Origin of the sequence: Pseudomonas sp. HAR-UPW-AIA-41, from assembly GCF_002304225.1 — a bacterium.
Classification (GTDB): Bacteria; Pseudomonadota; Gammaproteobacteria; order Pseudomonadales; family Pseudomonadaceae; genus Aquipseudomonas.
In genome coordinates, this window is the sequence record NZ_NSLB01000003.1 from 167,010 (window position 1) to 223,360 (window position 56,351).

51 protein-coding genes, 4 pseudogenes and 1 riboswitch (2 of these 56 cut by a window edge) are annotated in these 56,351 nt (G+C 62.6%); of the genes and pseudogenes, 21 read left to right on the forward strand and 34 right to left on the reverse strand.

All coding sequences use genetic code 11. The annotated features are described in order from the left end of the window. The 3 genes from ftsX to CK486_RS08025 all read left to right on the forward strand — a co-directional run. Positions 1-252 carry the 3' end of a permease-like cell division protein FtsX gene (ftsX, locus tag CK486_RS08015; RefSeq protein ID WP_256574392.1) on the forward strand. Its footprint begins 702 nt before the window's first position, so the window shows 252 of its 954 coding nt (coding positions 703-954); its start codon lies beyond the left edge, outside the window; it ends in the stop codon at positions 250-252. A 108-nt stretch (positions 253-360) separates the two neighbouring features. Next, positions 361-1,215: an RNA polymerase sigma factor RpoH gene (gene rpoH / locus CK486_RS08020; RefSeq protein ID WP_095939770.1), complete on the forward strand. Its 855-nt coding sequence runs from the start codon at positions 361-363 to the stop codon at positions 1,213-1,215. A 56-nt stretch (positions 1,216-1,271) separates the two neighbouring features. Next, positions 1,272-1,886 carry a hypothetical protein gene (locus CK486_RS08025; RefSeq protein ID WP_095939771.1) on the forward strand — a complete coding sequence of 205 codons (615 nt, stop codon included), beginning with the start codon at positions 1,272-1,274 and terminating at the stop codon, positions 1,884-1,886. Between the two features lie 13 nt (positions 1,887-1,899). On the opposite strand, the gene mtgA is transcribed toward CK486_RS08025, so the two are convergent. Continuing rightward, a complete protein-coding gene (mtgA, locus tag CK486_RS08030) occupies positions 1,900-2,628 on the reverse strand; it encodes a monofunctional biosynthetic peptidoglycan transglycosylase (RefSeq protein WP_095940002.1) in 729 nt (242 codons plus the stop codon). 81 nt (positions 2,629-2,709) lie between these two features. Between mtgA and CK486_RS08035 the strand changes: the two genes are divergently transcribed. From CK486_RS08035 to CK486_RS08055, 5 genes are all read left to right on the forward strand, one after another. Further along, a complete protein-coding gene (locus CK486_RS08035; RefSeq protein ID WP_095939772.1) occupies positions 2,710-3,081 on the forward strand; it encodes a DUF423 domain-containing protein in 372 nt (123 codons plus the stop codon). 81 nt (positions 3,082-3,162) lie between these two features. Further along, complete coding sequence (thiS, locus tag CK486_RS08040) at positions 3,163-3,363, forward strand: sulfur carrier protein ThiS (protein WP_095939773.1); 201 nt, start codon at positions 3,163-3,165, stop codon at positions 3,361-3,363. 15 nt (positions 3,364-3,378) lie between these two features. Next, positions 3,379-4,173, forward strand: coding sequence for a thiazole synthase (locus tag CK486_RS08045; protein ID WP_095939774.1), 795 nt, complete (start codon positions 3,379-3,381; stop codon positions 4,171-4,173). A gap of 52 nt (positions 4,174-4,225) precedes the next feature. Next, the gene (trmB, locus tag CK486_RS08050) at positions 4,226-4,897 is read left to right on the forward strand and encodes a tRNA (guanosine(46)-N7)-methyltransferase TrmB (RefSeq protein ID WP_218192097.1); all 672 of its coding nucleotides are present in this window, start codon (positions 4,226-4,228) and stop codon (positions 4,895-4,897) included. A 141-nt stretch (positions 4,898-5,038) separates the two neighbouring features. After that, positions 5,039-6,382 carry a DUF1329 domain-containing protein gene (locus CK486_RS08055; protein ID WP_095939776.1) on the forward strand — a complete coding sequence of 448 codons (1,344 nt, stop codon included), beginning with the start codon at positions 5,039-5,041 and terminating at the stop codon, positions 6,380-6,382. Between the two features lie 70 nt (positions 6,383-6,452). Here the strand turns inward: CK486_RS08055 and CK486_RS08060 are convergent, their stop codons facing one another. The 12 genes from CK486_RS08060 to CK486_RS08115 all read right to left on the reverse strand — a co-directional run bounded on the left by CK486_RS08060 (position 6,453) and on the right by CK486_RS08115 (position 15,770). Then, positions 6,453-6,704: a hypothetical protein gene (locus tag CK486_RS08060; RefSeq protein ID WP_095939777.1), complete on the reverse strand. Its 252-nt coding sequence runs from the start codon at positions 6,702-6,704 to the stop codon at positions 6,453-6,455. Positions 6,705-6,737: 33 nt separating this feature from the next. Next, complete coding sequence (locus CK486_RS08065) at positions 6,738-7,061, reverse strand: DUF3392 domain-containing protein (protein ID WP_095939778.1); 324 nt, start codon at positions 7,059-7,061, stop codon at positions 6,738-6,740. Between the two features lie 16 nt (positions 7,062-7,077). After that, a complete protein-coding gene (gene hemW / locus CK486_RS08070) occupies positions 7,078-8,238 on the reverse strand; it encodes a radical SAM family heme chaperone HemW (protein ID WP_095939779.1) in 1,161 nt (386 codons plus the stop codon). Then, on the reverse strand, positions 8,235-8,828 hold the full coding sequence (gene rdgB, locus CK486_RS08075) for an RdgB/HAM1 family non-canonical purine NTP pyrophosphatase (protein ID WP_095939780.1): 594 nt from the start codon (positions 8,826-8,828) through the stop codon (positions 8,235-8,237). Before rdgB ends, hemW begins: the two co-directional genes overlap by 4 nt. Next, positions 8,825-9,244 (reverse strand): DUF4426 domain-containing protein, encoded by a 420-nt coding sequence (locus CK486_RS08080; protein WP_095939781.1) that lies wholly within the window; start codon positions 9,242-9,244, stop codon positions 8,825-8,827. Before CK486_RS08080 ends, rdgB begins: the two co-directional genes overlap by 4 nt. A gap of 25 nt (positions 9,245-9,269) precedes the next feature. Then, entirely contained in the window at positions 9,270-9,890 is a 621-nt protein-coding gene (gene metW, locus CK486_RS08085) for a methionine biosynthesis protein MetW (RefSeq protein ID WP_095939782.1), read from the reverse strand. 3 nt (positions 9,891-9,893) lie between these two features. Further along, a complete protein-coding gene (locus tag CK486_RS08090) occupies positions 9,894-11,033 on the reverse strand; it encodes a homoserine O-acetyltransferase (protein WP_095939783.1) in 1,140 nt (379 codons plus the stop codon). Between the two features lie 97 nt (positions 11,034-11,130). Further along, positions 11,131-13,119, reverse strand: a complete 1,989-nt coding sequence (locus CK486_RS08095) for a dynamin family protein (RefSeq protein WP_095939784.1) — start codon at positions 13,117-13,119, stop codon at positions 11,131-11,133. A gap of 205 nt (positions 13,120-13,324) precedes the next feature. Continuing rightward, positions 13,325-13,621: a DUF167 domain-containing protein gene (locus CK486_RS08100; RefSeq protein WP_095939785.1), complete on the reverse strand. Its 297-nt coding sequence runs from the start codon at positions 13,619-13,621 to the stop codon at positions 13,325-13,327. A 9-nt stretch (positions 13,622-13,630) separates the two neighbouring features. Further along, the gene (locus CK486_RS08105; protein ID WP_095939786.1) at positions 13,631-14,230 is read right to left on the reverse strand and encodes a YggT family protein; all 600 of its coding nucleotides are present in this window, start codon (positions 14,228-14,230) and stop codon (positions 13,631-13,633) included. 11 nt (positions 14,231-14,241) lie between these two features. Beyond that, entirely contained in the window at positions 14,242-15,060 is an 819-nt protein-coding gene (proC, locus tag CK486_RS08110) for a pyrroline-5-carboxylate reductase (protein WP_095939787.1), read from the reverse strand. A gap of 17 nt (positions 15,061-15,077) precedes the next feature. Continuing rightward, the gene (locus CK486_RS08115) at positions 15,078-15,770 is read right to left on the reverse strand and encodes a YggS family pyridoxal phosphate-dependent enzyme (protein ID WP_095939788.1); all 693 of its coding nucleotides are present in this window, start codon (positions 15,768-15,770) and stop codon (positions 15,078-15,080) included. 72 nt (positions 15,771-15,842) lie between these two features. Here CK486_RS08115 and pilT point away from each other — a divergent pair, with 72 nt between their 5' ends. Both pilT and CK486_RS08125 read left to right on the forward strand, forming a co-directional pair. Continuing rightward, positions 15,843-16,877, forward strand: a complete 1,035-nt coding sequence (gene pilT / locus CK486_RS08120) for a type IV pilus twitching motility protein PilT (RefSeq protein WP_095939789.1) — start codon at positions 15,843-15,845, stop codon at positions 16,875-16,877. A gap of 30 nt (positions 16,878-16,907) precedes the next feature. Continuing rightward, on the forward strand, positions 16,908-18,056 hold the full coding sequence (locus CK486_RS08125) for a PilT/PilU family type 4a pilus ATPase (protein ID WP_095939790.1): 1,149 nt from the start codon (positions 16,908-16,910) through the stop codon (positions 18,054-18,056). Here the strand turns inward: CK486_RS08125 and CK486_RS08130 are convergent. Further along, a complete protein-coding gene (locus CK486_RS08130; RefSeq protein ID WP_095939791.1) occupies positions 18,007-18,900 on the reverse strand; it encodes a TIGR03915 family putative DNA repair protein in 894 nt (297 codons plus the stop codon). The two genes, CK486_RS08125 and CK486_RS08130, sit on opposite strands and share 50 nt — an antisense overlap. Beyond that, a complete protein-coding gene (locus CK486_RS08135) occupies positions 18,900-20,111 on the reverse strand; it encodes a putative DNA modification/repair radical SAM protein (protein ID WP_095939792.1) in 1,212 nt (403 codons plus the stop codon). The genes CK486_RS08130 and CK486_RS08135 overlap by 1 nt, the downstream gene beginning before the upstream one ends. A 151-nt stretch (positions 20,112-20,262) precedes the next feature. Between CK486_RS08135 and CK486_RS08140 the strand changes: the two genes are divergently transcribed. Next, the gene (locus tag CK486_RS08140) at positions 20,263-20,661 is read left to right on the forward strand and encodes a TM2 domain-containing protein (protein WP_095939793.1); all 399 of its coding nucleotides are present in this window, start codon (positions 20,263-20,265) and stop codon (positions 20,659-20,661) included. A 56-nt stretch (positions 20,662-20,717) separates the two neighbouring features. Here CK486_RS08140 and CK486_RS08145 read toward each other — a convergent pair whose 3' ends face one another. The 7 genes and pseudogenes from CK486_RS08145 to gshB all read right to left on the reverse strand — a co-directional run bounded on the left by CK486_RS08145 (position 20,718) and on the right by gshB (position 26,548). Continuing rightward, on the reverse strand, positions 20,718-21,989 hold the full coding sequence (locus CK486_RS08145) for a dihydroorotase (protein ID WP_095939794.1): 1,272 nt from the start codon (positions 21,987-21,989) through the stop codon (positions 20,718-20,720). Further along, a pseudogene (locus CK486_RS08150) lies at positions 21,990-22,990 on the reverse strand (aspartate carbamoyltransferase catalytic subunit). 75 nt (positions 22,991-23,065) lie between these two features. Next, positions 23,066-23,581: a bifunctional pyr operon transcriptional regulator/uracil phosphoribosyltransferase PyrR gene (gene pyrR, locus CK486_RS08155; RefSeq protein ID WP_095939795.1), complete on the reverse strand. Its 516-nt coding sequence runs from the start codon at positions 23,579-23,581 to the stop codon at positions 23,066-23,068. Positions 23,582-23,598: 17 nt separating this feature from the next. Next, positions 23,599-24,027 carry a Holliday junction resolvase RuvX gene (ruvX, locus tag CK486_RS08160; RefSeq protein WP_095939796.1) on the reverse strand — a complete coding sequence of 143 codons (429 nt, stop codon included), beginning with the start codon at positions 24,025-24,027 and terminating at the stop codon, positions 23,599-23,601. Further along, entirely contained in the window at positions 24,024-24,593 is a 570-nt protein-coding gene (locus CK486_RS08165; protein WP_095939797.1) for a YqgE/AlgH family protein, read from the reverse strand. The genes ruvX and CK486_RS08165 overlap by 4 nt, the downstream gene beginning before the upstream one ends. Positions 24,594-24,640: 47 nt before the next feature. Further along, positions 24,641-25,531: an energy transducer TonB gene (locus CK486_RS08170; RefSeq protein ID WP_095939798.1), complete on the reverse strand. Its 891-nt coding sequence runs from the start codon at positions 25,529-25,531 to the stop codon at positions 24,641-24,643. Positions 25,532-25,585: 54 nt separating this feature from the next. Next, on the reverse strand, positions 25,586-26,548 hold the full coding sequence (gene gshB, locus CK486_RS08175; protein ID WP_095940003.1) for a glutathione synthase: 963 nt from the start codon (positions 26,546-26,548) through the stop codon (positions 25,586-25,588). Between the two features lie 241 nt (positions 26,549-26,789). Here gshB and pilG point away from each other — a divergent pair, with 241 nt between their 5' ends. The 8 genes from pilG (at position 26,790) to CK486_RS08215 (ending at position 40,447) form a co-directional block, all read left to right on the forward strand. Then, positions 26,790-27,197, forward strand: a complete 408-nt coding sequence (pilG, locus tag CK486_RS08180; protein WP_095939799.1) for a twitching motility response regulator PilG — start codon at positions 26,790-26,792, stop codon at positions 27,195-27,197. A gap of 44 nt (positions 27,198-27,241) precedes the next feature. Further along, the gene (gene pilH, locus CK486_RS08185) at positions 27,242-27,604 is read left to right on the forward strand and encodes a twitching motility response regulator PilH (protein WP_095939800.1); all 363 of its coding nucleotides are present in this window, start codon (positions 27,242-27,244) and stop codon (positions 27,602-27,604) included. Positions 27,605-27,647: 43 nt separating this feature from the next. Next, entirely contained in the window at positions 27,648-28,184 is a 537-nt protein-coding gene (locus CK486_RS08190; protein ID WP_095939801.1) for a chemotaxis protein CheW, read from the forward strand. A gap of 125 nt (positions 28,185-28,309) precedes the next feature. After that, positions 28,310-30,358, forward strand: a complete 2,049-nt coding sequence (locus tag CK486_RS08195) for a methyl-accepting chemotaxis protein (RefSeq protein WP_095939802.1) — start codon at positions 28,310-28,312, stop codon at positions 30,356-30,358. A 62-nt stretch (positions 30,359-30,420) separates the two neighbouring features. After that, positions 30,421-31,287: a CheR family methyltransferase gene (locus CK486_RS08200; RefSeq protein ID WP_095940004.1), complete on the forward strand. Its 867-nt coding sequence runs from the start codon at positions 30,421-30,423 to the stop codon at positions 31,285-31,287. 14 nt (positions 31,288-31,301) lie between these two features. Continuing rightward, positions 31,302-38,891: an Hpt domain-containing protein gene (locus CK486_RS08205; protein ID WP_095940005.1), complete on the forward strand. Its 7,590-nt coding sequence runs from the start codon at positions 31,302-31,304 to the stop codon at positions 38,889-38,891. Then, complete coding sequence (locus tag CK486_RS08210; RefSeq protein WP_095939803.1) at positions 38,884-39,903, forward strand: chemotaxis protein CheB; 1,020 nt, start codon at positions 38,884-38,886, stop codon at positions 39,901-39,903. Before CK486_RS08205 ends, CK486_RS08210 begins: the two co-directional genes overlap by 8 nt. Before the next feature lie 55 nt (positions 39,904-39,958). Beyond that, positions 39,959-40,447, forward strand: a complete 489-nt coding sequence (locus tag CK486_RS08215) for a chemotaxis protein CheW (RefSeq protein ID WP_095939804.1) — start codon at positions 39,959-39,961, stop codon at positions 40,445-40,447. 82 nt (positions 40,448-40,529) lie between these two features. On the opposite strand, the gene CK486_RS08220 is transcribed toward CK486_RS08215, so the two are convergent. The 3 genes and pseudogenes from CK486_RS08220 to CK486_RS08230 form a co-directional block, all read right to left on the reverse strand. Further along, entirely contained in the window at positions 40,530-42,014 is a 1,485-nt protein-coding gene (locus CK486_RS08220) for a sodium:alanine symporter family protein (protein WP_095939805.1), read from the reverse strand. Between the two features lie 284 nt (positions 42,015-42,298). Then, positions 42,299-43,017 (reverse strand): annotated as a pseudogene (locus CK486_RS08225) (16S rRNA (uracil(1498)-N(3))-methyltransferase). 95 nt (positions 43,018-43,112) lie between these two features. After that, positions 43,113-44,519 (reverse strand): adenosylmethionine--8-amino-7-oxononanoate transaminase, encoded by a 1,407-nt coding sequence (locus tag CK486_RS08230; RefSeq protein WP_095939806.1) that lies wholly within the window; start codon positions 44,517-44,519, stop codon positions 43,113-43,115. Between the two features lie 230 nt (positions 44,520-44,749). Here CK486_RS08230 and CK486_RS08235 point away from each other — a divergent pair, with 230 nt between their 5' ends. Then, a complete protein-coding gene (locus CK486_RS08235; RefSeq protein WP_095939807.1) occupies positions 44,750-45,298 on the forward strand; it encodes a cytochrome b in 549 nt (182 codons plus the stop codon). A gap of 34 nt (positions 45,299-45,332) precedes the next feature. Continuing rightward, positions 45,333-45,908, forward strand: a complete 576-nt coding sequence (locus tag CK486_RS08240) for a YceI family protein (protein ID WP_095939808.1) — start codon at positions 45,333-45,335, stop codon at positions 45,906-45,908. A gap of 80 nt (positions 45,909-45,988) precedes the next feature. Here the strand turns inward: CK486_RS08240 and CK486_RS08245 are convergent, their stop codons facing one another. From CK486_RS08245 to CK486_RS08280, 9 genes and pseudogenes are all read right to left on the reverse strand, one after another. Next, the gene (locus CK486_RS08245) at positions 45,989-47,875 is read right to left on the reverse strand and encodes a DEAD/DEAH box helicase (RefSeq protein WP_095939809.1); all 1,887 of its coding nucleotides are present in this window, start codon (positions 47,873-47,875) and stop codon (positions 45,989-45,991) included. A gap of 137 nt (positions 47,876-48,012) precedes the next feature. Further along, entirely contained in the window at positions 48,013-48,858 is an 846-nt protein-coding gene (gene metF, locus CK486_RS08250; protein WP_095939810.1) for a methylenetetrahydrofolate reductase [NAD(P)H], read from the reverse strand. Between the two features lie 61 nt (positions 48,859-48,919). After that, positions 48,920-50,311 (reverse strand): adenosylhomocysteinase, encoded by a 1,392-nt coding sequence (ahcY, locus tag CK486_RS08255; RefSeq protein ID WP_095939811.1) that lies wholly within the window; start codon positions 50,309-50,311, stop codon positions 48,920-48,922. Positions 50,312-50,335: 24 nt separating this feature from the next. Further along, positions 50,336-50,464: riboswitch (S-adenosyl-L-homocysteine riboswitch) on the reverse strand. Between the two features lie 98 nt (positions 50,465-50,562). After that, positions 50,563-51,633 carry a chemotaxis response regulator protein-glutamate methylesterase gene (locus CK486_RS08260; RefSeq protein ID WP_095939812.1) on the reverse strand — a complete coding sequence of 357 codons (1,071 nt, stop codon included), beginning with the start codon at positions 51,631-51,633 and terminating at the stop codon, positions 50,563-50,565. Between the two features lie 8 nt (positions 51,634-51,641). Then, entirely contained in the window at positions 51,642-52,250 is a 609-nt protein-coding gene (gene cheD, locus CK486_RS08265) for a chemoreceptor glutamine deamidase CheD (protein WP_095939813.1), read from the reverse strand. After that, the gene (locus CK486_RS08270; RefSeq protein ID WP_218192095.1) at positions 52,247-53,089 is read right to left on the reverse strand and encodes a CheR family methyltransferase; all 843 of its coding nucleotides are present in this window, start codon (positions 53,087-53,089) and stop codon (positions 52,247-52,249) included. Before CK486_RS08270 ends, cheD begins: the two co-directional genes overlap by 4 nt. 69 nt (positions 53,090-53,158) lie before the next feature. Continuing rightward, positions 53,159-54,694 (reverse strand): annotated as a pseudogene (locus CK486_RS18275) (methyl-accepting chemotaxis protein); the annotation flags it as partial. Positions 54,695-54,928: 234 nt separating this feature from the next. Continuing rightward, positions 54,929-56,029, reverse strand: a pseudogene (locus tag CK486_RS18490) (PAS domain-containing protein); the annotation flags it as partial. Continuing rightward, positions 56,010-56,351: the 3' portion of a chemotaxis protein CheW gene (locus CK486_RS08280; RefSeq protein ID WP_095939816.1), read on the reverse strand. The gene runs 147 nt beyond the window's last position; 342 of the gene's 489 nt are visible here — the last part of the coding sequence; its start codon lies off the right edge, out of view; its stop codon occupies positions 56,010-56,012. The pseudogene CK486_RS18490 and the gene CK486_RS08280, both read right to left, overlap by 20 nt.

Here is a 56,351-nt window from a genome sequence, read left to right on the forward strand (position 1 = left end):
CGGCCGTTCCTCTATATGGGCGCCATGTATGGCCTCGGGGCCGGGCTGATGGCCTGGGGCATTCTGGCCTTCGGTATGGACTGGCTGAACAGCGCGGTGGTGCGGCTGGCCGGTCTGTACGGCAGCGATTTTGCCCTGATCGGCGTGCCGGGTGCGGACGCCGCTTCGCTGGTGCTGGCGGCGGTACTGCTCGGCTACGTGGGCGCCTGGCTCGCTGTGGCGCGTCATCTGAGTGAGCTGGCGCCCCGCTGAGTCGTCGATTTTTGTTGTGCGGGCAACCTGTTACGGAACTTATCCACAGGCTTGCCCTCTAACTCCGCAGTGCTACACTGCGCGAGTTTCGTGAATCGGAGGATTCGCATGTCCACTGCTTTGCAACCTGTCTATGCCCTGGCTCCCGGTGCGAACCTGGAGGCCTACGTGCACGCGGTCAACGGTATCGCCCTGTTGTCCCAGGAGCAGGAGCGCGAACTGGCTGAGCGTCTCTACTACCAGCAAGATCTGGAAGCCGCTCGGCAGATGGTGATGGCGCACCTGCGTTTTGTCGTCCATATCGCCAAGAGCTACTCCGGCTACGGTCTGGCCCAGGCGGACCTGATTCAGGAAGGTAACGTCGGCCTGATGAAGGCGGTCAAGCGCTTTAACCCGGAAATGGGTGTGCGCCTGGTGTCCTTTGCCGTGCACTGGATCAAGGCGGAGATCCACGAGTTCATTCTGCGCAACTGGCGCATCGTCAAGGTCGCCACGACCAAGGCGCAGCGCAAGCTGTTCTTCAATCTGCGCAGCCAGAAGAAGCGTCTGGCCTGGCTGACCAACGATGAAGTAAATGCGGTTGCCGACTCTCTCGGGGTGGAAGCCCGCGAGGTGCGCGAGATGGAGAGCCGCCTGACCGGCAGCGATATGGCTTTCGATCCGGCCGCCGATGCCGACGACGATGTGGCATATCAGTCGCCGGCGCACTATCTGGAAGATCATCGTTACGACCCGGCGCGCCAGCTGGAAGAAGCGGACTGGAGCGACAGCTCGACCGCCAATCTGCATGAGGCGCTGGAACGTCTGGATGAGCGCAGCCGAGACATCCTCTATCAGCGCTGGCTGGCCGAGGAGAAGGCGACCCTGCACGACCTGGCCGCCAAGTACAACGTGTCCGCCGAGCGGATTCGTCAGCTGGAGAAGAACGCCATGAACAAGCTCAAGGGCTCGATTCAGGCCTGATCTCCCTCGTATCTGAAAGCCGCACCTAGTGCGGCTTTTGTTTTTCTGGAGTGTCAATGAACCTATTTGCCAGTCTGCGCCCGGCGCATTACCTGTGGTTTGCCGTGCTGGCGGCCGGCAGTTTCCTGCTGGCCTACCTGGCGGTGCGTCCACAACAACCGGCTGAACCCCTGGCGGAATTCAAGAGCTGGCAGGCGCCGTTGCTGCAGCCGTTGGCCGAAGGGCGTCTGGCCCTGAGTGAGCTGGTGGACATAGCTCCCGGTGAGCTGTGGTTGCAGCCCCGCCTGGACGGGCCGCGCTTGCTCTACCGTGCGAAACTCGCGGAGAACGGTCGCGCCTGGGAAGTCGAGGCCGAACTGGACCTCACTGCTGAACAGCGTCAGAGTCTGCAGCGAGCCACCGCCGCTCAGGTGGCAGATGGCGAGGTGCCGCTGGGTGCAGGTCTGCGTGATGAGCTGGGGCCGCAGAAGATTGCTCAGCTGCTGATCAAGCCTGGAACTGTTCCGGTTGCAGAATCAGCGCTGTTGCCAACCTTCGGTCCGCCACGCCTGCGGTTGCAGCTGGCCGAGGGTGAGGCGCTGGTGTATCCCGAGCAGGGGCTGACGGTTCATTTGCTGGAGGAGCAGGTGCGGCTGTTGCACTGGGTGCCGCGTGCTGCGCTGAAACACTGATACGGCCTGGTTTTCAGTTCTGCCAAGGCCATTGCCAGGCGGCGCGCTGCTCCAGTTGCTTGAGGTAGTGGCTGCCGCCGAGCTGCCACATCTGCTGGCGAATCCAGCTGGCCCGGCGCTGCACATAGGGGCTGGGGCGCTTGGCGCTCCAGGCGCGGGGGTTGGGCAATACGGCGGCGAGCTGGCTGGCCTGCTGACGTGACAGATAGGCCGCGCCGATGCCGAAGTGGTGGCGGGCAGCGGCTTCTGCGCCAAACACGCCATCGCCCCATTCGGCGGTATTCAGGTAAACCTCGAGAATCCGCTGCTTGGGCCAAAGCAGTTCGATCAGCCCGGTGAACCAGGCTTCCAGGCCTTTGCGCAGCCAGCTGCGGCCGGACCAGAGAAACAGGTTCTTGGCCACCTGCTGGCTGAGGGTGCTGGCTCCGCGCACGCTGCCGCCTTGCTGGTTGTGCTTGAGTGCGGCGCGGATGGCAGCAACATCGAAGCCCCAGTGCTCGGCGAATTTCTGGTCTTCGGCGGCGATCACGGCGATTTTCAGATCGTCCGAGATGACCGGCCAGGGCCGCCACTCTCGTTGCAGGTCGATGGGCTTGCCGTCGAGCCAGGACTCGATCTTGCGCTCGACCATCAGGGTGCTGCCAACCGGGGGAATCCAGCGCAGGCTGAGTACCAGCAGCGCGGAGAGCAAGGCGGCCGTAAGCAGCAGCTTGAGCAGGCGACGCAGCAGTCTTGGCAACAGTCGGGAAGACATGGGCAGGCTTGGCCGAAAGGAAAGGGCGGGCCATTATAGCGGCCCTTTTCCGTGCGACTGGAGTCTGACATGGCGCGACTGTTTCTGCTTCTGGCAGCCTTTTCCGGCTTTAGCAGTGTGGCGCTCGGCGCCTTTGCCGCGCATGGTCTGCGTCAGCAGCTGTCTGCCGAGTATCTGGCGGTGTTTCAGACAGGCGTGCAGTACCAGCAATTACATACCCTGGCCCTGCTGGCCGTGGCGCTACTGTTGCAGCGTCAGGCCTGTCGTCTGCTGACCCTGAGTGGCGGGCTCTTTGTGGCGGGGATGCTGCTGTTCTCTGGCAGTTTGTACGCGCTGACCCTCACGGGTATCGGCAGGCTGGGCATCATCACCCCCTTCGGTGGCGTAGCCTTCCTGCTCGGCTGGTTGCTGCTGGGTCTCTCCGCCTGGCGCCAACGCTAAGGCGCCGTTTGGCTGACGCCTTGGTCAATGTGTGGCGAAACCGCTAGAATGCCGACCCCTTCGCATGGTGACGGTTACGTCATGCAGATTCAGTTGAACGGTGAGCCTCGCGAGCTGGCCCCCGCTACCAGCGTTTTGCAGCTGCTTGAGCAGCTCGATCTGGTTGGGCGGCGTGTTGCGGTGGAGTTGAACCTGGACATCGTGCCGCGCAGTGCGCACGCGACGACCATCCTGCAGCCCGGTGACCGGGTGGAAGTGGTACACGCCATCGGTGGCGGTTGATTCCTGGAGGAACACATGAGTCAAGTTCGCGCAGACAAGCCTTTCGTTTTGGCAGGGCGCACCTATAGCTCGCGCCTGCTGGTCGGGACGGGCAAGTACAAGGATCTGCAGGAAACCCGTCTGGCGATCGAAGCCAGCGGTGCTGAAATCGTCACCGTGGCGGTTCGCCGGACCAACATCGGGCAGAATCCCGGTGAGCCCAACCTGCTCGATGTGATCAGTCCTGATCGCTACACCATCCTGCCCAACACCGCCGGCTGCTTCAACGCCGAGGAAGCGGTGCGCACCTGCCGTCTGGCCCGTGAGCTGCTGGATGGCCACAAGCTGGTCAAGCTGGAAGTACTGGCTGACCAGAAGACCCTGTTCCCCAATGTCATCGAAACCATCAAGGCCGCCGAAGTGCTGGTCAAGGAAGGTTTCGACGTGATGGTGTACACCAGCGATGACCCCATCATTGCCCGTCAGCTGGCCGACATGGGCTGTATCGCGGTGATGCCGCTGGCCGGCCTGATCGGCACCGGGCTGGGCATCTGCAACCCCTACAACCTGCGCATCATCCTTGAGGAAGCGCAGGTGCCGGTGCTGGTGGATGCCGGTGTGGGCACGGCCTCCGATGCCACCATCGCCATGGAACTGGGCTGCGACGCGGTGCTGATGAACAGTGCCATCGCCCATGCCGGTGATCCGGTGATGATGGGCGCGGCCATGCAGCATGCCATCATTGCCGGCCGCTTGGCCTACCTCGCAGGGCGCATGCCGAAGAAGCTGTATGCCAGCGCCTCCTCGCCTCTGGAAGGCATCATTCGCTGAGTGGATCATGGTTGACCAAGAATTGACCGGGCAGGAGACTGCCAACCGCCCGCTGCGCACCATCAAGAGTTTCGTGATGCGTGCCGGCCGGGTGACCGAAGGCCAGCAACGCGGCCTCGATCAGGGCTGGCCGAAGTTCGGCCTTGAGCTGGCTGATGGCCTGCGCGATTTCGATCAGGTTTTCGGTCGCAGTGCGCCGCGTACCTTCGAGATCGGTTTCGGTATGGGCCAGGCCACGCTGGAGATGGCCGCAGCGGCGCCGGAGCAGGATTTCATTGGCGTCGAGGTGCACAAGCCAGGGGTCGGGGCACTGCTGTCCGGCATGCTGGCGCAGAACCTCAGCAACATCCGTGTGTACAGCTGTGATGCCATCGAAGTGCTACGCAACTGTGTGGCCGATGCCAGTCTGGACCGCCTGCTGCTGTTCTTCCCGGACCCTTGGCATAAGTCGCGTCATCACAAGCGACGCATCGTGCAGCCGGAGTGGGCGCAGCTGGTGCGGCAGAAGCTCAAGCTGGGTGGCGTACTGCACATGGCCACCGATTGGGAGCCCTACGCCGAGCACATGCTGGAAGTGCTGAGCGCTGCACCGGGTTATCGCAATCTGGCCGAAGATGGCCGTTTCGTCCCGCGCCCGAGCGAGCGGCCGGTGACAAAGTTTGAACGCCGCGGCGAACGCCTCGGCCATGGTGTATGGGATCTCAAGTTCCAGCGCATCGACTGATCCACGGACGAACCATTAGACCGGGTCCACCCGGCGCCAGGAAGGCGACCTCACTGACCGGCAATCCCGGCTGGCTGACCTAAACTGGTTGGCAGCAAGAACAAACTGACGGCGCCATTCAGGTGTCGCGAGGAGAACGCTGTGTTGAGACATGTTGCAGTATTGGCCCTGGCTGCGCTCTGCCTGCCGGCCCAGGCCAAAGTTGACGCTGCCCAGGCTGCCCGCCTGGGTCAGGATCTCACTCCTCTGGGTGGGGAGCGTGCCGCCAATGCGGCGGGCACCATTCCGGTTTGGGAGGGCGGCCTGACCACGCCGCCTGCGTCCTATCAGCCGGGCATGCACCACCCGGACCCTTATGCCGGCGATGCCGTGCTGTACACAGTCAATGCGCAGAACCTCGGTCAGTACCAGAAGGTGCTGCCGGCAGGCCTGCAGACTCTTTTGCAGACCCATCCGGACTACAAGCTGCGGGTTTTCCAGAGCCGTCGCAGTGCCGCCGCGCCGCAATATGTGTATGACGCCACCAAGGCCAATGCCACCAAGGCCGAGCTGATTGCCGGCGGTAACGGTGTCAGTGGTGCCGCTGCGGGCGTGCCGTTCCCGATTCCGCAGAATGGTCAGGAAGCGATCTGGAACCACATCATGCGCTTCCGTGGTGAGCAGATCCACATGGTTGCCAACCATGTGGCAGTACTGGCCAACGGCAGCTACAGCCTGGTGCTGCGCGACCGGGAAATCTACTTCGTCTATGGTCGCCAGGGCGCTCAAGAGGGCGATCTGGACAATACCTTGTTTCACTACAAGTACAGCGTGACGGCACCCTCCAAGCTGGCCGGTTCGGCGCTGCTGGTCGAGGAAACCATCGATCAGGTCATGGCCATCCGCAAGGCCTGGCGCTTCAACCGTGGTGAGCGTCGCGTGCGTCGTCTGCCGATGCTGGCCTATGACGCGCTGCAACCTGACACCAACGGCATGGCCCTGGCTGACCAGGTTGACTCGTACAACGGCGCACCGGACCGCTACGAGTGGAAGCTGCTCGGCAAGCAGGAAATGCTGGTGCCGTACAACAGCTACGCCGTGCACCAGAAGGGCATTCCCTATGAGCAGATCCTCAAGGCCAAGACGGTCAACCCGGACCTGCTGCGCTACGAGCTGCACCGTGTCTGGGTGGTCGAGGCTGACCTGCGTACCGGCTTCAGTCACCCGTACGCCAAGCGTCGTTTCTATATCGACGAGGACAGCTGGCAGATCCTCGCGGTTGATCTGTATGACAAGGGTGGCAAGCTGATCGGTCTGCAGGAAAGTCATCCGATCAGCTACTACGAAGTCCCGGTGTTCTCCAGCACGCTGGAAACCATCTACGACTTCAAGGGCAGCCGCTACTTCGTCGACGGTCTGGACAACAACGAGCCGATGTACAACTTCAATGCCGACATCAGCCCGCGCAGCTTCAGCCCGGCCAGCCTGCGTCAGCAGGGCAACTGAGGCCGACAGCAGCAACAAAAAAGCCGCCCCGAGGGGCGGCTTTTTTGTGCCTGGCAGAAAAGTCCGGGGCTTATTCCAGTAGCGAAGCACCGCGAATGGTCAGCTCGGGCAGTCCGCTGGGGGCCGGGCAGACCTGGATGTACTTGATGCTTTCGCGCGGAATCATCAGCAGGTCGCCATCCACTTCGAAGCTGATGAAGGGGGTGTTCATCTGTTCGCGCAGACCACGGATGGCCTGCAGCGGGTCTTCTTTCTGGGTGGGGAAGGCGAGGGACATGCGCTGGCCGTCGTTGAAGAAGATATACAGGTGTTTTACGGACATCGGTGCGGCTCCATGAAGGCGGTGGCTGTTCCGTTAGCTGCGGTCGGAGAGCACGCCGACCAGAAAGAACACTAGCAGCAGCACGGGGGCTAGGGTGTAGTTGTTGAAGTAGGCGAGGCCTTTGGCCAGCCAGGGTGTCAGGTAAATGATGCCCAGACCGTAGACCAGTGCGCAGAACAGCACGAACAGCAGGGTACGGAAAACGAAGTTGAGGCTGCCCAGGCGACGTTGCAGCCAGGCATTCAGATCCGGGCCGAACAGCACGAACAGAGTGGCCAGAATGGCCAGGGAAATATTGTGCAGGTGAGCGCGGCACCAGTGCGACAGAGTGGCGATCAGATCGAGCACGAGATCCATCAGGCGTCCTTAGCCCCTAGGGCAGAAAGCTTTGCAGCAGGTCGTTGAGAAACAGTTGGCCTCTGGGCGTAGCGCATAGCCGTGCTGGGTCATTCTCCAGCAGCCCCTGTTGCTCGGCCAGACGGCGCCCTTCGGCGAGGCTCTGCTCTGACAGTCCGGTGCGCTGGCAGAACAGCTGAGTGGGAACGCCCTCGGTCAGGCGCAGGGCGTTCATCAGGAACTCGAAGGGTAGTTCGTCCTCACTCAGCAGGCGTTCGCCGGCCTGGAAAGCCTTGCCGCTATCCAGGTAGTCCTTGGGCAGACGGGTCTTCCAGCTGCGCCTGATCTGCCCGTTCGCGTCGCTCAGCTTGGCGTGAGCACCTGCACCGATGCCGAGAAAGTCGCCGAAGGTCCAGTAGTTCAGGTTATGCCGGGCGCGCTGGTTGTTCCGTGCATAGGCCGAGGTTTCATACTGGGCAAAACCCTGCTCGGCGAGCAGGGCCTGGCCGGCTTCCTGGATGTCCCAGAGGGTGTCGTCTTCCGGCAGCTCCGGTGGCTGGTTCCAGAACACCGTGTTGGGCTCCATGGTCAGCTGGTACCAGGACAGGTGGGTGGGTGCCTGGGCAATCGCGGTGCCCAGGTCGTCCATTGCCGCGGCGACATCCTGCCCTGGCAGGCCGTGCATGAGGTCGAGGTTGAAGTTGTCGAAGCCGGCGGCGCGTGCCATGTCCGCGGCGCGAATCGCCTCATCGCCATCATGGATGCGGCCGAGGGCCTTGAGCTGGGCGCTCTGGAAGCTCTGCACGCCGATCGACAGGCGATTGATGCCCAGCTGCCGGTAGGCGCTGAACTTGGCTTGCTCGAAGGTGCCGGGGTTGGCTTCCAGGGTGATTTCGATATCCCCGGCAAAGCCGATGCGCCGCTCCACGCCTTCAAGAATATGCCCCAGTGCGCGGGGCGAGAACAGGCTGGGGGTGCCGCCACCAAAGAAGATCGAGGTCAGCTGGCGACCCTGTACCTGAGCCAGGTCCTGATCAAGATCGGCCAGCAGCGCGGCGACGTAGTCGTTTTCGGGCAGGCTGGGGCCGGCGGCGTGGGAGTTGAAGTCGCAGTACGGGCATTTGCGCACGCACCACGGGATATGGACATACAGGGCCAGCGGCGGCAGCGCGAACGGGCTGCCTGCCGGACTGCTCATGCCAGCCCCAGGCGCTGCTTGAGCAGGGCCATGGCGCGCGCGCGATGGCTGAGCCGGTTCTTCTCGGCGGCCGGCAGCTCGGCACTGGAACACTGACGCTCGGCCACCCAGAACAGCGGGTCATAGCCGAAACCCTGTTCACCACGCGGAGCGTGGAGGATGCGGCCTGGCCACAGGCCCTCGCAGAGAATCGGCAGCGGGTCATCGGTGTGCCGAACCAGTGCCAGGGCGCAGACGAACTGCGCGCCGCGCTCGGCATCCGGCACGTCCTTGAGGGTATCGAGCAGCTTGGCGTTGTTCGCCGCATCATCCTTGCCGCCGGCGTAGCGCGCCGAGTAGATACCCGGTGCGCCGCCCAGGGCGTCCACGGCCAGTCCGGAGTCGTCGGCCAGTGCCGGCAGACCCGACACGCGAGCCGCGTGGCGGGCCTTGAGGATGGCGTTCTCGACGAACGACAGACCGGTTTCTTCCGGCTCCACGCTGCTGAACTCGGCAATCGAGCGCACCTTGATGTGGGCGCCGAGCATGGCCTGCAGTTCTTTCAGTTTGCCGGCGTTGTGGCTGGCCAGTACCAGTTCTTCGATCATCATTCGTCGGGGAACACTTCTTGGTTGAAGCTGACGCGGTTGTTGCTGCCGTCACCGCCCTGTACGTCGAGGGTGAAGGTCAGTACCTCGCGGGTGCTCAGCGGAAATTGCGCCAGGTAGTAGGCGGCACCGGGTTCGGTCACCTGCTTGAAACTGAGCGGGGTGACCTGGCCCAGCAGGTTCTTCACTTCGCCCTTGACCTGGGCCGGCAGCGGCTTGCCCGCCTTGAGCACGGACACGGTGACCACGCCCTGGGTCTTGCTGCGGACCAGGCCGACCGCGCTGGCGGTGTCCGGCTGCAGGAAGCTGGAATTGAACACGCTGTAGTGCACATCGACTTCGGCAAAGCTTTGCTTGCGTTCGGCAAGTGCCGGCAGGCTGACGAGCAGGCTGAGTAGTAGAGCGGTTAGACGGCGCATGATCGATCCTCCAAAGCGTGGTGGACTACACCGCGACGCGGTGTTCGGCCAGACCGGCACCACTGATGCGGTAGATGCCGATCTCGCCCATCAGATTAGGCCACAGCCGGCTGCCCAGGCTATGGCGGTGTTCGCGGTCCACCGCCAGGCCTTCCTCGATTCGCGCGCCCTGGGCATGGCACAGGCGCTCGAAGTCGGCAAAGGTGCAGAAGTGGATGTTCGGCGTGTTGTACCAGGTGTAGGGCAGGAAGTCCGAGACCGGCATGCGGCCCTTGGTGGTCAGGTACCAGCGGCAGCGCCAGTGGCCGAAGTTGGGGAAGGTGATGATGCAGGTCTTGCCCACCCGCAGCATCTCCGCCAGCACCTTGTCCGGGTATTGCAGGGCCTGCAGCGACTGGGTCATGACCACCACGTCGAAGCTGTTGCTGGCGAAGTTGCCCAGCCCCTGGTCGATGTTCTGCTCGACCACGTTGATCCCTCGGGCGATGCACGCGGTGATCTTGTCCGGGTCGATTTCCAGGCCATAGCCGCTGACCTGCTTGTGTTCGGCCAGGCTGGCCAGCAGGTCGCCGTCGCCGCAACCGAGGTCGAGCACGCGGCTGCCGGAGGGAATCCACTCGTGGATGATTTCCAGGTCGGCACGCATGGCTTACACCTTGATCCGGTTCATGTAGGCAGAGAATCCCTGCAGGTAGCGCGGGATGGGGATGAGGAAGGCGTCGTGCCCCTGGGCGGCCTCGATTTCCAGATAGCTGACGTTCTTCTTCGCCGCCATCAGCGCATCGACGATTTCCCGCGAGCGCGCCGGCGAGAAGCGCCAGTCGGTGGTGAAGGACATCACACAGAAATCGGCTTTGGCCACGCTGAGGGTCTTGGCCAGATCACCACCCTGGCTGGCGGCCGGGTCGAAGTAGTCCAGCGCCTTGGTCATCAGCAGGTAGGTGTTGGCATCGAAGCGCCCGGAGAATTCCTCGCCCTGATAGCGCAGGTAGCTTTCGACCTGGAACTCGACGTTGTGCAGATCGAAGTTGGGCGTCTCGCTCTTGCGCTCGCGGCCGAACTTCTCACCCATGGCATCGTCGGACAGGTAGGTGATGTGACCGACCATGCGCGCCAGCATCAGTCCGCGCTTGGGAATCACGCCTTGTTCCTGGAAGTCGCCGCCGCGGTAGTCCGGGTCGGTGAGGATGGCCTGGCGTGCGACCTCGTTGAAGGCGATGTTCTGTGCCGACAGTTTGGGCGCCGAGGCGATGCACAGGCAGTGGCGTACGCGCTCGGGGTAGCTGATGGTCCACTGCAGCGCCTGCATGCCGCCCAGGCTGCCGCCGATGACCGCGGCCCACTGACTGATGCCCAGTCGGTCGGCGAGCAGGGCCTGGCTGTTGACCCAGTCTTCTACCGTGACCACCGGGAAGTCCGAGCCGTAGACGCGGCCAGTCTGCGGATTGCGGCTGGCGGGGCCGGTGGAGCCGTTGCAGCCGCCGAGGTTGTTGAGGCTGACGACGAAGAACTTGCGCGTATCGATCGGCTTGCCCGGGCCGATGCAGCTGTCCCACCAGCCGGGCTTGCGCTCGTCCATGCTGTGGTAGCCGGCGGCATGATGGTGGCCGGACAGGGCATGACAGATCAGCACGGCGTTGCTGCGCTCGGCATTCAGTTCGCCGTAGGTCTCGTAGACCAGTTCGTAGTGGCTCAGGCTGCGGCCACAGGCCAGCGCCAGGGGTTCGGCGAACTGCGCTACCTGTGGGCTGACCAGACCAACGCTATCTTCGGGGATGACAGTGGGCATCGACCCTGCTCGTGTTCGGGGGAGAGCTGCAGTCTAAAGAACAGTGCCCCGGGCGGCAATCGCACGGGGCACTGGGTGGGCTCGCTAAAACAACAACTTAGCTGCGTTCGGCAGACGAGGAGGCGCGTGCGGCGAGCGGCAGGCTGACGACCTTGCCCTGGCGCTGGACCGGTGCCGGGCGGCGCAGCACGCGCAGCATCTCGTTGGCCTCGGCCAGCTGGCGCTCCAGGTCTTCGGCGTACTGCTTGAACTGCAGGCCGCGCTGGTGGGTCTGCTGGGTTTCCTGAGCCAGCGCCTTGAGCCGAACCATATGGCTTTCCAGCATCTGCTTGTGCTCCAGGGTGTGCTGCATCAGCGGCATCAGCGCATCGCTGCTCCACTGGTAGGTTTCCTGGCGCAGGCGCTGGTGCAGGCCCATCACTTCCTGGGCGAGCGTGGTGAGGAAGCGTCGGGTCAGCAGGCGCTGCTCGGTCAGCAGGGTCTTCAGGTTGCGCCGGAAGCGATCGGCCTTGGCCTTCAGCTGGCTAAGCTCGCGCTGGTAGCGCCTGATGTTGAGCTGCGGTGCATCCAGTCCGTGCAGCGGGTTCTCGGCGTTATGCCGCTGGTAGATGGCGCCGACCATCTTGTTGGCCAGGGCCGCTTCGTGCTCCAGAGAGGTCAGGTCGAACTCCACGGCGCGGAAGAAGTGCAGGATGGCGTGGTTGATACCGAGGGTGGTCCAGCTGCTGCGCAGGTTGTCCTTCACTTTGCCCAGATGTTCTTCCAGGCGCTCCGGGCGGGCGGCAAAGCGCAACAGGTCGCCCTGGCGCTTGACCAGGCGCTGGTTGGTCTTCAATCCCAGCAGGCGCTTGTGGTGACGGGTGTGGTCATCCTTGGTTTTGGCCGTCAGCTCGAACAGCAGCTGGCCGTTATCCTGGCGATGGTTGGCAAGCAGGTTCTGCTGCTCGCGCACCTTGTTCAGGCGCAGGTTGAGCACGTGCTGGCTGTTGTTGAGCAGGCCGAGGACCTGATTGACCACCGACTCTTCGAGCAGGCGCTCCTTCTGCGCAACGATGCGCTCGCACAGCAGGCTTTCCAGGTTGTCGATCTGGCTGCGCGCGAGCAGTTCCTGATCGCCGCGTACCTTGGCCAGCAAGGCCTGCTTTGCCGACAGTGGCAGCACATCCTGCGCCTTGATACCGAGCTGCTTGGCGGTGCTCTGACGGATCTGGTTGATGGCGTTCTGCACGAAGGTTTCGCCGGCCAGGTCATCCCACAGCACGTCGATCTTGTTCAGCACGGCAAAGCGCCCGGTCAGGGTGTCGTCATCCAGCTGGCAGATGTGCTGTTGCCAGATGCTCATGTCCGAGGCGGTGACGCCGGCATCGGCCGACAGCAGGAAAATGATGGCCTGGGCGCTGGGCAGCATCGACAGGGTCAGCTCAGGCTCGCTGCCGAGCGCGTTCAGGCCGGGCGTATCGAGAATGCGCAGACCCTGACGCAGCAGGGGGTGATCGAAGTTGATCAGGGCATGGCGCCAGGCCGGTACCAGCACGATGCCAGGCTTGTCGCCGGCTTCGAGCATGTCCGGGTGGAAGCCGAGCTGGATCGCCTGCTCCACGGGCATGGGCTTGGTCCGTGCGACCTGGGCGAAGGCCTGCGCCATGCTGTTCGGGTCGCTGACATCCAGCGGGATGTTCACCCAGTGCCGTGGTACGCGCTTGAACTGGGCAATGCTGGCCTCGGCCAGGCGCGTTTCGATGGGCAGCAGGCGGATGTAGGACCGCTCCGAGCGCGGGTCGAAATACAGCTCGGTGGGGCTCATGGTGGTGCGTCCGGCCTGGGACGGCAGCATACGCTGGCCGAACTGCGAGAAGAACAGGCAGTTGATCAGCTCGGTCTTGCCGCGGGAGAACTCGCCGACGAAGGCCAGGGTGATGTGGTCGGTGCGCAGAATCTTCAGGGCGCGATCAAGCTTGGCTTCCACCGCCGGGCTGCCCAGGCGGTTGTGCGCCAGCCAGCTGCGATAGCGGGTGATTTCGCGCATCAGCTCGCGCTTCCAGGCTACATAGGCGTCAACCTGCTGGCTGAGACGTTCCATACTCATCCTGATCTTCCTCCGGGCAGTGCATCCGTGCCGAATGCAGCTTCTTGATAGCGTTACGCTAACCCGCGCGCGCCGATTTGGCTGCGGATTGACCATGAGCTGTGAACTGGCGCACAGGCAAATGGCCAGTATTTCAGCTCAGGCATTATGGAAGCAGTGGGCGGATCGTCAACCGGCTGGCGCCATTGTCCCGCCTTATGGTCGGTCAATGACCCTGAGCGGTCAGTCCGGGCAGGTCCGGCAGTTTCTGCGGGCGCTGGATGCGCACGCGTTTCTGCCGATTGAGTTCGCCGCTGATCAGGCTGACCTGGCTTTTGGCCACGCCGAAAGCCTTGCCGAGAAAGGCCAACAGGTGGGCGTTGGCCTTGCCTTCGACGGGCGGGGCGGTGAGGCGGATTTTCAGGCGGTCACCATGCAGGCCGGCGAATTCGTCGGAACTCGCCTTGGGCTGCAGGTGACAGTCGAGGATCAGGTCATCCCCGTCCCAGCGGAAATAGCTCAATGCCCGTTCTTACATGAAGGGGCTGAGCTGGCGTGGCATGCCGGTCATGGCGGCCAGGTTGCCGATCACCAGCATGTCGATCAGGTTCAGTGCGATGAAGGCAAAGATGGGCGAGATATCCAGGCCGCCCAGGTTCGGAATCAGCTTGCGGAAGGGGGCCAGCACCGGTTCGCACAGCTGATTGACCAGCTGCGCGGCGGGGTTGTAAGTGCCGGGAGCGACCCAGGAGAGGATCACGCTGACAATCAGTGCGAAGAAGAACACTTTGAGGAACAGCGAGGTGACGCCAATGATCGACCAGATCAGCAGCTGGCCGGCCAGGCTCATGATGTCGGCGCCATAACCCATCAGCAGCAGGGTCAGTGCCATCAGCAGCAGTTGCACAACGATGGCCAGCAGCAGCGAAGCCAGGTCCAGACCGGCAAGGCCCGGAATGAACCGGCGCAGCGGGCGTACCAGCGGTTGGGTGGCGCGTACCACGAACTGGCTGAGCGGGTTGTAGAAGTCTGCCCGCACCAGTTGCAGGATGAAACGCAACAGGACGATCAGCAGATACAGGCTGCCGAGGGTCTGCAGAATGTAGATGGCGGCGGTGTTCAATCCGGTCATGGTCTGCTCCTTTACTGGCCGAGTTGCTCGGCCATTTCGGCCGAACGGTCGGTGGCGGCCTGCATGGCTCTGGCGGTCAGTGCCTCGAAGCCGCCGGCCTGGAAGGTCTTGATGGCCGCTTCGGTGGTGCCGTTGGGCGAGGTGACACGGCGGCGCAGCTCGGCGGCGTCGACGTCACTCTCGCAGGCCATGCGCGCGGCGCCGAGAGCCGTGTGCAGGGTCAGTTGCGCGGCGGTGGCGCGGGGCAGACCGAGTTTTTCGCCGGCGGCGGTCATGGCCTCGATCAGCAGGAAGAAATAGGCCGGGCCACTGCCGGAAACGGCGGTTACCGCGTCGATCAGTGCCTCATCCTCCAGCCACAGGACCAGGCCGACGGCCGAGAGCAGTTGCTCGGCCTGCTGGCGCTGTTCGGCCGACACTTCGGCATTGGCATACAGACCGCTCACACCCTGACGCAGCAGGGCGGGCGTGTTGGGCATGCAGCGGACAATCGGGCGCTGGCCGAGCCAGTTGGCCAGACTGGCACAGCTGATGCCGGCCGCGATGGAGACGATCAGCTTGTTAGCGCTGAGGCTGGGTGCCAGCTCCAGACACACCGCTTTCATGACCTGAGGCTTGACCGCCAGCACGATGACATCGGCACCCTGAACGGCTTCGGCATTGCCGGCAAAGACCTCGATGCCGTGCTCGCCGGCAACCCTGGCACGTTGCTCGGCACCCGGCTCGCTGGCGCACAGCTGGCTGGCCGCCAGACCCTGGGCGCGCAGGCCGCCGATCAGGCTGGCGGCCATGTTGCCGGCGCCGATAAAGGCAATGCGGAGCTGTTTCATAGTCATTCCTTCAAAAGTCAGTGAGTGGGCGTGCCGTAATCACGGGCGCCAAACAGGGCGGTGCCGATGCGCACCCAGGTGGCGCCTTCGGCAATCGCCGCTTCCAGATCGTCGCTCATGCCCATGGACAGGACATCAAGCTCAAGGTTCAGGTCGTCGCGCAACTGGCGCAGGCGCGCGCAGGCGGCATGCTGCTGGGCAACGTCGCTGGTGGGTTCGGGTATGGTCATCAGCCCGCGCAGGCGCAGGTTGGGTAGCTGGCTGACCGCCTCGGCCAGCGCTGGCAGTTCGTCGGGGGTGCAGCCGGACTTGCTGGCCTCGCCGCTGACATTGACCTGCAGGCAGATATTCAGCGGTGGCAACTGCGTGGGGCGTTGTTCTGAAAGACGCTGGGCGATTTTCAGACGGTCCACCGAATGCACCCAGGCGAAATGCTCGGCGATCGGGCGGGTCTTGTTCGACTGGATCGGCCCGATGAAGTGCCAGGTCAGTGGCAGGTCGCTCAGCTCTGCCTGCTTGTTCAGGGCTTCCTGCAGGTAATTTTCACCAAAATCGCTCTGGCCACAGGCATGGGCTTCGCGCACGGCGGCGGCCGGCTTGGTCTTGCTCACCGCCAGCAGGCCTACCGTCTGCGGGTCGCGGCCACAGGCTTGCGCGGCCTCACGGATCCGCGTGCGAACCTTTGCAATATTCTTTGCTATGGTGGACATTAATCCGCACCTTTTGCCTGTCTGCCGCGAATTGGCGGCATTCTACCTGCTTGCTTGTGATTGGGGAGTCCCATGGATATTACCGAGCTGCTGGCGTTCAGCGCCAAGCAAGGCGCTTCGGACCTGCACCTCTCGGCTGGTCTGCCACCGATGATTCGTGTCGACGGCGACGTGCGCCGTATCAACCTGCCGCCGCTGGATCACAAGCAGGTGCATGCGCTGATCTACGACATCATGAACGACAAGCAGCGCAAGGATTACGAAGAGTTCCTCGAGACTGACTTCTCCTTCGAAGTACCCGGCGTGGCGCGCTTCCGCGTTAACGCCTTCAACCAGAACCGCGGTGCCGGTGCGGTATTCCGTACCATTCCTTCCAAGGTGCTGACCATGGAAGACCTCGGCATGGGTGAGATCTTCAAGAAGGTCTCCGATGTGCCGCGTGGTCTGGTGCTGGTCACCGGCCCGACCGGTTCGGGTAAGTCGACCACCCTGGCGGCCATGCTCGACTACCTGAACAACAACAAGTACCACCACATTCTCACCGTCGAAGACCCGATCGAATTCGTTCATGAGTCGAAGAAGTGCCTGGTCAACCAGCGCGAGGTGCACCGCGACACCCTCGGCTTCAACGAGGCACTGCGTTCGGCACTGCGTGAAGACCCGGACATCATCCTGGTGGGTGAGATGCGCGACCTGGAAACCATTCGCCTGGCGCTGACCGCGGCAGAAACCGGTCACCTGGTGTTCGGCACCCTGCACACCACCTCCGCGGCCAAGACCATCGACCGTATCGTCGACGTGTTCCCCGCCGAGGAAAAGTCCATGGTTCGCTCCATGCTGTCCGAGTCGCTGCAGGCGGTCATTTCGCAGACCCTGCTGAAGAAGATCGGCGGCGGTCGTGTCGCGGCCCACGAGATCATGATCGGTACCCCGGCCATCCGTAACCTGATCCGCGAAGACAAGGTTGCGCAGATGTATTCGGCCATCCAGACCGGCGGTTCGCTGGGCATGCAGACCCTCGATATGTGCCTGAAGAACCTGCTGGCCAAGGGCCTGATCAGCCGCGAGAGCGCGCGCGAAAAAGCCAAGATTCAGGAAAACTTCTAATAGCGGTCTGGCTGACCGACCGAGGATTGCATGGAATTTGAAAAGCTTCTGCGCCTGATGGTGGAAAAGGGCGGATCCGACCTGTTCATCACTGCCGGCGTGCCGCCGTCGATGAAGGTCAATGGCAAGGTCATGCCGGTAACCAAGAACCCGCTGTCGCCCGAGCAGACTCGTGAAACCGTGATGGGAGTGATGAACGAGGCCCAGCGGCGCGAGTTCGCCGAGAAGCACGAGTGCAACTTCGCCATCAGTGCCCGCGGTATCGGCCGCTTCCGTGTCAGCGCGTTCTACCAGCGCAACCTGGTGGGTATGGTGCTGCGCCGCATCGAAACCAATATTCCAACGATCGAAGACCTCAAACTGCCGGATGTCGTCAAGAAACTGGCCATGACCAAGCGTGGTCTGGTGCTATTTGTTGGTGCTACCGGTACCGGTAAGTCGACATCGCTGGCGGCCATGATCGGCTACCGCAACAAGAACTCCAGCGGTCACATCATCTCCATCGAAGACCCGATCGAATACATCCACCAGCATCAGGGTTGTATCGTCACCCAGCGTGAAGTGGGTATTGATACCGAGACTTTTGAGGTGGCCCTGAAGAACACCCTGCGCCAGGCGCCGGACGTGATCCTGATCGGTGAGGTGCGGACCCGCGAAACCATGGATTACGCCGTGGCCTTCGCCGAGACCGGCCACCTTTGTCTGGCGACCCTGCACGCCAACAACGCCAACCAGGCGCTGGACCGCATCATCAACTTCTTTCCCGCCGACCGGCAGCAGCAGGTGTGGATGGACCTGTCGCTGAACCTCAAGGCCATCGTCGCCCAGCAACTGGTGCCGACGCCGGACGGCAAGGGGCGCCGCGCGGTGATCGAGGTGCTGATCAATACCCCGCTGGCTGCTGATCTGATTCGCAAGGGTGAGGTACATGAGCTCAAGGCGCTCATGAAGCGCTCCACCGAGCAGGGCATGCAGACGTTCGACCAGGCCCTCTATGCCCTGTATTCCCAGGGCGAGATCACCTACGAGGATGCGCTGGCGCATGCCGACTCGGCCAACGACCTGCGCCTGATGATCAAGCTGGGCTCGGAAACCGATGGCGAGCACCTGACCAGCTCAAACCATGGGCTCAGTCTGGAAGTGGCGGAAGAAGACCCGCACGCCCGGCGTTTTCGCTAGTGCTGCTTGCGTCCTTGGCCCGGTGACGAATGCGTTTGCCGGGCTGTCGGGCGACCCTCTCGGCTTGCCCGTCGCGTTGTGCTCCAGCTCTGGCTTGGCTCATCAGTTGCTGAATGAGCATGCCCTCGGGCAGGTTCTTCCAGAAACGTACTGGCAAGTTGGTTTCCAGCGCGCTGCGGTTTAGCCGGGCGGGGTTAAAGGTGCTGCCGTAATACGCCAGCCACAGTGCCTCCCCAGAATCCATCGGTGTTTGTGCCATGCGTCGCCATTCGGGTGGACAGCGGCGCTCATAGTGAAGCCGTTGTCCGTCCCAGTGCACGCCATCCTGTGGGGTCGCGATCAGCCAGCTATTGCACCCAAGACGCTCGATAAAATGACCGCTGGCTTTTAGCAGAATATCGTGAGCCGGCTCGTGCCAGGCGACAAGCTGCGGGCCGCTGGTGTTGTCCGGGAGCGGATGGAAACGCAGGAACGCATGCAAATGATGGGCTTCGCGGCGAACTGCCTTGAGTCGCTTGTGTAACTGGCTACCATCGGCATCGCCCGGCAGCATCGCGCTGCGATCTCCCTCGGTTACTCGCCAGAGAACCCGGTAGAGCAGGCTCCAGCGATTCTCAATACGAAAGCATGCCGCACTTTCCAGTAGATCTAGCAGCTGTCGTGGAACGCGAGGTGCTGATTTTTTCTCTGCGGCATGAGTGGTTTCGCTGATTAGATCAAACAGTCCGTCGCGACAGTCCTGATCCCGCCAATCAATCTGGTGAGGAGCTATGCCGCGTTGCAGAAAGTCCCTAGCGACATGGCGCCAGGAGGCGAAGCTGCCATCGAAGCTTGCGCGGTACATCACCAGAGCGCCATCTGTGCAGGGGTTTCACTCAGTTGCTGCCGCAGGTGTGCCGAGCAGGGTTCCGCCAGTGTGGGGCGGTAGTCCTGAGTGACGATAAAGGGTTTGGCTTTTTCCAGGGCGCAGCGCAGTCGGGTCAGGTCTTCGAAGCGAATGCGCTTGTGTCGGCGGAGAGCGACCAGGCGCTTAGCGCTCAGCACGCCGATACCGGGCACGCGCGCGATCATGGAAGGTTCTGCGCGGTTCAGATCGACGGGGAAGTGCTCGCGATGGCTCAGCGCCCAGGCCAGTTTGGGATCCACATCCAGTGCCAGGTTGCCGGGCCCGCTGAGCAGTTCGCCGGCACTGAAACCGTAACCACGCATGAGGAAGTCGGCCTGGTACAGGCGGTGTTCGCGCAGCAGTGGTGGCGCGGAAAATGGCACGGTGCTCGGGCTTTGCGGGATCGGGCTGAATGCCGAGTAGTAGACCCGACGCAGGCGGTAATCTCCATACAGGCTGGCAGCGGTGTGCAGGATGGTGCTGTCGTCGGTGGCATCGGCACCGATGATCATCTGCGTGCTTTGCCCGGCCGGAGCGAAGTGTGGTGCGCGTTTTTCTGCCCGAGCCTCACGTTCCCCTTGATGAATCGAATGCATGGCCTGTTTGATGGTGCGCACCTGCTTTTCCGGTGCCAGGCGGATCAGGCTGCTTTCCGTGGGCAGTTCGATATTCACGCTAAGACGGTCGGCATAGCGACCGGCTTCTTCGATCAGCAACGGATCGGCGTCGGGGATGGTCTTGAGGTGGATATAGCCGCGAAACTCATGCTCTTCGCGCAACAGCTTGGCCACCCGGATCAACTGCTCCATGGTGTAGTCGGCTGAGCGGATGATGCCGGAACTGAGAAACAGACCGCTGATGCAGTTACGTTTATAGAAATCGAGGGTCAGGGTGACCACTTCTTCCGGGGTGAAGCGGGCGCGTGGCACATCACTGGAGCGGCGGTTGACGCAGTACTGGCAGTCATACAGGCAGAAATTGGTCAGTAAAATTTTCAGCAGGGCCACGCAGCGGCCGTCCGGAGTAAAGCTGTGGCAGATGCCCATGCCATTGGTCGATCCTATGCCGCCGCTGCCCTTTGAGCTGCGCTTGGGCGCGCCACTGCTGGCGCAGGAAGCATCGTACTTGGCGGCGTCGGCGAGAATGGAGAGCTTGTCGATCAGTTGCATGGCCTAACTCGATAACTGTTTTTATATACAGTATTTCGGGTCGCTCATGAGTCGCAAGATGGAAGTTGTAACGCAATGGATTTCGACCGGCAGGGCAACCTTGCGTAGAGTTCGTGGTCAATGTAGTGATCACTAATGACAGGGGGCAGGAATGCAACGACAGGACACGCATAGCAAGGTCATTGGCTACCTGCTGTGGATCTTCGGTTTTCTCGGCGCGCACCGTTTCTACTATGGCCGGCCGGTGACCGGGACCATCTGGTTCTTCACCCTCGGGCTGTTCTTCATCGGCTGGATTATCGACCTGTTCCTGATCCCGTCGATGGATCGCGAGGCCGATCTGCGCTACCACGGTGGCGAAACCGACTACAACGTGGCCTGGATTCTGCTGACTTTCCTCGGTCTGTTCGGGGTGCACCGCATGTACATGGGCAAGTGGCTGACCGGCATTCTGTACCTGTGCACCGGCGGCCTGTTCCTGATCGGTGTGCTGTATGACTTCTGGACGCTGAATACGCAGATTTCCGTGCGCAACGCGCAATCGGCCTGAGTCGTTTTCAGGCAGAAAAAAGCCCGCCGACTGGCGGGCTTTTTTGTGAGCGACGCTCAGCGCTGATAGCGCACCTGACCGTCGACCAGGGTATAGCGCACCAGGCCCGGCAGGCAGTGGCCGAGGAAGGGGCAGTTCTGCCCCTTGGAGTGCCAGGTCTCGCCGGCCAGCGTCGAGGCTTGCGGGTCGAACAGCACCAGATCGGCGGCGCGGCCGGTGGCCAACTGGCCGGTGGGCAGGCGCAGGGCGCTGGCCGGACCGCTGCTGAGGCGGGCCAGCAGTTCCGGCAGGCTGAGCAGGCCGTCCTGCACCAGCGTCAGGGCCAACGGCAGGAGCAGTTCGACGCTGCTGATGCCCGGCTCGGTGGCGGCGAACGGCGCCAGCTTGGCGTCAGCCTCATGCGGCTGATGGTGGCTGGCAATGGCCTGGATCACGCCGGATTTGACGGCGGCGCGCAGGCCGTTGCGATCGGCTGGCGAGCGCAGCGGCGGTTGCACGTGATAGAGGCTGGAGAAGTCTTCCAGCGCCTCGTCGGTCAGGATCAGCTGGTACAGCGCCACGTCGGCGGTGACTGGCAGACCACGTGCCTGGGCCTCGGCAATCATCTGCGCGCCGCGTGCGGTGGTGAGTTGGGTGAAGTGGGCGCGCACGCCGCTTTGCTCGACCAGCAGCAGGTTTCGGGCCAGGGCGACGGTCTCGGCGGTTTCCGGAATGCCGGCCAGGCCGCGGAAGCTGGCCAGGGCGCCTTCGTGAGCCATGCCGCCGGCGGCGAGATCGGGATCCTGGGAGTGCAGCACCAGTGTCAGGTCGAAGGTTGCCGCATATTCCATGGCCCGGCGCAGCAGGCGCGGGTTGTGGAAGCCGCCAAGGCCGTCGGCAAAGGCCACGCAGCCGGCGTCGCGCAGGGCGACCAGCTCGGCCAGCTGCTCGCCGGCCAGCCCCTTGCTGAAGGCACCCAGCGGAAAGACCTTGGCATGCCCGGCTTCGCGGGCGCGATCGAGGATCAGTTCGGCAACGGCGGTGGTATCCAGTACCGGTTTGGTCTGCGGCGGGCAGCACAGGCTGGTGACGCCGCCGGCGGCGGCGGCCAGGGTTTCGCTGTTGATCGTGCCTTTGCGGCTGTAGCCCGGCTCGCGCAGGCTGACATTGAGGTCGACCAGGCCGGGAGCGGCGACCAGACCCTGGGCGTCGATGCGCTGGGAGGCCTGGAAGCCAGCCGGGGCGGCGCCGATGGCGATGATCTGGCCAGCGTCGATGTGCAGGTCGCTGACCTGATCCAGCCCGCTGGCGGGGTCGATGACGCGGGCGCCAAGAATACTGAGGCTCACTTAGGCGTTCTCCTGCTCGGCTTGTCGTTGCGCGGTCTGCCCGCTCATTGCCATGGACAGCACGGCCATGCGGATGGCGATGCCGTAGGTGACCTGATTGAGGATCACCGACTGGCGCCGTCGGCGACGGCCGATTCGATTTCCACGCCGCGGTTGATCGGGCCCGGGTGCATGACGATGGCATCCGGCTTGGCCAGGGCCAGCCGCTGTTCGGTCAGGCCGTAGAGGCGGTAGAACTCGCCCTCGCTGGGCAGCAGGCCGCCCTGCATGCGCTCCTTCTGCAGGCGCAGCATGATCACCACGTCGACGTCCTTGAGGCCTTCGGCGAGGTTGTGGAAGACGCGCACGCCGTACTGCTCGATGCCCACCGGCAGCAGGGTCTTCGGCGCGATCACGCGGATGTCCTGGCAGCCGAGGGTTTTCAGCGCCAGCATGTCTGAGCGCGCCACGCGCGAGTGCAGGATGTCACCGACAATCGCGACGGAGAGGTTCTCGAAACCGCCCTTGTGGCGCTTGATGGTGAGCATGTCGAGCATGCCCTGGGTCGGGTGGCCGTGCCGGCCGTCGCCGCCATTGATGACCGCGACATTCGGGCAGACGTGCTCGGCTATGAAGTGGGCGGCGCCGGAGTCGGCATGGCGCACCACGAACATGTCGGCGGCCATGGCCTCCAGATTGCGCAGGGTGTCGAACAGGGTTTCGCCCTTGCTGGTCGAGCTGGTCGACACGTTGAGGGTGATCACGTCGGCCGACAGGCGCTGGGCCGCCAGTTCGAAAGTGGTGCGGGTGCGGGTGGAGTTCTCGAAGAACACGTTGCACACCGTCTTGCCGCGCAGTAGCGGCACCTTCTTCACGGCGCGGGCGCCGACTTCGAGGAAGGAGTCGGCAGTCTCCAGCAGCTCGCTGAGCAGTTCGCGCGGCAGGCCGTCGAGGGAGAGGAAGTGGCGCAGCTGGCCCTGGTCGTTGAGCTGCAGCGGGCGCTTGGCGTCGGTCGGCGTCATCGCGGAATTCTCGGTTGGCGGCGGAACAAGGGGCGATGCCTTACTGCCGGGGCAGGGCAGGCACGGATCGCTTTACTACTGGGCCTGGGTATCGAGGCACCTGAGTTCTAGGTTCAGCGGTGCCGGGCCAGTCAATTTTACCCGCTGGCCGGCCGGCAGGAACAGGGTGGTGCCGACAACATCGGGGCGGATCGGCAGCTCGCGGGCATCCAGGTCGAGCAGGCAGACCAGGGTGACGCTGGCCGGGCGGCCGTAATCGAACAGCTCGTTGAGAGCGGCGCGGATGGTGCGGCCGCTCATCAGCACGTCGTCGATCAGCACCAGATGCTGGCCGTCGATCTCGAAGGGCAGTTCCGACGGGCGGACTTGCGGGTGCAGGCCGCTGCGGGTGAAGTCGTCGCGGTAGAAGGACACGTCCAGGGTGCCGAGCTCTTCCTGGCGGCCCAGCTCGGCGAGCAGGGCCTGGGCAACCCAGACACCGCCGGTGCGGATACCGATAAAGCGGGCGGCGGTGATGTCATGTCGGGCCAGGTGGGCTTTCAGCTCGCGGGCCATGGCGGGCAGCAGATCGGCGGGGCTGGGCAGAATCATGGCGTCTCCGGAGGATTTCAGGTGTTGGGGTGCTGTTCGAGCCAGCCTTCCAGCAGCAGGGCTGCGGCCAGTGCGTCCACCGGGTTGTCCCGGTAGCCGCCGCGCTGGCCCTGGGCCAGGCGTTGGCCTTTGGCCTCGAAGGTGGTCAGGCGTTCATCATGGGTGTGGACCGGCAGTTGGTAGCGGCCATGCAGGCGCCGGGCGAATTTCTCGGCGCGCTCGCTCATTTCGCTGGGCGTGCCGTCCATGTTCAGTGGCAGGCCGACAACGATGGCGTCCGGCTGCCATTCCTTGATCAGGGCTTCGACCTTGTTCCAGTCCGGGACGCCGTTCTGTGCCTTGAGTACACAGAGTTCGCGCGCCTGTCCGGTGATGGCCTGGCCGACGGCGACGCCGATCTGCTTGGTGCCGTAATCGAAGCCGAGCAGCAGGCGTGGCGCGCTCATGCGTGCCCGGCCTGTGCCGTGAGCAGGCTGAGGTTGATGCCCAGGCTGGCCGCCGCGGCGCTCAGGCGCTCGTCGGCGGGGATGTCGAAGAGGATGCGGCTGTCGGCAGGGCAACTGAGCCAGGCATTGTCGGCCAGTTCGGCCTCCAGCTGACCAGCTTCCCAGCCGGCATAACCGAGGCAGATCAGGGATTTTTCCGGGCCGCCGCCATCACCCATGGCGAACAGCACGTCCTGCGAGGTGGACAGCGCCAGCTCACCCAGCTCCAGGGTGGCCTGATAGCTGTGGCCGGCCGGGTGCAGGACAAAACCGCGTTCGGTCTGCACCGGGCCGCCACTGTAGACCGGCTGGAGCTGGCAGCGCTCGGCGCTGGGCTGGTCCGGGCGCAGTTGTTCGAGGATGTCCGTCAGGTGCAGGCCGCTGGGGCGGTTGATCACCAGGCCCATGGCGCCCTGCTCATTGTGTTCGACCAGATAGGTGACGGTCTGGGCGAAATGAGGGTCGGCCATGTGCGGCATGGCAATCAGGAAGTGGTGCTTGAGGAAGCTTTGCTGGGCATTTTTCATGCGGCTAGTTTCCGTCGTGCGTCGATGCGCATCAAGCGCTGTGCGCATTACTGGCTGGAGAGGCGGTCGCCGCGCTCAAAGCGCCAGGTGCGGATGATTTCCAGGCGGTCGATGTCTGCGAGGTCTCCGGTGAAGGGGGCGAAGGGCGCGGCCAGGCGCACGATGCGCATGGCTGCCTGGTCGAGCACCTGCTGGCCGGAGGATTCCAGCAGTTGCACCTCGTACAGGGTGCCGTCACGGTTGATCGATACCAGCAGGCGCAGCGAGCCGTGGATCTGCTTGCGTCGCGCCTCGTCCGGGTAGTTCAGGTTGCCGATGCGCTCGATCTTCTTGCGCCACTCTTCCTTGTACCAGGCGCCCTTGTCGCGCATGGTCGAGGCAGCGTTGAGGCGGTGGATCTTCGGGCGCTTGGCGTAGGCCTGGCGCTCATCGGCCAGCTGCGCTTCCAGACTGGCGATTTCCGAGGAGAGCTGCGACAGGTCGAAGGTTGGCGCTTGGCGGGTGTTCGGCTCGGGCTGCTGTTCTTCGCGCTTGACCGGAGTCTTCTGTGGCTGAGGTGCGCGGGTGGCCAGCGCGGCTTTGGGGGCGACTTCCTGACTGGCCTTGGGCTGCGCGGCCGGCGGGGTCACCTTTTTCACCTCGGTGTCCTGAAACAGGGCCTGCTCGGTGGTCTTGGGGGCAGCCTTGTGTTCCAGGGTGCCGCTGCCCTGCTGGTTGTCCTGGGCGAGGAAGTCGGCCTCCTTGGGCTTTTCCTCGCTCTTGAAGGTGGCCAGGGTGATTTCCAGGGATTTGCTCAGCAGGCTGGGCCCAGGCAGGGTGAAGCTCACGCCGAGAATCAGTGCAACGTGCAGGACCGCCGCGATCAGCAGGGTGAAGCCGAGACGGTCCGCGGGGCGGACCGTGCTGCTGGGGAGCGGTAATGGAGTGGCGGCAGTCATTGCATCGGCTTCACAAACGAATGGGCGCAGTCTGCCGAGCGGGCAGAGAAAAGTCTATGAAGTGGTCCGCGCTGCCAGCTTGGCGGCGATGGCATCCATCAGGCGTTCGCCAATGCGGGTGTCGAAGGCCTTGTCGATCTCGCGAATGCAGGTCGGGCTGGTCACGTTGATTTCGGTCAGGTGCTCGCCGATCACGTCGAGGCCGACGAACAGCAGGCCGCGCTTGCGCAGCTCCGGGCCGACGGTACGGGCAATTTCCAGGTCGCGCTCGGTCAGTGGGCGGGCTTCGCCACGGCCACCGGCGGCCAGATTGCCGCGGGTTTCACCCTGCGCCGGGATGCGTGCCAGGCAATACGGGACCGGCTCGCCGTCGATCATCAGGATGCGCTTGTCGCCGTCGATGATGGCCGGCAGGTAGCGCTGCGCCATGATCTGCTGGCTGCCGTGGTTGGTCAGGGTTTCGAGAATCACCGAGAGGTTCGGGTCACCTTCGCGATGGCGGAAGATCGAAGAGCCGCCCATGCCGTCCAGGGGTTTGAGAATGATGTCACGCTGCTCGCTGGCAAACTCGCGCAGAATGTCGGCGCGGCGGCTGACCAGGGTGGGTGGCGTCAGCTGCGGGAACAGGGTGGCGAACATCTTCTCGTTGCAGTCGCGCAGGCTCTGCGGGCGATTGACCACCAGACAGCCGGCTTGTTCGGCCTGTTCCAGCAGGTAGGTGGAGTAGATGAACTCGTTGTCGAAGGGAGGGTCCTTGCGCATCAGGATCACATCCAGATCCTGCAACGGCTGGTCGACTTCGGTGCCGAGTTCAAACCAGCGGGCGGCGTCATCGAATACCCGCAATGGACGCAGGCGAGCGCGGGCTTGTCCGGCGCGCTGGTAGAGGTCCTGCTGCTCCATGTAGAACAGTTGCCAGCCGCGGGCCTGGGCGGCCAGCAGCATGGCCAGCGAGCTGTCCTTTTTGAAGCTGATGCTGGCGATGGGGTCCATCACGATGCCCAGACGAATTGACATGGCGGCTCCTGCTTGAAACTGGCGCTGAATGGCCAGGCAAATGATGTAAAAGGCGCTCAGGTTGGCGCTGGGTAGTTCTCCGGTCAAGGAAAAAACCTTGTGGGCCGGGGGCTTATAGATTGCATTTAGAGAGTGTGCTAAAAAGACTGAACGATTGGCTCGCAGCCCGTCGGTGGCAGGGCCTTTAGCGCACTGATATAACGCAAGAATAACGACTCACCGAGGCGATGGTAGGGCGAACATGGAACAGCATTCCGAAGGTTTGAAGGTCATGGTGATCGACGATTCAAAGACGATTCGTCGTACCGCGGAAACCTTGCTGAAGAAAGTGGGTTGCGATGTCATTACAGCGGTCGACGGCTTTGACGCCCTGGCCAAGATTGCCGATTCCCATCCGAGCATCATCTTCGTCGATATCATGATGCCGCGTCTGGATGGTTATCAGACCTGCGCTCTGATCAAGAACAACAGCGCCTTCAAATCAACGCCGGTTATCATGCTGTCCTCCAAGGACGGTTTGTTCGATAAGGCGAAAGGCCGCATCGTTGGCTCTGATCAGTACCTGACCAAACCTTTCAGCAAGGAAGAGTTGCTCGGTGCTATCAAGGCCCACGTCCCTGATTTCACCCCGGTGGAGCAAGCCTCCTAGTAGTACGGCCCCGGCCGTTGTGCCTTTTCCAGATGGGAGACCCCATGGCTCGAATTTTGATTGTTGATGACTCGCCGACCGAGATGTACAAACTGACGGCTATGCTTGAGAAGCATGGCCATCAGGTGCTGAAGGCGGAGAATGGCGCCGATGGCGTTGCCTTGGCTCGTCAGGAAAAGCCTGATGCCGTGTTGATGGATATCGTCATGCCGGGCCTCAATGGCTTCCAGGCTACCCGTCAGCTGACCAAGGATCCGGAAACCAGCCATATTCCGGTGATCATCGTTACCACCAAGGATCAGGAAACCGACAAGGTCTGGGGCAAGCGCCAGGGTGCGCGTGACTACCTGACCAAGCCGGTGGATGAAGATACGCTGCTGAAAACCCTGAGCGCAGTTCTGGCTTAAGCCTGCTCTGCGGTCTGTGCATAACTAGAAGAATAAGGCCGGCATGTCGGACGCTCAGACTCCCTTCCAGCTTCTCTGTGATATCGACCAGCGCTGTCGCGCTCTGGCTGCCGGCTTGCCGTCGCAGCAGGAGACCGTGCAGACCTGGAGTGGTATCGGCTTCCGCATGGGCGGGCGGCTGTTTGTCGCGCCGATGGGGGAAGTGACCGAAGTCCTGCATGAGCCGCGTTACACCTTGCTGCCCGGCGTGAAGAGTTGGGTCAAGGGCGTGGCCAATGTGCGGGGTCGCCTGTTGCCGATCATGGATCTGTGCGGCTTTTTCGGTGGTGAGCTTTCACCACTGCGCAAGCAGCGTCGTGTTCTGGTCGTCGAGCATCAGGACGTGTTCTCGGGTCTGGTCGTCGACGAAGTGTTCGGTATGCAGCACTTCAATGTGGACTCGTTCACCGAGCAGTTGCCGCCGCTGGAAGCGAACATCCTGCCGTTCGTGCAGGGGCAGTTTCAGCGTGAGCAGCCCTGGCTGGTGTTCAGTCCGCATGCGCTGGCCAGGCACCAGGGTTTTCTCGATATTGCGGTATAGCCCGGCTGATTCAGTCGGGCTTTTGGCGTCTGTAGGACGCAAGATTTTACAGGTTGGGCCGGGTTTTCCGGCTCGTTGGCGTTACGTGGAACCCCAAAGTGGTAGGTCCAGGCGAGGGCCAGATAATGAAAAAACTCGATGCAGGCAATCTCCTCAGTGGTGTGCGCAGTAACACGCTGATTGCCGGACTCTTCGCAGTCCTGGTGATCTCCATCGTGCTGCTGTTTGCCAACTTCTTCTATCTCGGCACTCAGGCAGAGTACGACAAGCAGTACATCAGCCATGCCGGTGAGCTGCGCGTGCTGTCGCAGAACATCGCGAAGAACGCCACCGAAGCGGCGGCTGGTAAAGCCGAGGCCTTTGCCCTGTTGAAGCAGGCGCGTAATGACTTCGAGAAGCGCTGGAATATTCTCTCCAAGGGTGACGACGCCACTGGTCTGCCTGCTGCTCCCGAGGCGGTGAAGGCCGAGATGGATGCCGTGCAGAAGGACTGGGATGGCCTGCGTCAGAACGCCGACGCCATTCTGGCCAGTGAGCAGACTGTACTGTCGCTGCACCAGGTAGCTGCCACCCTCGCCGAAACCATTCCGCAGCTGCAGGTCGAGTACGAGGAAGTCGTTGACATCCTGCTGGAAAACGAAGCGCCCGCCGATCAGGTTTCGGTAGCCCAGCGCCAGTCGCTGCTGGCGGAGCGTATCCTCGGTTCGGTGAACAAAGTGCTCGCGGGTGACCAGGACTCTGTTCAGGCCGCCGACAGTTTTGGTCGTGACGCCAGTCTGTTCGGTCGCGTACTGGTTGGCATGGTCGAGGGCAATGCTGCCATGTCGATTTCCAAGGTGACCAACGAGGAAGCCCTGGAGCGTTTGGCCGAGATTTCCGAACTGTTCGAGTTTGTATCCGGTTCGGTAGACGAAATTCTGGAAACCTCGCCCGAACTGTTCCAGGTTCGTGAGTCTGCCAATACCATCTTCACCGAGTCGCAAACCCAGCTGGATAAAGCGTCCTCTCTGGCAGTTGGCTTCGAAAACCTTGCCAGTGGTCGTTACTTCAACACCATCGCCGGTTATGTGCTGGGTGCCCTGGCGCTGGCCTCGATCATCCTGATCGGTCTGGTCATGGTACAGACCACCCGTACCCGTCTGGCTGAGCGTGAAGAGAAATCTGAACGTGACCAGGCCGCGATTCTGCGTCTGCTCGACGAAATTGCCGACCTCGCCGACGGTGACTTGACCGTACAAGCGACCGTAACCGAGGACTTCACTGGTGCGATCGCTGACTCCATCAACTACTCGATCGACCAGCTGCGTGATCTGGTAGCCACGATTAACCAGACCGCCGTGCAGGTAGCGGCCGCGGCCCAGGAAACCCAGGCCACGGCGATGCACCTGGCCGAGGCATCCGAGCACCAGGCGCAGGAAATTGCCGGTGCTTCCGCGGCGATCAACGAAATGGCCGTGTCGATTGACCAGGTATCGGCGAACGCCTCCGAGTCCACCGCGGTAGCGGAACGTTCGGTAGCCATTGCCAACAAGGGTAACGAGGTGGTGCATAACACCATCACCGGCATGGATAACATCCGTGAGCAGATCCAGGACACCTCCAAGCGGATCAAGCGACTGGGTGAATCGTCCCAGGAGATCGGTGACATCGTTAGCCTGATTAACGACATTGCTGACCAGACCAACATTCTGGCTCTTAACGCGGCGATCCAGGCCTCCATGGCGGGTGACGCCGGCCGGGGCTTCGCCGTGGTAGCGGACGAAGTACAGCGCCTCGCGGAACGTTCCTCCGCTGCAACCAAGCAGATCGAGGCTCTGGTTAAGACGATTCAGACCGACACCAACGAAGCGGTTATCTCGATGGAGCAGACCACCTCCGAAGTGGTCCGTGGTGCCCGTCTGGCCCAGGACGCGGGTGTGGCCCTGGAAGAGATTGAAAAGGTATCCAAGACCCTCGCGGCCTTGATTCAGAACATCTCCAATGCCGCCCGCCAACAGGCATCGTCGGCTGGTCACATCTCCAACACCATGAACGTGATCCAGGAGATCACCTCGCAGACCTCGGCCGGTACCACCGCCACCGCACGAAGCATTGGTAACCTGGCCAAGATGGCCAGTGAGATGCGTAAGTCGGTATCGGGCTTCAACCTGCCTGACGCACCGGAACAGGCCTGATCTGCGGAGGCGCGGCGGCCTGAGCAGGCCGCCGTCAAGCGACCATGAGCGAGGGCCAAGGCATGCAGCCAAGCGCCATCTGGGCCTTGCAACCCGTGGCCGAAATGACGCCTGCACAATTCCAGGACTGGCAGACGCTGCTGGAGCAGCGTACCGGTCTGGTCATCAGTGAGCAGCGTCGTGCCTTTTTGCAGACCAACCTGACCGCGCGTATGCGCGAGCTCGGCTTGAGTGACTACAGCCTGTATTACCAGCAGGTGCTGGAGGGGCCGCGTGGCGCTGTCGAGTGGTCGACCCTGCTGGATCGCCTGACTGTTCAGGAAACCCGTTTCTTTCGTCATCCACCGTCTTTCGATGTGCTCAGGGAATACCTTGAGGGCCGCCTCGAACGTGAAGGAGTGCCGCGACCCTGGACGCTGTGGAGCGTAGGCTGTTCCAGCGGTGAAGAGCCCTACTCCATGGCCATCTGCGCCGCCGAGGTGTTGAAGGACAGTGAGTGGGCGGGCCAGTTCGGCGTGACCGGGACCGATATCAGTCTCAACGCCCTGAGCAAGGCGCGTGAGGCCGCTTATGCGGCGCGACGACTTGAGCAGCTGGATGCGGAGTTGTGCGAACGCTATTTCGCAGTGCGGGAGGATGGCCGCTTTCAGGTTGTCCCGGCGCTGACTGAGCGAGTCTGTTGTGCTCGCCTGAATGTACTGGACGTGGCCAAGGCGCCTATGTCCGATATGGACGTGATTTTTTGCCAGAACCTGTTGATCTATTTCCGCCGCTGGCGGCGCCGTGAACTGCTCAACCGTCTGGTTGAGCGTCTGGTTCCCGGAGGCCTGCTGGTGATCGGTGTGGGGGAGGTGGCCGAGTGGCAGCACCCCGAACTGGAAGCGGTAGCAGATGAACGCGTGCTGGCATTTACCCGGAAGATTTTATGAGCAGCGGAGTCGGTATGGGTGATCGGCACGACTATGTCGCCCTGGAGTGGGTCAAAGGTGAAATCGCCGAGACACTGAAACAGGCGCGCCAGGCCCTGGAAGCGTTTGTCGAGAATCCGCAGGATTCAACGCGGCTGCGTTTCTGCCAGACCTATGTGCATCAGGTGCTCGGCACCCTGCAGATGGTCGAGTTCTATGGGGCTGCGCTGCTTGCCGAGGAGATGGAGCACCTGACCCAGGCTCTGGTCGAAGGCCGTGCCAGCAACCAGCGCGAGGCGCTGGAAGTGCTGATGCAGGCCATCCTGCAGCTGCCGATCTATCTGGACCGCATCCAGACCGCCCGCCGTGACCTGCCGCTGGTGCTGTTGCCGCTGCTCAACGACCTGCGTGCTGCCCGTGGCGACAGCCTGCTCTCCGAAACCAGCCTGTTCTCTCCGGACATGTCCTCCCGCCAGGAAGCCCTGACACTGGACGCCCTGGCCCAGTTGCGCACCGCTGAACTACCCGTACTGCTGCGCAAGCTGCGGCAGATGCTGCAGATGGCGCTGGTCGGGGTCATCCGCAATCAGGATCTGGCTACCAATCTGGGTTACATGGCGCGTGTGTTCGCCCGCCTGGAAAGTCTGTGCCGCGAAGCCCCGCTGGGGCCGCTGTGGCAGATCGCTTCGGGCATCGTCGAAGGCCTGGCCAATGGCAGTGTGCAGAACGGCACCTCGGTGCGCACCCTGCTGCGTCAGGTTGACCATGAGCTCAAGCGTCTGGTCGAGCAGGGTGCCGAGGGCTTCAATCAGCGTGCTCCGGACGAGCTGAGCAAGAACCTGCTGTTTTATGTGGCCAAGGCGGAGAGCGAATCGCCTCGCATTCGTGCCCTGAAAGAACAGTATCGCCTCGATGAGGCCTTGCCGGCTTCGTCTGTGGTCGACGAGGAGCGCGCCCGCATGGCCGGTCCCGACCGCGATGCGATGCGTTCGGTGGTTACCGCCCTTTGCGAAGAGCTGGTGCGGGTAAAGGACAGTCTCGATCTGTTCGTACGCAGCGACCGCAGCGGCGTGGCAGAACTGGAAGGCATGCTGGCGCCGCTCAAGCAGATCGCCGATACCCTGGCCGTGCTGGGCTTTGGTCAGCCGCGCAAGGTCATTCTGGATCAGTTGGACGTCCTGCACGGACTGGCTCAGGGGCAGCGCGAGCCCAATGATGCGGTACTGATGGATGTGGCGGGTGCGCTGCTGTACGTGGAAGCGACACTGGCCGGCATGGTCGGACCCGCCGATGACGGTTCGAACGACGAGCAGCATCTGCCGACTACCGATGTGGCGCAGATCCATCAGCTGGTGATCAAAGAAGCGCGCACCGGCCTGGAACAGGCCAAGGACGCGATCATCGAGTTTATTGCCTCGCAGTGGAACCATGAGCATCTGGCCCGTGTGCCGGAGCTGCTGACCCAGGTTCGTGGTGGTCTGGCGATGATTCCGCTGGCGCGTGCAGCCGCGCTGCTGGATGCCTGCAATCGTTACATCCAGGAGCAACTGCTGGTGCGCAAGGCGGTGCCGAACTGGCAGAGCCTGGATACCCTGGCAGACGCCATCACCAGCGTGGAGTATTACCTCGAGCGCCTGGCCGAGGACAACGCCAGTCAGGGCGACCTGATTCTCGATGTGGCCGAGGAAAGCCTGGAAACCCTCGGCTACTCACTCAAGCCGCAGCGCTCGATCCTTGATGAGCCTGAGCCCGAGGAAGCGCCGGCGCCACTGGTCGATCCGCTGGATGAGCTGGAGATGATCGGCAGCGAAGACGTCGCGTCCGAGCCTGACGCGGCTGCTGATGCGGAAGAGGAAATCGATTTCACTCTGCCGCTGGCCGAATCTGAGGAAATGGCTGCCCCCACAGAGACTCAGCCCTGGCTGGACGAGGCTCCGCTGCAGAGCGAAGCGTCCGGCAGCGAGCCGCTGACGTTCGAATTGCTTGATGAGCTGCCGGCATTAGAGCTGACAGAGGACGTTGCGGCAGAAGGCGAGTCGCAGCCGGCTATCGAGGTTGCAGAGGACCTCAGTCTCGGCGACCTGTCACTGGACAGCCTTGAGCTGGAAGCCAGTGGCGTCACGGAACCTACCGATGCCTGGGCACCGGTTGAGGGCGAGTTGCCAGCCGATGAGCTGCTCAGCCTGGATAGCCTGGAGCAAGCCGTTGATGCCGCGCCGCTGAGCTGGAGCGAAAGCGAGATTGCCGAGCTGGAGCTGCCCGAAGTCGAGCTGCCGGAGCCCATCGCGGTAGCTGAACCTGCTGCTCCGCAGGAAAAACCGCTGAGCATGGCCGATGTGATGGCCGCGCCGGTGCAGGCGATCAATCCGCCGGCCCGGGACGTCCCGCCGAGCTTGCTGCCGCCGCCGGCCGATGAAGAGCCGATTGACGATGAGCTGCAGGAAGTGTTCATCGAGGAAGCGGCCGAGGTCCTCGAAACCATTAATGAGTACCTGCCGCAGTGGCGTGCGAATACCGACGACAAGGAGGCCCTGACCGAAGTCCGGCGTGCCTTCCACACCCTCAAGGGCAGTGGTCGCATGGTTCGCGCTCTGGTCATCGGCGAACTGGCCTGGTCGATCGAAAACATGCTTAACCGCGTGCTCGATCGCAGTATCCAGCCGGGTGATGCCGTGCAGCAGGTGGTGGCCGATGTGGTCGCCCTGATGCCGGCGCTGGTCGACGAGTATGCCGCCAAGCAGCAGCGTCAACGTGACGATGTCGACCACTTGGCGGCCACTGCCCATGCGCTGGCCAAGGGTGAGGCGGTCCCGGCTTTTGCTGCGGCGCAATCCGACGATGCAGGCCTGGAGACCGCTGAAGAGGCGGCAGAAGAGGCCGTTGCAGTGCTTTCCGGTCAGAGCCCGCTTGAGGCCGCAGAACCTGATATTGAGGTTGCTGCAGCCGCAGAGGAGCTGCTCGATCCGCAGCTGCTGGAGATTTTCAGTGGTGAGGCCGAGTTCCATCTCGACAATCTGGACGCCTTCCTGGCCCAGTGTGACCGCGAACTGCCGCAGCCGGTCACCGATGAGCTGCAGCGCTCGCTGCATACACTCAAGGGCAGCGCGCACATGGCCGGCATCCTGCCGATTGCGGAGATTGCCACGCCGCTGGAAAAACTGGTTAAGGAGTTCAAGGCCAACCTGCTGCAGGTTGACCTCGCGGAAGCCGAGTTGCTGCGCGATGCCGGCAAGCTGCTGCGCAAAGGCCTGAATGAATTGAGCAGCCAGGGGTTGGCGCCTATCGAAGGCACTGCCGAGCTGCTCGCACGTATTCAGCAACTGCATCATGAGCGCCTCGATGCGGCCGAGCAGTCGCGTCAGGTCGCTGCCGGTGTGGTGCGTGACCCGCAACTGATTTCGATCTTCCTGGCCGAGGGCATGGATATTCTCCTCGATGCCGAAGACCTGCTGCGCCAGTGGCGCGCGCATCCGGCCGAGCGCCAGGAGCTGGGTGCCCTGCTGGAAGAGCTGACCACCCTCGGCCGTGGCGCCGAGATGGCCGAGTTGCCACAGATTGAAGCGCTCAGTGGGCTGTTGCTGGACATCTACGGCAAGGTGGAAGACGGCCGTCTGGCGGTCAGCGAAACCTTCTTCAGCGAGGCCGAGCAGGCCCACGAAGCACTGATCAGCATGATGGATCAGGTGGCGGCCGGCCTTGAGGTGACCGCTCAGCCTGAGCGTGAAGCCGCCCTGCGCGCCTTGCTGGCCAGTGCGCTGTCGGACGAGCAACTGGCGCTGTTGAGTCCCGAGCAGAATCTCCTGATTGAGGAGCTGGTCGACGTCGCAGCACCTGAATTGCCGGAGCCTGTTGCCGAGCTGGTACAGCCCGAGCCTGAAATCGAGCCGGTGGTAGACGTCTCTGAACCGCAGGTGGCCGAACCTCAGGCGGCGCCGGTGATCAGCGAGATGGGCGCTCTGGATCAGGAGATGGTCGAAATCTTCCTGGAGGAAGCCTTCGATATTCTCGACAGCGCGGCTCAGGCACTGGATCGCTGGTTGCAGCAGCCGGACAACGCCAGCCCGCTGGCAGCCCTGCAGCGTGACCTGCACACCCTCAAGGGTGGTGCGCGCATGGCAGAGATTCGACCGATTGGTGATCTGGCCCATGAGCTGGAGTCGCTCTACGAAGGTCTGGTGGATCGTCGTTATCAATTCTCCCCGGCGCTCGCCGGCCTGCTGCAGCAGAGTCATGACTGCCTGGCCCAGCAGCTGGATCAACTGCAGGCCGGTCGCGGTCTGCGTGATCCGCAGGAGCTGATCGGCACCATTCTGGCGTTCCGCAAGTCCGGCGGTGCTTCGCCGCTGCCTGACGCGCAGGCAGAGCAGGCTACACCTGCGCCTGAGGTAAGAGAGGAAGCGGTTGAGCCAGTGCTGGCCGATGTCGAGGTGGCCACCGAGCCGGAAACGGAGATCGAACTGGGCGCCGCGGATGATCAGCCCTTGCTGGCCGAGGCCGAAGAGTGGCCTGTGCTCGAACTGGTTGAAGAGCCGCAGGCGCCGGAAAGTGACGCGGTTGCTGAGGTGGCCGAGCTGCAGGCGGCAGACGAGGATTCCTCGCTGCTGGTTGAGGCTGAAGAGTGGCCGGTGCTCGAAGCCGAGCATGAGCCCGTCGCCGAGGCAGCTCTGCCGCTGGTTGAGCTTGAGGAGACTCTGCCTGCCGACGAAGAGCCGTTGAGCGTCGCCGAGGTGGTTGCCGAACCGGTTGTTGAGGTGGCGCCCGTCAGTCATACGCAGACGCCGGTGGTGCTGGATGAGCGTGATCAGGAACTGGTCGAGATTTTCCTGGAAGAGGGCTTCGACATCCTTGAGAGCGCCGGCGCCGCCCTGCAGCGCTGGATGGAAAATGTCGACAACACTCTTGAGGTCGAGTCCCTGCAGCGCGATCTGCATACCCTCAAGGGTGGTGCGCGCATGGCCGAGATCCGCGAAATCGGCGATCTCGCCCATGAGCTGGAATTCCTCTACGAGGGTCTTTGCGGCGGTCGTCTGCGCGCAAGCCCCGAGCTGTTCACCCTGCTCCAGGCCTGTCAGGACCGTCTGGCTGAGATGCTGGAGGCCGTGCGTGATCAGCAGGCGATTCCTGACGGTCAGGCGCTGATCGACACCATCAAGCGCTTCCGGGCCAATCCGGATGAACAGCTCAGCGTGCCGACCAGTGTTCATCTGGAGCCGCTGGCGCCAGTGGCTGCGGTGGATGACGAAGCCGACGCCGATATCCTCGATATCTTCCTGGAGGAAGCGGATGACCTGCTGGAGGCCCTGGAACAGGCGAGTAACCAGCTTCAGGACAATCCTGCCGATGAAGCGCCGGTCGCCGAACTGTTGCGTGTGCTGCACACCCTCAAAGGCGGTGCCCGCCTGGCCGGACAAAAACAACTGGGTGATCTGGCCCATGATCTGGAGCAGCACCTGACCGAGGCGCAGCGTCAGGGTCAGCCATGGCCGGAAAGCCTGCATGCTGATGTGCAGTCCGGACTGGAAGGTTTGCAGGCCGGTGTAGAACAGCTGCGCGAGCGGGTCAATCAGAGCCTGCAGGCGCCGGCGCCGCGCGCTGACGTGTCTGTGGGTGCTCCGGCTGTGGACTATCTACCGGCGAACCCTAAGCTCGACAGCCCGATCATTGCGGCGGCCAGCTCGGCGCAGATGCTGCCGTCGGCGGCCAAGGTTCTGCCCTTCGTGCAGCGTGCTCAGGAGGCGGCGCTGGAGGCAGCGTCCCGCCGTGCTCCGCAGGAAATGGTCAAGGTTCCGGCGGAACTGCTCGAGGGGCTGGTCAACCTCGCGGGTGAGACTTCGATCTTCCGTGGCCGGGTCGAGCAGCAGGTCAGTGACGTCGGTTACACCCTGAGCGAGATGGAAGCGACCATCGAGCGGGTACGTGATCAGCTGCGCCGTCTGGATACCGAAACCCAGGCGCAGATTCTCAGCCGCTACCAGGCCGAAGCCGAGCGTGCAGGCTACGAAGATTTCGACCCGCTGGAAATGGACCGTCACTCGCACCTGCAGCAACTGTCGCGGGCGCTGTTCGAGTCGGCGTCCGACTTGCTCGATCTGAAGGAAACCCTGGCGGCCAAGAACCGTGACGCGGAAACCCTGCTGCTGCAGCAGGCCCGGGTCAACACCGAGCTGCAGGAAGGACTGATGCGCACCCGCATGGTGCCGTTCGACCGTCTGGTACCGCGTCTGCGCCGGATCGTCCGTCAGGTGGCGGGTGAGCTGAACAAGCAGGTCGAGTTCATCGTCGGTAACGCCGAGGGTGAAATGGACCGTACCGTGCTGGAACGTATCGTTGCGCCGCTGGAACACATGCTGCGCAACGCCGTGGACCACGGTGTCGAGCGTCCCGAACAGCGTCTGGCCGCCGGCAAGAGTGAGGTGGGCACCATACGCCTCAACCTCGGCCGCGAGGGGGGCGATATCGTCCTGACCCTGGCCGACGACGGCGGCGGCATCAAGCTGGAGGCTGTGCGCAAGAAGGCCATCGAACGCGGCCTGATGGATGCCGACAGCAGCCTGTCGGATCATGAGGTGCTGCAGTTCATCCTCGAGGCCGGTTTCTCCACAGCCGAGAAGGTTACGCAGATCTCCGGTCGCGGCGTCGGCATGGACGTGGTGCACTCCGAGGTCAAACAGCTCGGCGGCAGCATGAGCATCGATTCGACTGCCGGACAGGGCACTACCTTCACCATCCGCCTGCCCTTTACCGTGTCGGTCAACCGCGCGCTGATGGTGTACTCGGGTGAAGACCTCTACGCCATCCCGCTGAACACCATCGAAGGTATCGTGCGCGTTTCGCCGTACGAGCTGGAGGAGCTGTACAAGCGTGAGGACGGGCAGGTCGATGCGCCGCGTTTCGAGTATGCGGGGCAGGCCTACGAACTGAAATACCTCGGCGAGCTGCTGGATAACGGCCAGCAGCCCAAGCTGGTCGGCCAGAGCCTGCCACTGCCGGTGATTCTGGTGCGCTCGGCTGAACATGCCGTGGCGGTGCAGGTGGACAGCCTGGCGGGCTCACGTGAAATCGTGGTGAAGAGCCTCGGTGCGCAGTTCGCTGCTGTGCATGGCATCTCCGGTGCCACCATCCTCGGTGACGGCCGCGTGGTGGTGATTCTCGACCTGCTGGCCACCATCCGGGTTCTTCACGCTCATGCAATTGCCCAGATGCCGCGTGCGCTTCGTGTTGGTCCGACCGAGGCGGAGGTCGAGCGCGACCGGCCGACCCTGGTCATGGTGGTGGACGACTCGGTGACCGTGCGCAAGGTTACCTCGCGTCTTCTGGAGCGCAACGGCATGAACGTGGTGACGGCCAAGGACGGGGTGGATGCCATCGCTCAGCTGCAGGAGCACAAGCCGGACATCATGCTGCTCGACATCGAAATGCCGCGTATGGACGGCTTTGAGGTGGCAACCCTTGTTCGTCACGATGAGCGCCTGAAGGATCTGCCGATCATCATGATTACCTCGCGTACCGGTGACAAACACCGTGAGCGTGCCCTGGCTATCGGCGTCAACGAGTACCTCGGCAAGCCGTATCAGGAGTCGCTGTTGCTCGAAACCATCCAGAATCTGGTTAAAGCCCATGACTGATAAAACCGCTGCGCGCATTGCCGTCATTGCCGATACCTCGCTGCAGCGCCATGTGTTGCAGCAGGCCTTGGCCGGGAACGGCTATCAGGTGGTGCTCAACTCCGACCCGGCGCGACTGGATCAGGAAGCCCTGAGCGGCTGTGAGACCGACCTGTGGCTGGTGGATCTGGCTCAGTCCGAAGAGTCGCCGCTGGTCGACAGCCTGCTGGAGCATGCCAGCGCCCCGGTGCTGTTCGGTGAGGGGCACGCCCCGGAGCGTCATTCGGAAAACTATCCGCGCTGGGAGCGCCGGTTGTTCGGCAAGCTCAAGCGTCTGGTCGGTGACCCCGCCCAGGCAGTGGGGCCGAGCCTGGAGGCGCTGCTCAACGAAGCACAACGCACCACCCGTCTGGGACTGCCGCAGGAACTGGCGGCCACGCCGCTGGTGGCTGGCGAGCCGGCCAAGCAGGTGTGGCTGCTGGCGGCCTCACTGGGTGGCCCGGCGGCGGTCAAGGCTTTCCTCGATGTCTTGCCGGGTGGTCTGCCGGTCGGGTTTGTCTATGCCCAGCACATCGATGCCAGCTTCGAGGCCAGTCTGCCGCAGGCGGTGGGCCGGCATAGCCAGTGGCATGTGAACCCGGTGCGTGATGGCGACAGCGTGCGCAATGGTGAAGTCATCGTGGTGCCAATCAGCCATGAGCTGCGTTTCAGCGAGGCAGGGCAGATGCAGGTTGCAGACTGTGCCTGGCCCGAGCCCTACAGCCCGTCGATCGACCAGATGATGCTCAATCTGGCGCAGCAGTACGGCGCCCAGTGCGGGGTCATTGCCTTCAGTGGCATGGGGTCCGATGGCAGCGCGGCGGCGGCCTATGTTCGGCGTCAGGGCGGGCTGATCTGGACGCAGAAAGCCGATTCCTGTGCCTGCCCGAGCATGCCCGACAGTCTGCGCGAGGGTGGCTACAGCGAGTTCAGCGGTGACCCGCGCGAGCTGGCCGAGGCCCTGGTCAACCACCTGGCGGCCCAGGTCAATTGAGCTATTTGCCGGTGGGCCTCTTGTGCCCGCCGTTTGCCGTATCCTGGAGTGATCGATGAGCCAAGTTTCCGTTCAGCAGAGCAATCAGCCGAGCGTCCAGCAGAGCAGTCATCTGACCGGCCTGCTGGTGCCGCTGGCCGACCGTACCCTGCTGCTGCCCAACGTGGCGGTGGCCGAGCTGATTCCCTATCGTGCGCCACAGGCCAGCGAGGGCATGCCCAACTGGTTCTTGGGTCAGGTGGCCTGGCGTGACCTGCGCCTGCCACTGCTGTCGTTCGAAGCAGCTTCCGACGGTGAGGCCAAGGTGGCGAGTGGCGCTCGCGTCGCGGTGCTCAATGCGCTGGGTGCGCGTGAACATGTCAAATTCATCGCCCTGCTGGTGCAGGGCATTCCGCACTCGGTCAAGGTCGACGCCAATCTGGCTCCGGCCAGCGCACCTCTGGCGCCGCTGGAGCTGGGAGCGGCACTGGTCAATGAGCAGATCGTGAAGATCCCCGATCTGGTGGCGCTGGAGCAGAAACTGGCGGATGCCGGCCTGATCTGATTTCCCCGAGCTAAAACAAAGCCCCGGTCGCCCGGGCAACCCTTGCGGGTTGGCGGGCGCCGGGGCTTTTTGCTGGCTGCTATCAGGACTTGGGTGTTTCGCCCAGTTCCTGCAGTTCAGCCTTGAGGTTTTCCTCAGAGCGGTTTCCGCTCCAGTAATCGGCATTCTTGATGCCGAGCTTTTCCGGGTGGAAGACCGGGTCCTTGCCTTCCTTTTGCTGCGCCTCGTAGTCCTTCAAGCAGACGTAGGCGACCTTGTGCATCAGGATGATGGCAATGATGTTCAGCCAGGCCATCAGGCCCACACCCAGATCGCCCAGCCCCCAGGCCAGATCGGCAGTCTTCACCGTGCCATACACAGTGGCCGCGATAATCGCGAACTTCAGCACCAGGGTCAGCCAGGGACGCTTAACCGTCCGGTTGATGTAGGCGATGTTGGTCTCGGCGATGTAGTAGTAGGCGACGATGGTGGTGAAGGCGAAGAAGAACAGGGCTATCGCAACGAAGTACGAGCCAAAGCCCGGCATGATGTTCTCCATCGCCGTCTGTACGTAGCCCGGGCCTGCCGCGACGCCGGCGATGCCGGTGAACAGGGCGCTGCCATCCGGTGCCTGAACGTTGTACTGGCCGGTGATCAGCAGCATGAAGGCGGTGGCTGAGCAGACAAACAGGGTGTCGACGTACACCGAGAAAGCCTGCACCAGGCCCTGCTTGGCCGGGTGGCTTACCGCGGCTGCCGAGGATGCATGCGGCCCGGTACCTTGGCCTGCTTCGTTGGAGTAAACGCCACGCTTGACGCCCCACATGATGGCCAGGCCCATGATGGCGCCGAAGCCGGCATCCAGGCCGAAGGCACTCTTGAGGATCAGGCTGATAACGCCCGGCAATTCACTGATGTTCAGGGCAACGATGACGCAGGCCACGATGATGTAGCCCAGCGCCATGAATGGAACCACCACCTCGGCAAAGGTGGCGATGCGTTTGACGCCACCGAAGATGATCAGGCCCAGCATGATGGCGAGCACGCCGGCTGTGGTGTTGGGGTGGATACCCAGGGCGTTCTGCACGCCGGCGGCGATGGAGTTGGCCTGCACGCCCGGCAGCAGCACGCCGCAGGCAAAGATGGTAACCACAGCGAAGATCAGCGCGTACCACTTCATGCCCAGGCCGCGCTCGATGTAGAACGCCGGACCACCGCGGTACTGGCCGTCAAGTTTCTCCTTATAGACCTGGCCCAGGGTGGACTCGACGAAAGCCGAGCTGGCGCCGAGGAAGGCCACCATCCACATCCAGAACACCGCACCCGGGCCGCCAAAGGTGATGGCGGTGGCCACGCCAGCGATATTACCGGTACCGACCCGGCCGGCCAGGGTCATGGTCAGGGCCTGGAACGAGGTGATGCCGTGCTCATCGGAGCGGCCAATGAACATCAGGCGGATCATTTCCTTGAAGTGGCGAACCTGAAGAAAACGCCCGCGCAGGGAGAAGTACAGACCCACGCCCAGGCACAGATAAATCAGTGCCGGGCTCCAGACCAGTCCATTGAGTGTGTTGACCAGATCAAGCATGCAGAGTGCTCCTGTACCACCTGTTGGCACGGCCTCTTGTGGAGGGGCGGGCCATGGCGGCTTTCGTATTGGGTAGGACCGGGCGCGGTAGGCGGCCCGGTGATATGCCATTTGCCGCCGGATGGGTTGGGCAAGGACGCGAATTTATTGCAAAACGCAGGCCGTCACAGCAGGCATGGCGTGACTTCAACTCTTAGTGTCGATATTCCGCATCTTCTGCGGCACAGGCGACTAAAAGGGCTGGGTGCAGGCACCGCGGGGCGGTCGCGGTGGACCATGCCTGCTCAGAAATCGCCCCACAGCTGCTGGGCCACGGCCAGCGCGACCACCGGGGCGGTTTCCGTGCGTAACACCCGCGGCCCAGGCGGGCGGGATGAAAGCCGGAGTCAGTAGCCCGCAGCACTTCCGCTTCGCTCAGGCCGCCTTCGGGCCCGATGAGAAAGGCCAGCGTGCCGGGTTTGGCATGGCTCTGCAGGGGCTCGGCCACCGGGTGCAGAACCAGCTTGAGCTCGGCCTCGACCTGTGTGAGCCAGTCGGCCAGAAGTAGCGGCGGGTTAATCTGCGGCAGCACCGAGCGGCCACACTGTTCGCAGGCGCTGATGGCCACCTGACGCCAGTGGCTCATGCGCTTGTCGGCGCGCTCGTCTTTCAGGCGTACCTCGCAGCGCTCGCTGACAATGGGCGTGATTTCGGCGGCGCCCAGTTCGGTGGCCTTCTGAATGGCCCAATCCATGCGTTCGCCCCGCGACAGGCCCTGACCGAGGTGTACGCGCAGCGGCGACTCGCTGAGGCCGTTGAACTGCTCGGTGAGCTCCACGCGGACGCTTTTCTTGCCCACTTCGATCAGCTCGCCACGGTATTCCTGGCCGCTGCCGTCGAACAGCTGCACGGCGTCGCCCACGGCATGTCGCAGTACCCGGCCGATGTAGTGCGCCTGTGCTTCCGGCAGCTCATGCTGGCCAAGGGAAAGCGGGGCGTCGATAAAAAAGCGGGATAGGCGCATGGGCAGAAACCTGGGACAGAGGCGCGGATTTTAGCGGCCGGGACCGGGCGGAGGTGGTGAGCGCTTTCCAAACGTCCACCCAAGACGCGCGCCTGTTAACCCGGATCGCGGTGATTGGGATACAGGTCGGCGGCGACGCTCACGCTTACCCTGTTGCGGGTGGCCAGGTCGATGCCTTCGGACGCCACCTCGGCCAGAAAGTCGATCTGCTGCGGAGTGATCACGTAAGGCGGCAGGAAGTACACCACGCTGCCCAGCGGGCGCAGCAGGGCGCCGCGTGTCAGGGCGTGTTGGTACACTGCCAGACCACGGCGCTCCTGCCAGGCATAGGGCGTTTTGCCTGGCTTGTCCTGCACCATCTCGATGGCCAGGGCCATGCCGGTCTGGCGCACTTCGGCGACATGCGGGTGGTCGGCCAGGTGCGCGGTGGCACTGGCCATGCGGGCGGCGAGCGCCTTGTTCTTCTCGATGACGTTGTCCTGCTCGAAGATATCCAGCGTGGCCAGAGCGGCGGCGCAGGCCAGCGGGTTGCCGGTGTAAGTGTGCGAATGGAGGAAGGCGCGCAGGGTGGCGTAGTCGTCGTAGAAGGCCTGATACACCTGGTCGGTGGTCAGCACGGCCGCCATCGGCAGGTAGCCGCCGGTCAGGGCTTTGGACAGCACCAGAAAGTCCGGGGTGATACCGGCCTGCTCGCAGGCAAACAGGGTTCCGGCACGGCCGAAGCCGACGGCGATCTCGTCGTGAATCAGGTGCACACCATAGCGGTCGCAGGCCTCGCGCAGCAGAGTCAGGTACACCGGGTGGTACATACGCATGCCACCGGCGCCCTGGATCAGCGGCTCGACTATCACTGCCGCGACTTCGTGGGCATGTTCGGCCAGGGTCTGTTCCATGGCGGCGAACATGTTCCGCGAATGTTCTTCCCAGCTCATCCCTTCGGGGCGCAGATAACAGTCCGGGCTGGGCACCTTGATGGTATCCAGCAGCAGCGCCTTGTAGGTGTCGGTGAACAGCGCCACGTCGCCCACCGACATGGCCGCCACCGTCTCGCCGTGGTAGCTGTTGGTCAGGGTGACGAAGCGCTTCTTGGCGGGCTGGTCGTTGTTGATCCAGTAGTGGTGGCTCATCTTCAGCGCCACTTCGATACCGGAGGAGCCGTTATCGGCGTAGAACACCCGGTCCAGCCCCGGTGGGGTGATCTGCACCAGCCGCTCGGACAGCTCGATGACCGGTTGATGGGTGAAGCCGGCGAGCATCACGTGCTCCAGTTGGTCGAGCTGGTCGCGGATGCGCTGGTTGATACGTGGATTGCCATGGCCGAACACATTGACCCACCAGGAACTGACGGCATCCAGATAGCGCTTGCCTTCGAAGTCTTCCAGCCAGACACCGTCACCACGTTTGATCGGAATCAGCGGCAGGGTCTCGTGGTCTTTCATCTGCGTGCAGGGGTGCCAGAGCACGTTCAGGTCACGCTGCATCCAGTCGACATTCAGGCCCATGGGCTCTCTCCTCATTGATCCGCCAAGCCTATCAGAGGGCGGCGGGGCAGCAGCAGTCACTCAGGCTTTTGCTGCTTCAGGACCCTTCTGTGCAGAGCCTGTGATGCCTGGCCCTGCCGGGGTGTTGGCCGAACGATCAGGTTACTCGATATTTCACAGCGAAGATTTGCGCTTTTCATTCGCATTATTGCCGCTAGGCTAGCAGCATCTCTTGATGGAGCATTCGGCTAATGCAATGGCGTAATTCCCCGCGTACCTATGGTCTGACCAGCATTCTTTTGCACTGGCTGGTGGCTGTTGCCGTGTTTGGCCTGTTCGGCCTGGGCCTGTGGATGGTCGGCCTGGACTACTACAGCAGCTGGTACCGCACGGCGCCCGACCTGCACAAGAGCATCGGCATCACCCTCTTCGCGCTGATGCTGCTGCGTGTGCTCTGGCGTTTTCTGAGTCCCTCCCCGCAGGCGTTGCCCAGCCATGATGCGCATACCCGCCTGGCCAGCAAGGCCGGTCATCTGCTGCTGTATGTCGGCCTGTTCGCCCTGATGCTCTCCGGCTATCTGATTTCTACCGCCGATGGCCGTGGCATCGCCGTGTTCGGCCTGTTCGAGGTGCCGGCGACCCTGACCAGCCTGCCCGATCAGGAAGACCTGGCCGGCGTCGTGCACGAATACCTGGCCTGGGGGCTGGTGATCTTCGCTGGTCTGCATGCCCTGGCCGCTCTCAAACACCATTTCATCGACCGTGATGCCACCCTGGTGCGCATGTTCGGTCGTACATAACGCTGACCTCACCGTCCCACAAGGAGAAAACCCGATGCTGAAGCAATCCTTCGCTGCCCTGACCCTGGGCGCTGCCCTGTTTGCCCAACAAGCCCTGGCGGCTGATTACGCCATCGACAAGCAGGGCCAGCATGCCTTCATCAACTTCAAGATCAGCCACCTCGGCTACAGCTGGCTGTACGGCACCTTCAAGGACTTCGACGGCAAGTTCAGCTTCGATGCCGCCAAGCCGGAAGCCAGCAGCGTCAGCGTTTCCATCAACACCGCCAGCGTCGACTCCAACCATGCTGAGCGTGACAAGCACCTGCGCAGCGGCGATTTCCTCAACGTCGACAAGCACCCGACTGCGACCTTTGTCTCCACTGCCGTCAAATCCACCGGCAAGGGCAGCGCCGACATCACCGGCAACCTGACCCTCAACGGTGTGACCAAGCCGGTGGTGATCGCCGCCAAGTTCATCGGCGAAGGCAAGGACCCGTGGGGCGGCTACCGTGCCGGCTTCGAAGGCAGCACCAAGCTCAAGCTGAAGGACTTTGACATCCAGAAGGACCTCGGCCCGGCTTCGCAGGAAGTCGAGCTGATCCTGTCCGTGGAAGGCGTTCGCCAGTAAGGCTCATCAGCCTGACTGCGTGCGTCCTGCATAAACAACAACGCCGCCCTTGGGGCGGCGTTGTTGTTTCAGGCCGGAACTTACTCGTCGCGGTTACGCGAGAGGAGGGCCGGACGCTCGCGGGTGCGGCGATTGTTGTCCAGCTCGTTGAGCTGCTCAAGGCTCGGCAGGCGCTCGCCCTTGCGCAGGATCATCGGGCCGGGCTTGCTGCGCTGCTCCTGCACGGCAGGCTCCTGGCGCTCGTCACGGCGTGGACGCGATTCATCGCGACGCGGCTTGTTGCTGGCGGCGCGGGGTTTACCGGGCTTGGCACTCTGGCCGGCTGAACCGCCACCGCCTGTGCGGCCACTGCCCGGCTGGCCCTGACGGGCACCGCCGCTTGCACCGCTGCGGTTGGCTGGTGCCTGGCCGGGACGACGCTGGCCACGGGCCGGGGCCTTGGGCTGAACCGGTACATAGTCGACGCTGTTGCCGAAATTGTCGTAATCGTCGTCGAGGAACTCTTCCGGGTCGCGATCCGCAGGCGGGGTGACCGGCTTGCGGGGTGCCTGGGGTTGGCGCTCCTGACGTTCCTGGCGCGGCTTGGCGGGTTTGGCCTGAGCGGGGCTGGCGCCGCTGCCGTCGGCCTGGGCGGCCTGCTCGCTGCGTTCGCCCTTGTTCTTGCCGCCACGACGACGACGCTTCTTCTTTGCAGCGCCTTCTTCGGCCGCCTGCGCTTCATTGCGTTGCTGCTGGCGACCCTGGCGTGGCGGACGCGCCTCGCGGGCTTCCTCGGCCGGCTGCTCGCTGGCCTTCTGGGCCAGGCTGGCCTCGGCGGCGGCCAGGTCGAAGCCCATCCAGTCGCCATCGGCAATGCGCTGCTTGGTCAGGCGCTCGATGTCCTTGAGCAGTCGCTCTTCGTCCGGCGCCACCAGCGAGATGGCCTCACCGGCACGCCCGGCACGACCGGTACGGCCGATGCGGTGGACGTAGTCTTCCTCGACGTTGGGCAGCTCGTAGTTGACCACGTGGGGGAGCTGGTCGATATCGAGGCCGCGGGCGGCGATATCGGTGGCCACCAGGATGCGGATGGTGTTGGCCTTGAAGTCGGCCAGCGCCTTGGTCCGGGCGTTCTGGCTCTTGTTGCCGTGGATCGGCGCGGCCGGCAGGCCGTGCTTGCACAGGTACTCGGCCAGACGGTTGGCGCCATGCTTGGTGCGGGTGAATACCAGCACCTGTTCCCACGCGCCCTGGGTGATCAGGTGTGCCAGCAGGACGCGCTTGCTGGTGGCACCGATGCGATAGACACGCTGCTCGATGCGCTCGACCGTGGTGTTCGGCGGCGTTACCTCGATACGCTCGGGGTTGTGCAGCAGCTTGTTGGCCAGGTCGGTGATGTCTTTGCTGAAGGTCGCCGAGAACAGCAGGTTCTGGCGCTTGGCCGGCAGCTTGGCGAGGACCTTTTTGACGTCATGGATGAAGCCCATGTCGAGCATGCGGTCGGCTTCGTCGAGAACGAGAATTTCCACGCGCGACAGGTCGATGCTGCCCTGGCCAACCAGGTCGAGCAGGCGGCCGGGGCAGGCCACCAGGACATCAACGCCCTTGGCCACGGCATCCACCTGCGGCTTCATGCCGACACCGCCGAAGATGCAGGCGCTGGTCAGCGGCAGGTCGCGGGCGTAGAGCTTGAAGCTGTCGTGGACCTGAGCCGCCAGTTCGCGGGTCGGTGTCAGCACCAGCACGCGCGGCTGGCGCGGGCCGTGACGGTGCTCGCGGTCTGGGTGACCGTTGGGGAACAGCAGTTCCAGAACCGGCAGGGCAAAGCCACCGGTTTTGCCGGTGCCGGTCTGTGCCGCCACCATCAGGTCGCGTCCCTGCAGAACGGCGGGAATGGCGCGCTGCTGCACCGGAGTCGGCGTGGTGTAGCCGGCGGCTTCGACCGCCTGAGCAAGTGCCTCGGAAAGGCCGAGGGAAGTAAAGGACATGCGGGGTTCCTATCCTGTCGGCAACCTGCCGACTCTAGGGCGCGTGTTAGAGCTCCGGGCTGGCGCATTCTGCGCTCCCTCCACCGCCACTACCCTGCGCTGGGTAATGGCCCGGAGGGCGGCCCGGAACACGGACCTCAGCGTGGCAGCTTGAGGTTGTTCCAGATGGCCAAACTGGGTTCGGCCTGATTCAGGGTGTAGAAATGCAGGCCCGGCGCGCCGCCGTCCAGCAAACGTTCGCACATCGCACTGACCACCTGTTCGCCGAAGGCCTGGATGCTCTCCAGATCATCGCCATAGGCTTCCAACTGCTTGCGGATCCAGCGGGGAATCTCGGCGCCACAGGCGTCGGAGAAGCGGGCCAGCTTGCTGTAGTTGGTGATCGGCATGATGCCGGGGACGATCGGGATATCCACGCCCAGTTTCTGCACGCGCTCGACGAAGTAGAAATAGCAGTCGGCACTGAAGAAGTACTGGGTGATGGCACTGTCGGCGCCGGCCTTGGCCTTGCGCACGAAGTTGTGCAGATCGTCTTCGAAGCTGCGGGCCTGCGGATGAACTTCCGGGTAGGCCGCGACTTCGATGTGGAAGTGTTCACCGGTTTCGGCGCGGATGAACTCCACCAGTTCGTTAGCATAACGCAGTTCGCCGCTGGCCATGCCCATTCCGGACGGCAGGTCGCCACGCAGGGCAACAATGCGGCGGATGCCGTTGTCTTTGTAGGTGTTGAGCAGCTCGCGCAGCTCAGCCTTGCTGTCGCCAACGCAGGACAGGTGCGGAGCGGTCGGCACCTTCACTTCGCCATCGAGCTGTAGCACAGTATTGAGCGTGCGATCGCGGGTCGAGCCCCCGGCACCGTAGGTGCAGGAGAAGAAATCAGGGTTGTAGCCCGCCAGCTGGCGCGCCACGTTCATCAGTTTTTCGTGTCCGGCTTCGGTCTTGGTGGGGAAGAACTCAAAGCTGTAACGGCGTTCTTGCGACATAAATCGGGTCCTTGATACGCAAAAAGGGCGAGTTGCCTGCGCAACCCGCCCTCCTGGTACATCAGTAGCGGTAGCTATCCGGCTTGAACGGGCCTTCCACGGTCACGCCGATGTACTCGGCCTGCTTGCCGGTCAGCTGGGTAACCACGCCGCCGAAGCCCTTGACCATTTCCAGAGCCACTTCTTCGTCGAGTTTCTTCGGCAGCACTTCAACGGTGATGCGCGCGCTCTTTTCGGCGGCCGGCAGGGCAGCGAACTTGGCACCGTACAGGTGGATCTGCGCCAGTACCTGGTTGGCGAAGGAACCGTCCATGATGCGGCTCGGGTGGCCGGTGGCGTTGCCCAGGTTGACCAGACGGCCTTCGGCCAGCAGGATCAGGTAGTCATCGTTGGTGGGGTCGACAGTCTTGCCGGTGCGGTGAATCTTGTGCACCTGCGGTTTGACCTCTTCCCAGCCCCAGTTGGCGCGCATGAAAGCGGTGTCGATTTCGTTGTCGAAGTGACCGATGTTGCACACCACGGCGCGCTTCTTCAGTGCCTTGAGCATGCCGGCGTCGCAGACGTTGACGTTGCCGGTGGTGGTCACGATCAGGTCGATCTTGGCCAGCAGGGCCTTGTCGACGCAGGCTTCGGTGCCGTCGTTCAGACCGTTCAGGTAGGGCGATACGACTTCGAAGCCGTCCATGCAGGCCTGCATGGCGCAGATCGGGTCGATCTCGGTGACTTTCACGATCATGCCTTCCTGACGCAGGGACTGGGCCGAGCCCTTGCCCACGTCGCCGTAGCCGATCACCAAGGCCTGCTTACCGGACAGCAGGTGGTCGGTACCGCGCTTGATGGCGTCGTTCAGGCTGTGACGGCAGCCGTACTTGTTGTCGTTCTTGCTCTTGGTCACCGAGTCGTTGACGTTGATCGCCGGGACTTTCAGGGTGCCGGCCTTGAGCATGTCGAGCAGGCGGTGAACACCGGTGGTGGTTTCTTCGGTGATGCCGTTGATCTTGTCCAGCATCGCCGGGTACTTCTGGTGGATGATCTGGGTCAGATCGCCACCGTCGTCGAGGATCATGTTGGCGTCCCACGGCTGACCGTCCTTGAGGATGGTCTGCTCGATGCACCACTCGTACTCTTCTTCGGTCTCGCCCTTCCAGGCGAATACCGGAATACCGGCGGCGGCGATGGCGGCAGCGGCCTGATCCTGGGTGGAGAAGATGTTGCAGGACGACCAGCGGACTTCAGCGCCGAGGGCGATCAGGGTTTCGATCAGCACGGCGGTCTGGATGGTCATGTGGATGCAGCCGATGATCTTGGCGCCGGCCAGCGGCTGGCTCGCCGCATACTTGCGGCGCAGGCCCATCAGGGCAGGCATCTCGGATTCGGCAATGATGATTTCCTTGCGGCCCCAGTCGGCCAGGGAAATGTCGGCAACCTTGTAATCGGCAAAAGCAGCGCTCATGCGTGAGTCTCCATTCGTATGCAATGCGAATGGGCGCCGTTGGTGCGTTTGCAGGGCGGAGGCGGTAGCTTCCGGCAGCCTGGGGAACGCGCCCCGACCGAGCCTGACAGACCGGTGAAACCGGAGGGGTCTGCTGCAGCGCCCCTCGGTCGGGTGGCGGGAGCGTCGTCCGGGGGCCGGCCGACGCAAAAAACTCGGTGATTATAGCCGCGCGAACGGGCAAGCCCAAGGCTTTCCGTCGCCTGGTGCATTCAGACGCGGTTGCCGCCGCCGCGCTTCCTCACCTGTTGCATCAGGGCTTCGGCAATCTGCTCAAGGCTCAGCACTTCCTCGGCGCCGCCCAGCAGCACCGCTTCCCGGGGCATGCCGTACACCACGCAGCTCGCCTCATCCTGTGCCACGGTGTAGCCGCCGGCCTCGCGGATGGTCTTGAGGCCGATCGCACCATCCTTGCCCATGCCGGTCAGCAGCGCCGCGATGACGTTGCGCCCGGCGCACTTGGCCACGGATTCAAACATCGGGTCCACGGCCGGACGGTGCCGGTGCACCTGAGGCGCATCGGAAAGACGGGTGACATAGTTGGCGCCCGAACGTTCGACCAGCAGGTGATGGTCGCCGGGAGCGACGAAGGCATGCCCCGGCAGGATACGCTCGCCGCCCCTGGCCTCGATCACATGCAGGCGGCTGAGGCGATTGAGGCGCTCGGCAAAGGTGCGGGTGAAGCCCGGTGGCATGTGCTGGGTGATGACAATGCCGGGGCTGTCGGCCGGCATATCGATCAGAACATCCTTGATCGCTTCGGTGCCGCCGGTGGAGGCGCCGATGGCGATGATCTTCTCGGTACCGACGATCGGGCTGCGACTCTCACGGGGCGCCTTGTCGCTGCTGTCCATGGTTTTGCCGGCGGCCCGGGGTTTGCTCAGGCGGGCGCGGCTGGCCGCCTTGATCTTGTCGCGAATGTCGTCGGCATAGGCTTCCATGCCCTCGCGGATACCCAGCTTGGGCTTGGCGACGAAGTCCACCGCGCCCAGTTCCATGGCACGGAAGGTGGCTTCGGAACCGCTTTCGGTGAGTGAGGAGATCATCACCACCGGAGTTGGCCGCGCGTTCATCAGCTTTTCCAGGAAGGTCAGGCCATCCATGCGCGGCATTTCGATGTCGAGGGTGATGACGTCGGGGTTGAACTGCTTGATCAGGTCCCGTGCAACGTAGGCATCCGGCGCCTGGCCAACCAGTTGCAGCTCTGGGTCCTGCTGAATGATTTCCTTGAGCAGAGCGCGAATCAGCGCGGAATCGTCGACGATCAGAACCTTGATCGGCATGTTTGCTCCTAGAACAGATCGATTTCACCTGCTACGGGTGTGCGCTTGATGCGCAGGCTGTACTCCATCTCCCGGTCGAGCAGGGTGGTGTTGTGCAGTGATTTGATTTTTTTCAGCATGACCCGACCATTGGCAGGAAAGAAGTAGACTTTACGCGGATAAGTATCCATCAGGTCCTGAGCTACCACCGGGATGCTCTCTGTGTGCAAGTAGTCGAGTACAAACTCGGCGTTGCGTTTGCCCACGTTATTACTGCCGAAACCACGCAACACGCTGGCGCCGCCAAATACTTTGGCTTCCAGATGGCGCCGCTGAGCGCCAAGTTTGAGTAACTGGTTGATCAGGATCTCGATGGCATACACCCCATAGCGCGCCGAGCTGGATAGTGGGTTGCTTCCCTCTTCGGTATTGCCTGGCAGCATGAAGTGATTCATCCCGCCAATGCCGTTACTACAGTCGCGAAGACATACCGCGACGCACGAGCCTAGAACGGTCACGATTAGCAAGTCGCGTTGAGTGGCATAGTACTCACCCGGCTGGATTTTCACCGCTTCGCAGTGAAAGTGACGGTCGTAGTAGGTATTGGGTGCCAGCTCGCTGGTGTCGTTGTCGCTCATGGTGGGCAACTGCCTGGATAGGCTGGCTGGTAAATGGTTCTACCGATCAGTCGGACCAGATGAGTGGCCTGGACGAAGCTCTCCGAATGGCCAGCGAAGAACAGGCCATGTCTATGCAGCAGCTTAACCATTCGTTCAAGGAGCTGTTGCTGGGTCGACTTGTCGAAATAAATCATTACGTTGCGGCAGAAGATTACGTCCAGCCCCGGCTCGACTGGCCAGCGCGGATCGAGCAGGTTTATCTGCTGAAAATCGACGAGATCGCGCAGCTCATCACGGACCCGCACCATGCCCTCCTGGCGTCCTTTCCCTCGCAAGAAAAAGCGCTTCTTGCGAGCAATGGATAACTGTTCGACACGATTGAGGGGGTAGACCCCTTTGGCGGCTGTGCGCAGCACGCCAGTATCAATATCAGAGGCCATGATTCGCACCGGTGGGTGCAGGCTGTTAAAAGCCTCCATGGCGGTGATTGCCAGTGAATAGGGTTCCTCGCCTGTGCTCGCGGCTGAGCACCAGATTCGGATTGGGCCATTTGGTCTAGGATGCTGCTGCAGGTATTCCGCTAATGCCTCGAAGTGATGGTTTTCCCGGAAGAAGGAGGTGAGGTTCGTTGTCAGGGCGTTGACGAACTCCTGCCATTCGTCATCGCGCTGCTGCAGGTGGCTGAAATAGGCGCTGAAACTATCCAAGCCAAGCGCCCGCAGCCGTCGGGCCAGACGGCTGTAAACCATCTGATCCTTGCTCTCCGAGAGGCTGATGCCTGAGCGCTCATAGAGCAGACGGCGCACCTGCTGAAAGTCTTCGGCACGATACTGAAACTCGCGAACTTCTTCAGCCATGCCTACTCCCATGCTGGATTTCGAGCACAACCCCTTTGCCGCGGTTTAGCGACACCTGAATACGTCTTTTCAGAACTGCTCCCATTCATCGTCGTGGCTGCTGGCACGAGGTAGCGCCTGGCGTTGCGTCCGTTCATTACGCGACGAAGCGGTTGTGGTACGCGCGACTGCTGGAGCCACCAATGCTGGGCGTTGGTTGGTGTGATCAAACTTGAAAATGCCCACAGCTTCGGTCATTGCAGCAGCTTGATCTAGAAGAGACTCTGCCGCCGCGGCGGCTTGCTCCACCAAGGCAGCATTCTGTTGTGTCATTTCATCCATCTGGCTGACCGCACCGTTGACCTCTTCAATCCCCGTACTTTGCTCGGCAGAGGCAGCAGCGATTTCGGCCATGATGTCGGTGACGCGTTTGATGGCAGTGACGATCTCACTCATGGTCTTGCCAGCCTGAGCAACCAGAGTGTTGCCGGTCTCGACTTTGTCCACTGAGTCGGAGATCAGGGTTTTGATTTCCTTGGCAGCTGCGGCAGACCGCTGTGCCAGGTTGCGGACTTCCGCGGCTACCACGGCGAAGCCACGTCCTTGCTCCCCTGCTCGGGCTGCTTCGACCGCAGCATTGAGGGCTAGGATGTTTGTTTGGAAGGCAATGCCGTCGATGACCCCGATGATGTCGGAAATCTTGCGTGACGATTCATTGATCGACGACATGGTGAGCACGACTCGTTCAACCAACTGACCGCCATCGCTGGCCACTTCCGAGGCATTCATGGCGAGGGAGTTGGCTTGGCGTGCGTTGTCTGCATTGAGTTTCACGGTACTGGTCAACTCTTCCATACTCGATGCGGTTTCTTCGAGGCTGGAAGCCTGTTCTTCGGTGCGCGAGGACAGGTCGGTGTTGCCGACGGAAATCTCGTTGGCGGCTGTGTAGATGGTGTCAGCGCCCTCACGGATTTGTCCGAGCATGCGTGACAGACTGATCGCTGTTTCGTTGGCAAAATCCTTCAACTGGCCAAAAGTACCGTGATAGTCGTCGGTGATGCGTTGGGTCAGGTCACCCTGTGCCAGGGCACCGAGCATCCGCACCACATCCTGCAGTCCCTTGTCGGCCGTTTCCACCAACTGATTCAGACCCGTGGCGAGGTTGAGCAGGAAGCCATGTTTGTCGCGCAGGTCAAGGCGCTGACTGAAGTCGCCATTAGCGGCTGCGGTTACGACGCCTGCGACTTCGTGTTCAACTGCAACCTCCACTGTGCGGTCATTCCACTCGACTACGGAGCCGAGACGTTCCCCGCTGTCGCTGATGACTGGGTTGGCTGCCAGAGCGAAGGTGCGTCCGCCAACTTCGATCTGTGTCCGGTACGTGCTGGTGAAGGTAGCCAGCAGATGCTTCTGATGTTCTGGATTCTTGTGGAACTGATCAATCGAGCCGCCCAATAAGCGGCCTGCATCAAAGCTGGGGAGGACTTTACGTAGATCGCTCTCTGCGTTTTGCATCATCGCTTTGACGGTATGGTTCATGTAAATGATGTTGCGTTCGTTGTCAGCGATCATCACGTTGCTGCTGACATTGTCGAGGGCGATTTTGATCCGTGCGTTTTCGGCAGCCAGAGCTAGCTCACGCTCACGCACTGCCAGTTCGGCAGTCATGTCCTTCCACTCGACTACGGTGCCGATCCGTTTGCCGTTATCGAGGATTGGATTGACGATCAGGTCGAAGGTGCGGCCGCCGATGACCAGGCGGGTCTGATAGGTCTGTTGCAGGCGATCGAGCATGCTGCGTTGATGTGAAGGGTTCTTGTGGAAAATGTCGATGTTGCTGCCAAGGATGCTGTCTGCATTGAAATTCGGTAGCTGGGCGCGCAGGTCGCTTTCAGCGGTGTGGAACATCTTCTGCAACGCATTGTTGGTATAGATGATGTTGTAGCCAGCATCGGCAACCATGATGTTGGTCGCGGCCACATCGAGTGCCTGGCGGATGCGCATGCTGGCCTGGGCGTTGCGCTTGGTATCGGCGAACTCAAAGCCGAGACGGGTCTGCAGGCGTTTCAAAGCCAGGCGCATTTGTGCCAGTTGATCATGCCCACTGGCTTCGACGACGCCATCAAAGTTGGCCTGAGCGAAGCGCTCGAGATGCTCGCTGGCATTTTCTAGTGACTGGCTTAGCGTGCTGCTTAGGCGCAGGCCGCCTATCAGGGTCAACAACAGCACAACGACCGGAATGGATAGCAGCGCCAGTGAGCCACTGCTAGCTGCTGCAGCTGCCGCGGTGGTTGCCAGCGCGCTGCCAAGCCCGAGAAGGGCAAATTTTCCGCCGAGGCTGAAGCGTTCAGTCAGGCTCACCGCGCTATGCACCAAGCCACTTTTGACTCCCTTACCTTCGCGGATTTCCCAGCCTTTGGCTTTGCCGTCACGGAACAGTTGATACAAGTGTTCGGCAGCCTGTACCTGTTCGCGGCTAGGTCGGGTGCGAACCGACATGTAACCAACTACCGAGTTGCCTTCTCGGATTGGCGTGGCGTTGGCCAGTACCCAGTAGAACCCTCCATCCTTGCAGCGGTTCTTGACCATGCCGGTCCACGGGCGACCTGCCTTGAGTGTTGCCCACAGGTCGGCGAACGCTGCCTCGGGCATATCTGGGTGGCGCACGATATTGTGTGGTTCACCGATCAGTTCGGCTTCGGTAAAACCGCTGGCCTCAAGGAAATCGTCGTTGACGAAGGTGATACGCCCCTTCAAGTCGGTGCGCGAGACGATGGTCATGCCGTCGCGCAGGACGAATTCCTGATTGGTGATTGGCAGGTTGGTACGCATGTGTGCTCCTTGGCTCAGGCCGAGAAAACGACAGGGCAGGCGCGGCACGGCCGGACTGCTGGCAAGTGCGCTGGGGTAAGGCTTTGGGTGTTGTAGGCAGTACGTATGCTCATGTTTCGCTGCCCTCATTGAGCAGTGCCATTTCCTGGCTGCTCATCAATTGCTCGATGTTGACCAGAATCAGCATGCGCTCCTCAACGGTAGCCAGACCCATTAGGTACTGGGTGTCGAAGCTGCCACCAAATTCCGGGGCAGGCTTGATCTCGTTGGGTGTCAGGGCCAGTACGTCGGAAACCGAATCCACCACAATGCCGACGATACGGTTGAGCACGTTGAGAATGATCACCACGGTGAAAGGATCGTAGGTCACCGAAGGCAAATTGAATTTGATGCGCAGGTCTACGATCGGCACGATGGCGCCGCGAAGATTGATTACACCTTTGATAAATGC

Excerpts from the sequence above, each read along its gene's own strand:
- rpoH (WP_095939770.1), top strand. The coding sequence starts at position 361 with ATGTCCACTGCTTTGCAACCTGTCTATGCCCTGGCTCCCGGTGCGAAC.
- CK486_RS08025 (WP_095939771.1), top strand. The coding sequence starts at position 1,272 with ATGAACCTATTTGCCAGTCTGCGCCCGGCGCATTACCTGTGGTTTGCC.
- CK486_RS08035 (WP_095939772.1), top strand. The coding sequence starts at position 2,710 with ATGGCGCGACTGTTTCTGCTTCTGGCAGCCTTTTCCGGCTTTAGCAGT.
- thiS (WP_095939773.1), top strand. The coding sequence starts at position 3,163 with ATGCAGATTCAGTTGAACGGTGAGCCTCGCGAGCTGGCCCCCGCTACC.
- CK486_RS08045 (WP_095939774.1), top strand. The coding sequence starts at position 3,379 with ATGAGTCAAGTTCGCGCAGACAAGCCTTTCGTTTTGGCAGGGCGCACC.
- CK486_RS08060 (WP_095939777.1), bottom strand. The coding sequence starts at position 6,704 with ATGTCCGTAAAACACCTGTATATCTTCTTCAACGACGGCCAGCGCATG.
- CK486_RS08065 (WP_095939778.1), bottom strand. The coding sequence starts at position 7,061 with ATGGATCTCGTGCTCGATCTGATCGCCACTCTGTCGCACTGGTGCCGC.
- hemW (WP_095939779.1), bottom strand. The coding sequence starts at position 8,238 with ATGAGCAGTCCGGCAGGCAGCCCGTTCGCGCTGCCGCCGCTGGCCCTG.
- rdgB (WP_095939780.1), bottom strand. The coding sequence starts at position 8,828 with ATGATGATCGAAGAACTGGTACTGGCCAGCCACAACGCCGGCAAACTG.
- CK486_RS08080 (WP_095939781.1), bottom strand. The coding sequence starts at position 9,244 with ATGCGCCGTCTAACCGCTCTACTACTCAGCCTGCTCGTCAGCCTGCCG.
- metW (WP_095939782.1), bottom strand. The coding sequence starts at position 9,890 with ATGCGTGCCGACCTGGAAATCATCCACGAGTGGATTCCCTCCGGCAGC.
- CK486_RS08090 (WP_095939783.1), bottom strand. The coding sequence starts at position 11,033 with ATGCCCACTGTCATCCCCGAAGATAGCGTTGGTCTGGTCAGCCCACAG.
- CK486_RS08095 (WP_095939784.1), bottom strand. The coding sequence starts at position 13,119 with ATGAGTATGGAACGTCTCAGCCAGCAGGTTGACGCCTATGTAGCCTGG.
- CK486_RS08105 (WP_095939786.1), bottom strand. The coding sequence starts at position 14,230 with ATGACCGGATTGAACACCGCCGCCATCTACATTCTGCAGACCCTCGGC.
- proC (WP_095939787.1), bottom strand. The coding sequence starts at position 15,060 with ATGAAACAGCTCCGCATTGCCTTTATCGGCGCCGGCAACATGGCCGCC.
- CK486_RS08115 (WP_095939788.1), bottom strand. The coding sequence starts at position 15,770 with ATGTCCACCATAGCAAAGAATATTGCAAAGGTTCGCACGCGGATCCGT.
- pilT (WP_095939789.1), top strand. The coding sequence starts at position 15,843 with ATGGATATTACCGAGCTGCTGGCGTTCAGCGCCAAGCAAGGCGCTTCG.
- CK486_RS08125 (WP_095939790.1), top strand. The coding sequence starts at position 16,908 with ATGGAATTTGAAAAGCTTCTGCGCCTGATGGTGGAAAAGGGCGGATCC.
- CK486_RS08130 (WP_095939791.1), bottom strand. The coding sequence starts at position 18,900 with ATGTACCGCGCAAGCTTCGATGGCAGCTTCGCCTCCTGGCGCCATGTC.
- CK486_RS08135 (WP_095939792.1), bottom strand. The coding sequence starts at position 20,111 with ATGCAACTGATCGACAAGCTCTCCATTCTCGCCGACGCCGCCAAGTAC.
- CK486_RS08140 (WP_095939793.1), top strand. The coding sequence starts at position 20,263 with ATGCAACGACAGGACACGCATAGCAAGGTCATTGGCTACCTGCTGTGG.
- pyrR (WP_095939795.1), bottom strand. The coding sequence starts at position 23,581 with ATGATTCTGCCCAGCCCCGCCGATCTGCTGCCCGCCATGGCCCGCGAG.
- ruvX (WP_095939796.1), bottom strand. The coding sequence starts at position 24,027 with ATGAGCGCGCCACGCCTGCTGCTCGGCTTCGATTACGGCACCAAGCAG.
- CK486_RS08165 (WP_095939797.1), bottom strand. The coding sequence starts at position 24,593 with ATGAAAAATGCCCAGCAAAGCTTCCTCAAGCACCACTTCCTGATTGCC.
- CK486_RS08170 (WP_095939798.1), bottom strand. The coding sequence starts at position 25,531 with ATGACTGCCGCCACTCCATTACCGCTCCCCAGCAGCACGGTCCGCCCC.
- gshB (WP_095940003.1), bottom strand. The coding sequence starts at position 26,548 with ATGTCAATTCGTCTGGGCATCGTGATGGACCCCATCGCCAGCATCAGC.
- pilG (WP_095939799.1), top strand. The coding sequence starts at position 26,790 with ATGGAACAGCATTCCGAAGGTTTGAAGGTCATGGTGATCGACGATTCA.
- pilH (WP_095939800.1), top strand. The coding sequence starts at position 27,242 with ATGGCTCGAATTTTGATTGTTGATGACTCGCCGACCGAGATGTACAAA.
- CK486_RS08190 (WP_095939801.1), top strand. The coding sequence starts at position 27,648 with ATGTCGGACGCTCAGACTCCCTTCCAGCTTCTCTGTGATATCGACCAG.
- CK486_RS08195 (WP_095939802.1), top strand. The coding sequence starts at position 28,310 with ATGAAAAAACTCGATGCAGGCAATCTCCTCAGTGGTGTGCGCAGTAAC.
- CK486_RS08200 (WP_095940004.1), top strand. The coding sequence starts at position 30,421 with ATGCAGCCAAGCGCCATCTGGGCCTTGCAACCCGTGGCCGAAATGACG.
- CK486_RS08205 (WP_095940005.1), top strand. The coding sequence starts at position 31,302 with ATGGGTGATCGGCACGACTATGTCGCCCTGGAGTGGGTCAAAGGTGAA.
- CK486_RS08210 (WP_095939803.1), top strand. The coding sequence starts at position 38,884 with ATGACTGATAAAACCGCTGCGCGCATTGCCGTCATTGCCGATACCTCG.
- CK486_RS08215 (WP_095939804.1), top strand. The coding sequence starts at position 39,959 with ATGAGCCAAGTTTCCGTTCAGCAGAGCAATCAGCCGAGCGTCCAGCAG.
- CK486_RS08220 (WP_095939805.1), bottom strand. The coding sequence starts at position 42,014 with ATGCTTGATCTGGTCAACACACTCAATGGACTGGTCTGGAGCCCGGCA.
- CK486_RS08230 (WP_095939806.1), bottom strand. The coding sequence starts at position 44,519 with ATGGGCCTGAATGTCGACTGGATGCAGCGTGACCTGAACGTGCTCTGG.
- CK486_RS08235 (WP_095939807.1), top strand. The coding sequence starts at position 44,750 with ATGCAATGGCGTAATTCCCCGCGTACCTATGGTCTGACCAGCATTCTT.
- CK486_RS08240 (WP_095939808.1), top strand. The coding sequence starts at position 45,333 with ATGCTGAAGCAATCCTTCGCTGCCCTGACCCTGGGCGCTGCCCTGTTT.
- CK486_RS08245 (WP_095939809.1), bottom strand. The coding sequence starts at position 47,875 with ATGTCCTTTACTTCCCTCGGCCTTTCCGAGGCACTTGCTCAGGCGGTC.
- metF (WP_095939810.1), bottom strand. The coding sequence starts at position 48,858 with ATGTCGCAAGAACGCCGTTACAGCTTTGAGTTCTTCCCCACCAAGACC.
- ahcY (WP_095939811.1), bottom strand. The coding sequence starts at position 50,311 with ATGAGCGCTGCTTTTGCCGATTACAAGGTTGCCGACATTTCCCTGGCC.
- CK486_RS08260 (WP_095939812.1), bottom strand. The coding sequence starts at position 51,633 with ATGCCGATCAAGGTTCTGATCGTCGACGATTCCGCGCTGATTCGCGCT.
- cheD (WP_095939813.1), bottom strand. The coding sequence starts at position 52,250 with ATGAGCGACAACGACACCAGCGAGCTGGCACCCAATACCTACTACGAC.
- CK486_RS08270 (WP_218192095.1), bottom strand. The coding sequence starts at position 53,089 with ATGGCTGAAGAAGTTCGCGAGTTTCAGTATCGTGCCGAAGACTTTCAG.